Annotated in this window: 53 protein-coding genes; 24 read left to right on the forward strand and 29 right to left on the reverse strand. The window is 66.3% G+C overall.

Annotated features, from left to right (window positions below; genetic code table 11):
- Window positions 1-213: 213 nt before the first annotated feature.
- From IEW24_RS25175 to IEW24_RS25190, 4 genes are all read left to right on the forward strand, one after another.
- Window positions 214-1,098, forward strand: coding sequence for an NmrA family NAD(P)-binding protein (locus IEW24_RS25175; RefSeq protein ID WP_188583669.1), 885 nt, complete (start codon window positions 214-216; stop codon window positions 1,096-1,098).
- Between the two features lie 39 nt (window positions 1,099-1,137).
- The gene (locus IEW24_RS25180) at window positions 1,138-1,893 is read left to right on the forward strand and encodes an SDR family oxidoreductase (protein ID WP_188583670.1); all 756 of its coding nucleotides are present in this window, start codon (window positions 1,138-1,140) and stop codon (window positions 1,891-1,893) included.
- Window positions 1,894-1,990: 97 nt separating this feature from the next.
- Entirely contained in the window at window positions 1,991-2,515 is a 525-nt protein-coding gene (locus IEW24_RS25185; protein WP_188583671.1) for a DUF1097 domain-containing protein, read from the forward strand.
- 116 nt (window positions 2,516-2,631) lie between these two features.
- On the forward strand, window positions 2,632-3,657 hold the full coding sequence (locus tag IEW24_RS25190; protein ID WP_188583672.1) for an AraC family transcriptional regulator: 1,026 nt from the start codon (window positions 2,632-2,634) through the stop codon (window positions 3,655-3,657).
- A 201-nt stretch (window positions 3,658-3,858) separates the two neighbouring features.
- Here IEW24_RS25190 and IEW24_RS25195 read toward each other — a convergent pair whose 3' ends face one another.
- On the reverse strand, window positions 3,859-4,329 hold the full coding sequence (locus tag IEW24_RS25195) for a nuclear transport factor 2 family protein (RefSeq protein ID WP_188583673.1): 471 nt from the start codon (window positions 4,327-4,329) through the stop codon (window positions 3,859-3,861).
- Between the two features lie 72 nt (window positions 4,330-4,401).
- On the opposite strand from IEW24_RS25195, the gene IEW24_RS25200 reads away from it, so the two are divergent.
- Both IEW24_RS25200 and IEW24_RS25205 read left to right on the forward strand, forming a co-directional pair.
- Window positions 4,402-5,082 carry a TetR/AcrR family transcriptional regulator gene (locus IEW24_RS25200; protein ID WP_024020750.1) on the forward strand — a complete coding sequence of 227 codons (681 nt, stop codon included), beginning with the start codon at window positions 4,402-4,404 and terminating at the stop codon, window positions 5,080-5,082.
- Window positions 5,083-5,780: 698 nt separating this feature from the next.
- The gene (locus IEW24_RS25205; RefSeq protein ID WP_188583674.1) at window positions 5,781-6,065 is read left to right on the forward strand and encodes a helix-turn-helix transcriptional regulator; all 285 of its coding nucleotides are present in this window, start codon (window positions 5,781-5,783) and stop codon (window positions 6,063-6,065) included.
- Here the strand turns inward: IEW24_RS25205 and IEW24_RS25210 are convergent.
- Together IEW24_RS25210 and guaA are read right to left on the reverse strand one after the other, a co-directional pair.
- Window positions 6,031-7,287, reverse strand: coding sequence for a tyrosine-type recombinase/integrase (locus tag IEW24_RS25210; RefSeq protein WP_188583675.1), 1,257 nt, complete (start codon window positions 7,285-7,287; stop codon window positions 6,031-6,033). The two genes, IEW24_RS25205 and IEW24_RS25210, sit on opposite strands and share 35 nt — an antisense overlap.
- Window positions 7,288-7,581: 294 nt before the next feature.
- Entirely contained in the window at window positions 7,582-9,129 is a 1,548-nt protein-coding gene (guaA, locus tag IEW24_RS25215) for a glutamine-hydrolyzing GMP synthase (RefSeq protein WP_188583676.1), read from the reverse strand.
- 253 nt (window positions 9,130-9,382) lie between these two features.
- Here guaA and IEW24_RS25220 point away from each other — a divergent pair, with 253 nt between their 5' ends.
- Entirely contained in the window at window positions 9,383-9,931 is a 549-nt protein-coding gene (locus IEW24_RS25220) for a TerB family tellurite resistance protein (protein WP_188583677.1), read from the forward strand.
- 36 nt (window positions 9,932-9,967) lie between these two features.
- Here the strand turns inward: IEW24_RS25220 and IEW24_RS25225 are convergent, their stop codons facing one another.
- The 3 genes from IEW24_RS25225 to IEW24_RS25235 form a co-directional block, all read right to left on the reverse strand.
- Entirely contained in the window at window positions 9,968-11,269 is a 1,302-nt protein-coding gene (locus IEW24_RS25225; protein WP_188583678.1) for an RsmB/NOP family class I SAM-dependent RNA methyltransferase, read from the reverse strand.
- Complete coding sequence (locus tag IEW24_RS25230) at window positions 11,266-11,958, reverse strand: 5'-methylthioadenosine/S-adenosylhomocysteine nucleosidase (protein WP_188583679.1); 693 nt, start codon at window positions 11,956-11,958, stop codon at window positions 11,266-11,268. Before IEW24_RS25230 ends, IEW24_RS25225 begins: the two co-directional genes overlap by 4 nt.
- A gap of 96 nt (window positions 11,959-12,054) precedes the next feature.
- A complete protein-coding gene (locus IEW24_RS25235; RefSeq protein WP_188583680.1) occupies window positions 12,055-12,474 on the reverse strand; it encodes an MAPEG family protein in 420 nt (139 codons plus the stop codon).
- Window positions 12,475-12,582: 108 nt separating this feature from the next.
- Between IEW24_RS25235 and IEW24_RS25240 the strand changes: the two genes are divergently transcribed.
- Complete coding sequence (locus IEW24_RS25240; RefSeq protein WP_188583681.1) at window positions 12,583-13,116, forward strand: low affinity iron permease family protein; 534 nt, start codon at window positions 12,583-12,585, stop codon at window positions 13,114-13,116.
- 69 nt (window positions 13,117-13,185) lie between these two features.
- Window positions 13,186-13,494 carry a hypothetical protein gene (locus tag IEW24_RS25245; protein WP_188583682.1) on the forward strand — a complete coding sequence of 103 codons (309 nt, stop codon included), beginning with the start codon at window positions 13,186-13,188 and terminating at the stop codon, window positions 13,492-13,494.
- A gap of 113 nt (window positions 13,495-13,607) precedes the next feature.
- On the opposite strand, the gene IEW24_RS25250 is transcribed toward IEW24_RS25245, so the two are convergent.
- From IEW24_RS25250 to IEW24_RS25285, 8 genes are all read right to left on the reverse strand, one after another.
- Complete coding sequence (locus IEW24_RS25250) at window positions 13,608-14,402, reverse strand: MetQ/NlpA family ABC transporter substrate-binding protein (RefSeq protein ID WP_188583683.1); 795 nt, start codon at window positions 14,400-14,402, stop codon at window positions 13,608-13,610.
- 67 nt (window positions 14,403-14,469) lie between these two features.
- Window positions 14,470-15,144 (reverse strand): methionine ABC transporter permease, encoded by a 675-nt coding sequence (locus IEW24_RS25255; protein ID WP_188583684.1) that lies wholly within the window; start codon window positions 15,142-15,144, stop codon window positions 14,470-14,472.
- Entirely contained in the window at window positions 15,137-16,261 is a 1,125-nt protein-coding gene (locus IEW24_RS25260) for a methionine ABC transporter ATP-binding protein (protein ID WP_188583685.1), read from the reverse strand. Before IEW24_RS25260 ends, IEW24_RS25255 begins: the two co-directional genes overlap by 8 nt.
- A gap of 292 nt (window positions 16,262-16,553) precedes the next feature.
- Window positions 16,554-19,691, reverse strand: coding sequence for an efflux RND transporter permease subunit (locus IEW24_RS25265; RefSeq protein ID WP_188583686.1), 3,138 nt, complete (start codon window positions 19,689-19,691; stop codon window positions 16,554-16,556).
- Window positions 19,691-20,911, reverse strand: coding sequence for an efflux RND transporter periplasmic adaptor subunit (locus IEW24_RS25270; RefSeq protein ID WP_188583687.1), 1,221 nt, complete (start codon window positions 20,909-20,911; stop codon window positions 19,691-19,693). Before IEW24_RS25270 ends, IEW24_RS25265 begins: the two co-directional genes overlap by 1 nt.
- 86 nt (window positions 20,912-20,997) lie before the next feature.
- Window positions 20,998-21,621, reverse strand: a complete 624-nt coding sequence (locus IEW24_RS28890) for a TetR/AcrR family transcriptional regulator (protein ID WP_244644658.1) — start codon at window positions 21,619-21,621, stop codon at window positions 20,998-21,000.
- A gap of 324 nt (window positions 21,622-21,945) precedes the next feature.
- Window positions 21,946-23,124: an MFS transporter gene (locus IEW24_RS25280; protein ID WP_188583688.1), complete on the reverse strand. Its 1,179-nt coding sequence runs from the start codon at window positions 23,122-23,124 to the stop codon at window positions 21,946-21,948.
- Entirely contained in the window at window positions 23,121-23,471 is a 351-nt protein-coding gene (locus IEW24_RS25285; RefSeq protein WP_188583689.1) for an antibiotic biosynthesis monooxygenase, read from the reverse strand. Before IEW24_RS25285 ends, IEW24_RS25280 begins: the two co-directional genes overlap by 4 nt.
- Before the next feature lie 108 nt (window positions 23,472-23,579).
- Here IEW24_RS25285 and IEW24_RS25290 point away from each other — a divergent pair, with 108 nt between their 5' ends.
- Entirely contained in the window at window positions 23,580-24,533 is a 954-nt protein-coding gene (locus tag IEW24_RS25290; RefSeq protein WP_188583690.1) for a LysR family transcriptional regulator, read from the forward strand.
- Here IEW24_RS25290 and IEW24_RS25295 read toward each other — a convergent pair.
- Entirely contained in the window at window positions 24,491-25,951 is a 1,461-nt protein-coding gene (locus tag IEW24_RS25295; protein ID WP_188583691.1) for an alpha/beta hydrolase, read from the reverse strand. The genes IEW24_RS25290 and IEW24_RS25295 overlap by 43 nt on opposite strands.
- A gap of 310 nt (window positions 25,952-26,261) precedes the next feature.
- Window positions 26,262-26,663, reverse strand: a complete 402-nt coding sequence (locus IEW24_RS25300) for a response regulator (RefSeq protein WP_188583692.1) — start codon at window positions 26,661-26,663, stop codon at window positions 26,262-26,264.
- A 178-nt stretch (window positions 26,664-26,841) separates the two neighbouring features.
- On the opposite strand from IEW24_RS25300, the gene IEW24_RS25305 reads away from it, so the two are divergent.
- Window positions 26,842-28,914: an ATP-dependent helicase gene (locus tag IEW24_RS25305; RefSeq protein ID WP_188583693.1), complete on the forward strand. Its 2,073-nt coding sequence runs from the start codon at window positions 26,842-26,844 to the stop codon at window positions 28,912-28,914.
- 248 nt (window positions 28,915-29,162) lie between these two features.
- On the forward strand, window positions 29,163-29,942 hold the full coding sequence (locus IEW24_RS25310) for an ion channel (RefSeq protein WP_188583694.1): 780 nt from the start codon (window positions 29,163-29,165) through the stop codon (window positions 29,940-29,942).
- A gap of 61 nt (window positions 29,943-30,003) precedes the next feature.
- On the opposite strand, the gene IEW24_RS29025 is transcribed toward IEW24_RS25310, so the two are convergent.
- From IEW24_RS29025 to IEW24_RS25325, 3 genes are read right to left on the reverse strand one after another with little or no spacing between them, the layout of a single operon-like run.
- The gene (locus tag IEW24_RS29025; protein ID WP_188583695.1) at window positions 30,004-30,651 is read right to left on the reverse strand and encodes a TetR family transcriptional regulator; all 648 of its coding nucleotides are present in this window, start codon (window positions 30,649-30,651) and stop codon (window positions 30,004-30,006) included.
- Between the two features lie 28 nt (window positions 30,652-30,679).
- Complete coding sequence (locus IEW24_RS25320; protein WP_188583696.1) at window positions 30,680-33,853, reverse strand: efflux RND transporter permease subunit; 3,174 nt, start codon at window positions 33,851-33,853, stop codon at window positions 30,680-30,682.
- A gap of 11 nt (window positions 33,854-33,864) precedes the next feature.
- Window positions 33,865-35,055: an efflux RND transporter periplasmic adaptor subunit gene (locus IEW24_RS25325; protein ID WP_188583697.1), complete on the reverse strand. Its 1,191-nt coding sequence runs from the start codon at window positions 35,053-35,055 to the stop codon at window positions 33,865-33,867.
- 230 nt (window positions 35,056-35,285) lie between these two features.
- On the opposite strand from IEW24_RS25325, the gene IEW24_RS25330 reads away from it, so the two are divergent.
- Window positions 35,286-35,774: a DUF3574 domain-containing protein gene (locus IEW24_RS25330; protein ID WP_188583698.1), complete on the forward strand. Its 489-nt coding sequence runs from the start codon at window positions 35,286-35,288 to the stop codon at window positions 35,772-35,774.
- A 102-nt stretch (window positions 35,775-35,876) separates the two neighbouring features.
- Window positions 35,877-36,590 carry a sulfate transporter family protein gene (locus IEW24_RS25335; RefSeq protein ID WP_188583699.1) on the forward strand — a complete coding sequence of 238 codons (714 nt, stop codon included), beginning with the start codon at window positions 35,877-35,879 and terminating at the stop codon, window positions 36,588-36,590.
- A gap of 195 nt (window positions 36,591-36,785) precedes the next feature.
- On the opposite strand, the gene nth is transcribed toward IEW24_RS25335, so the two are convergent.
- Entirely contained in the window at window positions 36,786-37,514 is a 729-nt protein-coding gene (gene nth, locus IEW24_RS25340; protein ID WP_507762635.1) for an endonuclease III, read from the reverse strand.
- A 294-nt stretch (window positions 37,515-37,808) separates the two neighbouring features.
- On the opposite strand from nth, the gene IEW24_RS25345 reads away from it, so the two are divergent.
- Window positions 37,809-38,333: a DUF2244 domain-containing protein gene (locus IEW24_RS25345; protein WP_188583700.1), complete on the forward strand. Its 525-nt coding sequence runs from the start codon at window positions 37,809-37,811 to the stop codon at window positions 38,331-38,333.
- A gap of 146 nt (window positions 38,334-38,479) precedes the next feature.
- Window positions 38,480-39,364, forward strand: a complete 885-nt coding sequence (locus IEW24_RS25350) for a methylated-DNA--[protein]-cysteine S-methyltransferase (RefSeq protein ID WP_188583778.1) — start codon at window positions 38,480-38,482, stop codon at window positions 39,362-39,364.
- Between the two features lie 241 nt (window positions 39,365-39,605).
- On the opposite strand, the gene IEW24_RS25355 is transcribed toward IEW24_RS25350, so the two are convergent.
- From IEW24_RS25355 to IEW24_RS25370, 4 genes are all read right to left on the reverse strand, one after another.
- Window positions 39,606-40,628 (reverse strand): esterase-like activity of phytase family protein, encoded by a 1,023-nt coding sequence (locus IEW24_RS25355; protein WP_188583701.1) that lies wholly within the window; start codon window positions 40,626-40,628, stop codon window positions 39,606-39,608.
- A 112-nt stretch (window positions 40,629-40,740) separates the two neighbouring features.
- Window positions 40,741-42,639, reverse strand: a complete 1,899-nt coding sequence (cobT, locus tag IEW24_RS25360; RefSeq protein ID WP_188583702.1) for a cobaltochelatase subunit CobT — start codon at window positions 42,637-42,639, stop codon at window positions 40,741-40,743.
- 104 nt (window positions 42,640-42,743) lie between these two features.
- A complete protein-coding gene (gene cobS / locus IEW24_RS25365; protein WP_188583703.1) occupies window positions 42,744-43,727 on the reverse strand; it encodes a cobaltochelatase subunit CobS in 984 nt (327 codons plus the stop codon).
- Between the two features lie 120 nt (window positions 43,728-43,847).
- Complete coding sequence (locus IEW24_RS25370) at window positions 43,848-44,309, reverse strand: J domain-containing protein (protein ID WP_308469038.1); 462 nt, start codon at window positions 44,307-44,309, stop codon at window positions 43,848-43,850.
- A 446-nt stretch (window positions 44,310-44,755) separates the two neighbouring features.
- Here IEW24_RS25370 and IEW24_RS25375 point away from each other — a divergent pair, with 446 nt between their 5' ends.
- From IEW24_RS25375 to IEW24_RS25390, 4 genes are all read left to right on the forward strand, one after another.
- Complete coding sequence (locus IEW24_RS25375) at window positions 44,756-45,058, forward strand: BolA family protein (protein WP_188583705.1); 303 nt, start codon at window positions 44,756-44,758, stop codon at window positions 45,056-45,058.
- Window positions 45,055-45,774 (forward strand): 7-cyano-7-deazaguanine synthase QueC, encoded by a 720-nt coding sequence (gene queC, locus IEW24_RS25380; protein WP_188583706.1) that lies wholly within the window; start codon window positions 45,055-45,057, stop codon window positions 45,772-45,774. The genes IEW24_RS25375 and queC overlap by 4 nt, the downstream gene beginning before the upstream one ends.
- Window positions 45,771-46,136, forward strand: a complete 366-nt coding sequence (locus tag IEW24_RS25385) for a lysozyme inhibitor LprI family protein (protein ID WP_244644660.1) — start codon at window positions 45,771-45,773, stop codon at window positions 46,134-46,136. The genes queC and IEW24_RS25385 overlap by 4 nt, the downstream gene beginning before the upstream one ends.
- Window positions 46,137-46,206: 70 nt before the next feature.
- Entirely contained in the window at window positions 46,207-46,737 is a 531-nt protein-coding gene (locus IEW24_RS25390) for a gamma carbonic anhydrase family protein (protein WP_188583707.1), read from the forward strand.
- Between the two features lie 24 nt (window positions 46,738-46,761).
- Here IEW24_RS25390 and IEW24_RS25395 read toward each other — a convergent pair whose 3' ends face one another.
- Entirely contained in the window at window positions 46,762-47,403 is a 642-nt protein-coding gene (locus tag IEW24_RS25395; RefSeq protein ID WP_244644661.1) for a transglutaminase-like cysteine peptidase, read from the reverse strand.
- A 287-nt stretch (window positions 47,404-47,690) separates the two neighbouring features.
- Between IEW24_RS25395 and IEW24_RS25400 the strand changes: the two genes are divergently transcribed.
- Window positions 47,691-48,449, forward strand: a complete 759-nt coding sequence (locus tag IEW24_RS25400) for a rhomboid family intramembrane serine protease (protein ID WP_244644662.1) — start codon at window positions 47,691-47,693, stop codon at window positions 48,447-48,449.
- 160 nt (window positions 48,450-48,609) lie between these two features.
- The gene (locus IEW24_RS25405; protein ID WP_188583709.1) at window positions 48,610-49,041 is read left to right on the forward strand and encodes a CBS domain-containing protein; all 432 of its coding nucleotides are present in this window, start codon (window positions 48,610-48,612) and stop codon (window positions 49,039-49,041) included.
- Between the two features lie 16 nt (window positions 49,042-49,057).
- Here the strand turns inward: IEW24_RS25405 and IEW24_RS25410 are convergent, their stop codons facing one another.
- The 3 genes from IEW24_RS25410 to folE all read right to left on the reverse strand — a co-directional run bounded on the left by IEW24_RS25410 (window position 49,058) and on the right by folE (window position 51,538).
- The gene (locus tag IEW24_RS25410) at window positions 49,058-50,086 is read right to left on the reverse strand and encodes a patatin-like phospholipase family protein (RefSeq protein ID WP_188583710.1); all 1,029 of its coding nucleotides are present in this window, start codon (window positions 50,084-50,086) and stop codon (window positions 49,058-49,060) included.
- Window positions 50,087-50,340: 254 nt separating this feature from the next.
- Entirely contained in the window at window positions 50,341-50,814 is a 474-nt protein-coding gene (gene hisI, locus IEW24_RS25415) for a phosphoribosyl-AMP cyclohydrolase (RefSeq protein WP_188583711.1), read from the reverse strand.
- A 34-nt stretch (window positions 50,815-50,848) separates the two neighbouring features.
- Complete coding sequence (gene folE, locus IEW24_RS25420) at window positions 50,849-51,538, reverse strand: GTP cyclohydrolase I FolE (RefSeq protein WP_188583712.1); 690 nt, start codon at window positions 51,536-51,538, stop codon at window positions 50,849-50,851.
- Between the two features lie 309 nt (window positions 51,539-51,847).
- On the opposite strand from folE, the gene IEW24_RS25425 reads away from it, so the two are divergent.
- Both IEW24_RS25425 and yidD read left to right on the forward strand, forming a co-directional pair.
- Entirely contained in the window at window positions 51,848-52,297 is a 450-nt protein-coding gene (locus IEW24_RS25425) for an iron-sulfur cluster assembly scaffold protein (RefSeq protein WP_188583713.1), read from the forward strand.
- A gap of 209 nt (window positions 52,298-52,506) precedes the next feature.
- Entirely contained in the window at window positions 52,507-52,728 is a 222-nt protein-coding gene (gene yidD, locus IEW24_RS28905) for a membrane protein insertion efficiency factor YidD (RefSeq protein WP_244644669.1), read from the forward strand.
- On the opposite strand, the gene IEW24_RS25435 is transcribed toward yidD, so the two are convergent.
- Window positions 52,713-55,406, reverse strand: coding sequence for a hypothetical protein (locus IEW24_RS25435; protein ID WP_188583714.1), 2,694 nt, complete (start codon window positions 55,404-55,406; stop codon window positions 52,713-52,715). The genes yidD and IEW24_RS25435 overlap by 16 nt on opposite strands.
- Window positions 55,407-55,598: the final 192 nt, after the last annotated feature.

Consider the following 55,598-nt stretch of genomic DNA (forward strand, 5'->3'; position numbering starts at 1 on the left):
GCCAATCTGGGCGGATGGCCTGATAAGGCTGGCGGCTCGGCAACCAATCCAATCGGCTTCCCGGACGATCGCAAAGATCTCTCGGACCACCGAGCATAGATCGTCCGGACTCAATCAAATAGGCTCGATTCGAATGTGAACGGCGGCGTCAGCGCATCCTACGGATCCTGTCCGGGAGAATGCTACCCGCCACCTTAAAAATCGGAGTCGAACATGATCGTTGTCACCGCGCCGACGGGCGATATTGGCCATCAGGTCGTCCAGGATCTACTTCACGCTGGCGTGCCGTTCCGAGTTGTGGCACGCGATCCGTCGCGCCTCACTGACGAGGTGCGAGCTGGAGCCGAGATCGTCACAGGCTCCCACGGCGATGCGGGGGTCGTGCGTGAAGCATTCGACGGCGCCTCTGCGGTATTCTGGCTTCTGCCTCCCGACCCTCAAGCCGCATCCGTCGCGGCGGCCTATGTCGATTTCACGCGTCCTGCCGCGGGGGCTCTGAAAGAGCAAGGCGTCAAGCGGGTAGTCGCGATCACGGCGCTCGGGCGCGGTTCGCCGCTCGCCAGCAAGGCGGGATACGTCACAGGCTCACTCGCGATGGACGATCTGATCGCGAGTACCGGCGTCGCTTTTCGCGGTCTTGCCAACCCGTCCTTCATGGACAACATCGCGCGGCAGGCGATCACGATCCGGGATCAGGGCAAGTTCTTTTCGCCCATCTCGGGCGATCTCAGGCTGCCAAGTGTCGCCACACGCGATATTGCAGCCGTTGCGGCCCGATGGCTGCTCGACGACAGCTGGACGGGCCAGAGTGACGTACCGGTTCTCGGGCGTGAGGACATCTCCTTCAACGAGATGGCCGAGATCATCTCCGATGTACTCGGCAAGACCGTCAACTACCAGCAGATTAGCTTCGACGCCTACAAGGCGCGCTTCGTGCAGTTCGGCATGTCCGAAGCCATGGCGCAGGGCATGACAGATATGGCCTGGGCAAAGGATCAGGGCCTCGACCTCACGGTGCCGCGGACGCCGGGACATTCAACGCCGACGAGCTTCCGCCAGTGGTGCGAGGACTCGCTCAAGTCCGCCGTTCTCGGCTGAACCGGCTTCCCGATAAGCCCAACCCAGGAGCATCACGACATGAATTTGACGGGTCGAACCATTCTCATCACCGGCGGTACGAGCGGCATCGGCCTGGCCCTCGCCGAAGCATTCCATCAGCGCGGCAACCAGGTCATCATCGCCGGGCGTCGTCAGGCCCTTCTGGACGAGATCACCGCGGCGCATCCCGGGATGCACGGCCACCAGATCGACATGCGGGATTCCGCGGCGATCACTGGCCTGGCCGAGCACGTCGAAGCCCTCTTCCCCGACCTCGACATGCTGGTGAACAATGCCGGCATATCACAGCTCGAGGCTTGGGACGAGGATACGATCGATATCGACACATCGCTCGCCACCATCGAGACGAACATCCTCGGCGTCCTACGGCTGACGGCGGCTCTGCTGCCGACGATCTCGCGCCAGCCATCTGCGACGATCCTCACCACGACATCAGGTCTCGCCTTCGTTCCGCGCTCTAATTACGCGACCTATTGCGCAAGCAAGGCCTTCCTCCACTCGTGGCTGCAATCCCTGCGTCACCAGCTCCGGCGCAAATCCATCGAGGTCATCGAGCTTACGCCGCCCTACGTGCAAACCCAGCTCGCGGGGCCTCAACAAGCGAACGATCCGGCCGCCATGCCGCTCGCCGACTACATCGCCGAGGTAATCGCGCTCCTCGATGAGCCTGCCCCGGCCGATGGCGAGATCCTGGTCGAGCGGGTGAAGGCTCTTCGCACCGCGGAGCGACGCGGCGTCTACCGGGAGGTCTTCGCCAGTCTGAACCCGGCATAGGTCGTCGGCGCTGCGGAATCGTGGGCCGGCGAGAGCTTGGTTCGGCCTGGCACAATCCTCGAACCGATATCTGTAACGCACGAAAGGAAGCTTCCTCATGAGCAGCACACAGGTACAGGAAACGCGGCAAGCGCTGCCGCAGGCCAATCACAGTCAGCCACGCGGGAAATTCATCCTCTGGACGCTGATCGCTTCCGTCGTCGCAGCCTTTGCTGCTTGGCTCAGCGCGGCGCTCGACCTCGAGGTCTGGGTAATGTTCGCAGGCTTCATTGCCTGGTTCGCCCGACCCACAGCGCTGAGGAACAGCGTGGCGGCAATGTTATGCCTCTGGCTCGGGATTGGGATCGGCGCGCTGTCGCACATTGCAACGGGCGCACTCATACCATCGCTTGATCATATGGCCCTTCCGGTGGTCGTGTTCCTTGTCGCCATCCTCATCGTCGGCCTGCGCGCCCACAGCATCTTGGGCAACATGTTGACGTGGTTTCTCGGCATGGTGACTTTTTTCGCAGCCGAGTTCGACCTTGCCGCCGCTTCCTTTATGCATCTCGCCTTTGCGACGGGGATCGGTGGGTTGGCTGGATACTCCTGCCAGACCCTCAACAGACGGTTCGCGGAGTAACGCCTCCAGCGAGGGCCATCGGCAGGGCGAACGCCCCACCCGCGGCAGTTGACCATTGCGATTCAGACGACCCCTCCTGTATCGTCATCAATATCTTCGTAATCGTCCGGAGCCAGATGGACCCTCTCTCGCAACTTCTCTCGCTGCTCAAACCACAGAGCTATATCTCGTCTGGCTTTCATGCCGGCGGTCAATGGTCGGTGCAGTTCGGCGACCAGAGCCATCTCATCAAGTGCTACGCGGTCGTGTCGGGCTCGTGCTGGCTCCAAATTGATGGTGTCCCCGACCCGCTGGCCCTCGAGGAGGGCGACAGTTTCGTGCTGCCGAGCGGGCAGCCCTTTCGTCTCGCCAGCGACCTTGATCTACCACCCGTCGCGGCATCCGAAATCTTCCCGGCTGCGCGACGCGGCGGCGAGGTTTTCATCAACGGCGGCGGCGACCTCTTTATGGTCGGAAGCCGGTTTGGCGTGAGCGGAGGTCATGCCGGAATGCTGCTGGCGATGCTGCCGCACGTCGTACATCTGCGCAAAGCCTCAGACCAGGCGGCGCTTCGCTGGTCGGTCGAGCGGATGATGGAGGAATTGCGTGAGGGCGAGCCGGGCGGCTATCTGATCGCGCAGCATCTCGCTCACATGATGTTGGTTCATGCGCTGCGGGCTCATCTGGCTGACGGACCTGGCGTTGGAGTCGGATGGTTCTTCGCCCTGGCGGACAAGCAACTTGCCAAGGCGATCGCCGCGATCCACACCGATCCTACTCGCCGCTGGACGCTGCAGGAGCTTGGCGAGGTGGCAGGCATGTCTCGATCGACCTTCGCGCTGCGCTTCAAGGAAACGGCGGGCGAGACACCGATGGATTATCTCAGCCGCTGGCGCATGATGCTCGCTTGCGACCGGCTGGAGACGTCCGGCGATCCGGTCTCCATTATCGCGCCTGCAATCGGGTATGAGTCCGAAAGCGCATTCAGCACAGCATTCAAGCGGGTCATGGGTTGCTCACCCCGACAGTATGGCCGCATGCCTAGACTTGGTGCAGCGCGAAGTGACGCCCAGGCTGCAAGGCAGCGGCTGGCGAACTTGGATTTGGCCGATGTCCAAACGGCGCCTACTCATCTGTCTCGCCTTGCGGCGCGAGGCGGATAAAGCGATGCGCCACGACTGAACCGCTTGCTTGCCCCGACTAAGACCAGAGCCCCGATGAATTGCGCGATAACGCCATGTGCTGGCCGAACCAATCGAGCATCTGCGCCGTCGGCGCTGAAATTTGAGAAGCCGCCGATCCACGCAGACCTGTACAGCCGGGCGGCCTCTAGGCTGCTGTTCCTCGAACGACCGCCCGGTGACCTAACCAGGCGCCTGGACCCGTTCCACAGCCTTCATCTCGGTCGTCGTGGGTTCAATCCCAAGCGACACATACAAAGTTGCATTGGCGTACTCCTTTATGCGGGTTATTAGCCCATCCTCCACATCGAAGCGGGTGATGTAAACGTTGCTGTATGGGACACCTGAGTGGGTGACCGTCGCGCTTCCACGCGCTTCCAAGAACGCCCGCTTGCGATCACCCGATTCGCTCCAGTCGGGATCCGGCCATCGTAGCCCGGTGAACTTGCGGAACAACCCATTAGTATAATCGAGGACTTCTTCCTTGCCAGAAAAAATGCCCATGGGATCCCCGGTCGCGTCGGCCGCGATCGGAAAAATCTGCTCAACGTTGTCAGCGAGGCACCGTGCAATACCTTCCCGATCCCCGGTTTCGATGAAACGGACATAATCTTGCGCTACTGCAAGCGCTCCGCGAAATTCTGTAGTGGTCATGTGCGTCCTTCCTTGAAGTTCGTTAACCCGCCTCCAAATATATGAGCAAATGCTCAGAATTTTTACTCGCATATGACGGCGCGACCGTCGGGCAAGCTAAAGCCTCGCAAACGACCGGTCCAAGCACGGTCGCTGGCGACGATCGAGGCCATCTTCGAGGCTACTATTCAGGTTTTGTTGCATGGCGGCGCCAGGGCATTGACGACGAACCGGATAGCCGAAAGAGCCGGCGTCTCAGTCGGAACGCTGTACCAGTACTTTCCCGCGAAGGAGGCATTGCTCTATGCTCTGGTTAGTCGACACCTGGACAAGGCCGGCCAAGCCGTCGAACAAGCCTGCCAAGCGCACAGTGGTGCATCCCTGTCGGATTGCGCCGACACGTTCGTCGATGCGTACATCGACGCAAAGGCTGGCGATGTCGCAGTGTCACGGGCCTTGTATCATGCCTCGACCGAGCTCGACATGCAGGATCTGGGTGCTGCAATGATCGCCCGCCTGCATCAGGCAGTGCGCGGGTTGCTGGAACATGTGCAAGGCGAGCGTTTCGAACCGCTCGACAGCATCGTGTTCAGCTGGGTCGCAGTCGTGACCGGGGGTACGCGCGTCCTGTTCGAAGAGGATGGGACGGCCGAGCGCCTGCCTGCTTTTCGCGCGCAACTAAAGCTCATCTCGCGCGCCTATCTCGACAGCATCCGCACCATCGAAACCAAGGCAAGCTCAACGCCAACCGGCGAGTGCCAGTCGAATGTCTGAATGAAGTTGCCGAAAAGCCTGCCTCATGGCGTCGCATCGGCCAGGAATGTGATGCCCTTGCTTGGCCATGGCCCGTTTGCCGTCCGCATATCGGGTCCGTTCGTTACCAATGATGTGACGAGCTTCTCGTCAACCCCGCTGTCGCCGAAATCGGCTGCGATGGCGTCTGTCTGGCGAGCAGCGCCGGAACTGAAGAGTGGCCGGCTAACGCCGGTCCTTCTCCATCATCCGGTAGCCGCGACCGAGGCGATCGATGTCGCTCTCTCGTCCGCGCGTCTGGTCCCGCCAAATCGGCGCATTTTTCGACGAAGATCATGCTGGCCAACATCGTGAGGCTCCCGTTTCCGGCGCAATGACGGGGTTGCGGTTGCGAGTTGCGCTGAGGAGCTGCCGCCGATGCACGGCTTAGTTAGGCTCTATCTTATGATAATGATGCGGGTGGTCGGAATCGAACCGACACTCCTTGCGGAACCGGATTTTGAAGGGAGTCGCGTTTACTGAATGCGTCCCCTCGTAGCGAGCCCACACGTTTCGAGCTTGTTTATCAGCGCCTGTTCGCCCCTATGCTGCACCCAGCGGTCAAGAAGAACCCGCCGATGTGTACGCTATAGCCCGAAAATACCGCACGGAATTTCGAAGGGGCTTCCAGTATCAGCATCTATCAGTCTCAATCGCCTTAGCAATACAGGAGGTTGAGCATGGCAAAGATCGAAAATACGCAAATTCGGAGAACAATCCGGCGGCACCAATTGCGCGAAATGGTGCCGATGGCTGACAGCACGATTTATGAAATGGAGCAACGTGGCGAGTTTCCCCGGCGGTTCGCACTCTCGCCACGTTGCATCGTTTGGGACCTGGCCGAGATCGAGGCCTGGCTGATGGCACGGCGGGCTGCCCCGATCCGTCGGGCACAGCACCCTGACGTCACCAAGCGCAAAACCCGACCGGTCAAAGGGCGGGATCAAGCTCCATCAAGGGCATAGCTTGCGGTAGAAGCGTTGGGGCATGCTTCCGACCGTCGATCCAGGCGTCAACGGTATCTGCCCACTCCTGCATCATATGCCGGCGCTGCACCTCATACTCGGCCTTGTTGTAGACGCCGCGAGACGAACGTCCGTCCTCATGCGCCAGGCACTTTTCGATCCAGTCGCTGTTAAAGCCCAGCTCATTTAGCAGCGTCGAGCCCGTCCGCCGCAGATCATGGACCGTGAAAGGCTCCAGCGGCAGCCCCTCCTTCTTGGCCTGTTCGACGACGGCATAGGTGACCCGATTGAAGGTCGCGCGTGACATCGGCGCGTCCGCGTCGTACCGGGACGGCAACAGGTATCGAGAGTTCCCAGAGCAGGTCTTGAGCGCGATCATGATATCCAACGTCTGTCGGCACAGGTAGACGTTGTGCGGCTTCGACCGCTTCATGCGCTCCTTCGGGATGGTCCAGACGGCGTTGTCGAAATCGATCTCGTCCCACACTGCATCCTGCAACTCGCTCTTCCGGACCATGGTGAGGAGGAAAAGTTTCATGCCGAGGCGGATCGTCGGCAATGTCGCGACATGCTCGAGCTGTTTGAACATGATGCGAATCTCGGCGGGCGAAAGTGCGCGGTCCTTTGGCGTAAAGGTGGCGATCGAGGCCGGACCGACGTCATCGGCCGGGTTGGCGACCTTCTCGCCGTGCAGAATGGCGAAGCCGTAGATTTGCTTCAGGATATCCCGCACATGGATGGCGGTCGCTGGCGCTCCCCGTTCGACGATTTTGCCGCAGTGAGCGCGCAGATCATCGGGAGTGATCTCTGTCAGGAGACGATTCCGCCAGACGGGCATGAGTTCGCGCTCAAAGATGGAGCGGCGCATCGCGCGGGTGCTGTCAGCCATGGTCGCGTTGGTCAGCCATTTCTCGCCGAACTGGCCGAAGCTCTTTGCTTCCTTGATCCGGCGCTTCTCCCGCTGCTTCTCGATGGCGGGGGACCGCCCTTCGGCGATCGCGCGCCGCGCGTCGATGCATAACTCGCGAGCCCTGGCGAGCGATATCCCGTCACGGGCATACCTACCGAGATAGACGGTCTCCCGCCTGCCGTTCAGTCGATAGTCGAGCCTGAACGAAATGGCGCCCGACGGTGCAACGCGCACATACATCCCGTCACGATCAGATACCTTGTACATTTTGGCTTTTGGTTTCAAGCACTTGAGTGCTGCATCGGTCAACATTTCGGGCCTCCTTGCGGAAAAGTACCGTCACGCGGTTTTTGGAGGCCTATGGCGTAAAAAGCGCTTATAATTCAGCGTCTTATACTAAAAAAAGTACCGTCATGAGCCTCATTGCTCCTGACGGTACTTTCGTTTTTCCGGTTGATCAATGGGGGCAAGGCCCGTCAGCGAGGCCGCCAAACGCCATCTATACCCACCGATAGATGTCGAAAGGCACAGAAGGAATTTATTTTTGTTTTCAGTTGGTTAGACCGTACTTCAGCGTAAATTCGGCGGCGTTCGGATGGGCCTGAATCATTCCCACTCGATCGTGCCCGGGGGCTTGGAGGTCACGTCATAGACCACGCGGTTGATGCCGCGCACCTCGTTGATGAGGCGGGTGGCGGTGCGGCCGAGGAAGTCCATCTGGTAAGGATAGAAATCCGCCGTCATGCCGTCCACGGAGGTCACGGCGCGCAACGCCAGCACGTGGTCATAGGTGCGCCCGTCGCCCATCACGCCCACGGTGCGCACCGGAAGCAGAACGGCGAATGCCTGCCAGATCACGTCATAGAGGCCGGCGGCGCGGATCTCCTCCAGATAGATGGCGTCCGCCTTGCGCAGGATGTCCAGCTTCTCCACCGTGATCTCGCCGGGGCAACGGATGGCGAGGCCAGGGCCGGGGAAGGGATGGCGGCCGACGAAGCTCTCCGGCAGGCCCAGCTCGCGGCCGAGCGCGCGCACCTCGTCCTTGAACAGGTCGCGCAGCGGCTCCACCAGCTTCATGTTCATGCGCTCAGGAAGCCCGCCCACATTGTGGTGCGACTTGATCGTCACCGAGGGACCGCCGGTGAAGGAGACGCTCTCGATCACGTCCGGATAGAGCGTGCCCTGCGCGAGGAAATCGGCGCCGCCGATCTTCTTGGCCTCGGCCTCGAACACGTCGATGAACAGCTTGCCGATGGTCTTGCGCTTCTTCTCCGGATCGGAGACGCCGTCCAGCTCCTTCAGGAACATCTCGGAGGCGTCCACATGCACCAGCGGGATGTTGTAGGTGTTGCGGAACAGCGAGACCACCTGCTCGGCTTCGCCCAGGCGCATCAGGCCGTGGTCCACGAACACGCAGGTGAGCTGGTCGCCGATGGCCTCGTGGATGAGCACGGCGGCCACCGCCGAATCCACGCCGCCGGAGAGGCCGCAGAGCACGCGCTTGTCGCCCACCTGATCGCGGATCTTCTTGATCGCCTCCTCGCGGAAGGCGCCCATGGTCCAGTCGCCCTGAAGGCCAGCCACGCCGCGCACGAAGTTGCGCAGCAGCTGCGCACCCTGCGGGGTGTGCACCACCTCGGGATGGAACTGCACGCCGTAGAACTTGCGGCTCTCATCGGCGATGGCGGCGAAGGGGGCGTTGTCGGAGGTGGCGATCACCTCGAAGCCGGCGGGGAGCTGGGTGACGCGGTCGCCATGGCTCATCCACACGGTGTAGCGCTGGCCTTCCTGCCACACGCCCTCGAACAGGGCCGCCGGCTTGATGACCTCGATCTCGGCGCGGCCGAACTCGCGATGGTGGCCGCCTTCCACGATGCCACCGAGCTGGTCGGCCATGGCCTGCTCGCCGTAGCAGATGCCGAGCACCGGGATGCCGGCCTCGAACACGGTCTGCGGGGCGCGGGGGCTCTCGCCCTCGATCACGGAGGCGGGGCCGCCGGAGAGGATGACAGCCTTGGGCTTCAGCCGGTCCATGGCCTCGGCGGCCTTATTGAACGGCACGACTTCGGAATAGACGCCTTCCTCGCGCACCCGGCGGGCGATCAGCTGGGTGACCTGGCTGCCGAAGTCGATGATGAGGACGGTGTCGTGCATGTGCGGCTTTCCAACGGGAGAAGGTGTTGGCGCTTCCTTTAGCGGGAAAGTGCTGGCGACAAAAGCCGGACGGGATCGGATCAGCTCTGCATTCCCATCGCGCCTGATACGATCAGGCCCGAACCCCAGGATGCAGAACCGTTTACCGCTCGGATCGCGATGCCATCCGGGCGGTACGCGCTCTCGCGCCATACCCAGCTTGACACGGGGTGCCGGCGCATGGAGCCTCCTCCCGCTTCGTCAGGAGGGATGCATGCCAATTCTCTTGGGGCTGATCGGCCTTCTCATGGCCGGCCTGTTCTGGATCCTGTACACGCACAGGACGGTCAAGGGGTTGCAGGAGCTTGATCGGGACACCAAGGGCGCCCAGCGCCGCGCGGTCTCCGCCCTCCGCAACATTGTCGGTACCCCGCTGGAGCGGGTGCGCGATCCCCGGCTGGCGGCGGTCATTCTCATGCTCCAGCTGGTGCGGACGGGCAGCCCCGTGACCGCGAGCGAGAAGACCAAAATCCTCGAGTTCATGGAGGCCCCGCTGGCGTTCGAGCAGATCTCGACTGCTTTCGAGCAGGCCTGGGGCTATACGCAGCAGCGCTTTCCCTTCTCCCAGGTGGCGGATCCCCTGATTCCCCTCCTGCGGCAGAAGCTGACGGTGGAGGAACGCGCGGAGCTCATCACCATGCTGACACAGGTCGCGTCCGCGCATTCCGCCCTTAGCGAGTTGCAGCGCGAGGGGATCGCGCGCCTCAAGAACCGCTTGATGGCGGGGGAGAAGGGTTTTGGGCGCGGCGTCGCGTCGGTTTGACCGGCGGCGCTTAAGGGAAACGCGATGCGCGGGCTTCTAGCCCGCGCGCTTCAGGATGCTGATGAAGAAGCCATCCGTGCCGGTGCGGCGGGGCGTCAGCATGAGGCCCTCGGGCAGGTCGAGCGCCGCATTGCGCAGGGCAAGGCCCCGGCTACCCAGCGCCAGCACCGCTTCCGTGGAGGGCACCACGGAAAAGTCCGGGCGCTTCTCCAGCAGGGCGCGGATCTGCGCCGCATTCTCGGCATTCAGCAGCGAGCAGGTCACATAGGCCAGCCGCCCGCCCGGCTTCACATAGCGCACGGCCTGTTCGAGGATCTTGGCCTGCTCGGCGGTGCGCTCGGCCAGAGCGCCGGGGCGCACGCGCCATTTGGCGTCGGGATTGCGCCGCCAAGTGCCGGTGCCGGTGCAGGGGGCGTCCACCAGCACCAGGTCCATATGGTCCTCAAGGTCGGACAGCACGTCCATCGCGCCGCGCGGGGCGCGGATCTGCACGTTGCGCACGCCGGCCCGCTGGAGGCGCTCATGGATGGGCTTCAGGCGGCGCACGTCGCTGTCGTGCGCATAGAGCTGGCCCTTGTTGTCCATGAGGGCGGCAAGTTCCAGCGTCTTGCCGCCGGCGCCTGCGCACAGGTCCAGCACCTGCGAGCCCGGCACGGGGGCGGCGAGGATGGCGGCGATCTGCGAGCCTTCGTCCTGCACCTCCACCGCGCCCTTCACGAAGGCCGGCTCGGCGGTGATGGGCGGCTGCTTTCCGTCCGCGCCCAGCTGGATGCGCAGGGCCAGCGGCGACCACGGGCCGGGCTCGGGGTTGAGATGGGCCAGCTCTGCCAGCGCCTCGTCCGGCTTGGCCTTGAGCGTATTCACCCGCATGTCCACCGGCGCGCGGGCAGCCAGCGCCTGCGCCTCGTCCACGCGGTCTTCGCCGAACATGGCTTTCAGCTCGCCATCCAGCCACTGCGGATAATCGCCGCGCACCCACGGGGCGGCGCCTTCAAGGCTGGGATTGGCGAGGCGGGTGCGCTCGTCCTCGGTCAAGGGGGCGGGGGCGAAGCGCTCGCCGCTGCACAGGCGTTCGATGGCCTCCAGATCCATGCCGCGCACGGTGGCGAGCATGCCCAGCAACAGCGCGCGCGGCTCTTCCGAGCCCATCACGTGGGCGCAGGAGGCCCGGCGGCGCAGGGTGTCGAACACGAGGCCGGACAGGGCCGCCCGGTCGCCGGAGCCGGCGAAGCGGTGGGCGAGGCCCCAGTCCTTGATGGCATCGCCCGCCGGGCGGCGGCGGGTGATGAGGTCCTGGAGGATCTCGATGGCGGCGGACAGGCGGGCGGCAGGGGTCACGTCTTATTCCGGGTCGGGAGGTCAAGGGTGCCGGCGGCGAGCTGGGCCTCGAAATGGTCGAGGGCGGCGCCGAGCTTCTCGTCGATGATGTGCAGGTATTCGGTCCAATCCTCAAGCCGTGCCAGCTCGGATTTTCCATCCGATATGCCACGCAGGCCGATCACCGGCACGCCGAACCGCGCGGCGGTGCGCAGGACGGCGAAGGTTTCCATGTCCACCATGTCGGCGTCGATGGCGTCATAGGCCGCGCCCGAGATGATGGCGCCGCCCGTGGAGAGGGAGGCGGCGGCAAGGCCGGGGATCTGGAGCTTGACGGGAATGATCGGCGGATGGTCGAGGAAGGGCGTGCGGCCCTTCTCGATGCCGAGCGCCGAGGCGTCCATGTCGCGATAGGCGACGCTGGCCACCTGATAGATGCCCGCATGGTCGAGGCTGCGGGAGCCCGCGGATCCAAGCGAGAAGATCAGGTCAGGCAAAGCGTCGGCATCGCCGAGCCGGGCCAGCGCCATGCCCATGCTGGCGGCGGATTCCACGGGGCCCACGCCGATGATGAGCGGGTCGATGCGCTGGGCGAGATGCGGCCCGTATTCGAACGTGGTCGCCATGACGTACAGGATGCGCGTGCCATGCACGTCCACCACATGCCTGTCGGCGAACTGACGGGCGGGGTCGTCCAGTCTTTCGGTCATCGGGCCCGGATGTCCTTCAAAGGTCTCCTCGGCCGCTGTCCTCGGACGGCGCGCCCGCCAAGTCAATGGCGGCGGGCGCTGGCCTGTGTCGCATCCTCACACGTTCAGCAGGATGGCGAGGGCATAGATGACCCACATGATCACCAGTGCGGCGAAGCCCACGAGGAAGATGGGGAAGCGCAGCCGTACCTCGTTCGAGGTCAGGTGGACGAATGCGTGCACGATGCGCGAGAGCACGAACACCCAGGCCAGCACAACGAAGATGAGGTCCGCCTTGCGCGTCACCAGCGCGAGGATTGTGACCACATAGAACAGCACCGGCAGTTCGAACTGGTTGCGGAAATTGTTGGCCGCCTGCCGCGCCGGGGCCGGAAAGCCTGAGTCGTCGAGCGCGACCTCACGGCCCACGGTCTTGTCGCGGAGCGGCCCGGCCCGCCGGCCGCCCGTCACGAGAAGCACCACGAAGGTGAGCGCGACCTGCACGAACAACGGCAGCAGGATCATCTGGACGGTCATGGTCGTAACCTCGGGCGTAGGCATGGGCGTTGGTGTTCAGGAACCACGCATGCGGCGAGACGTTCCCTCGCGCAGGCTATAGTTGCAGCCGAATTGAGGATGATCGTCATGCCCCTGGGTCAGGCGGAAGCGGAAGTCGAAGCCCGGATCGCGGCGGAGGCCCGGCGCGGCCCTGCGCACCGCCCCTTCTTCACGCGGGTGTCGCAGGCGGTGTCGAAATGGGCGGGCAAGCCCGTCACCTTCATCTGCGCGGCGGGCGTGATCGTGGTCTGGGGCGCAACGGGCCCGCTGTTCGGCTTCAACGATACGTGGCAGCTGATCATCAACACGTCGACCACCATCGTCACCTTCCTGATGGTGTTCCTGATCCAGAACAGTCAGAACCGCGACACCGCCGCCTTGCAGATCAAGCTGGATGAGCTGATCGCCCGCATGGACGGTCCACGCAACGCCCTGCTGGATCTGGAGGATCTGGACGAGGAGACGCTGGAGCGCCTGCGCAAGGAATATGAGCGCCTCGCGGAGCGGGCGCGCGGCGAGGCGGATGAGGGCGCGCAGGTGCATCCCATCGATCGCACCATCCACGAGATCTGCGACGATCCCCCCGCTGCCGATGGTCGCGGCGGCCAAGCGCCCCGGTGAGTGTCGCGGCCGCGACACATAAATCCGTTAGACAATCGCAATTGCGCGCCGAACTTACGGATCGCCCCCATGTCCGCTCCGCTGATGTCCGCTCCGCTGACGCCCTCTGCCGCGCCCGTGTCGCGCGACGACGTCTCGCTCAATCTCGATCACGCCTCCGCTCTGGTGGTGTTCGACCTGCTGGCCCGGCTGATGGACCGCCATGACGCGGAAGGGGTGCGCGACCTGCTCGACCATCCCGGCGAAGTGGCGGCGCTGTGGTCGCTCATGGGCGCCTTCGAGCAGGCGCTGGACGAGCCCAAGGATGCCGACTACCGCAAGCTGATCGCCTCCGCCCGCGAGGATGTGGTGGCGCGGCTGGAGCCGGATCGCAGATAGCCATCTGCCGCGTGTATCCGCCTCCCGTGCATCATTCCGGCGGGGCCTGAAACGACAACGGCCCGAACCTCGAAAGGTCCGGGCCGCTGCATTTCAGGTCGGGAGGGAAGGGCTCACCAGCTGGCGAGCACCGAGCCCTTGAAGGTGTCGTCGATGAACTTCTTCACCTCGGGCGACTGGTAGCTCTTCACGAGGATGGCCACCCAGGGCTTGTCCTTGTCCTGCTCGCGCACGGCGATGACGTTGACATAGGGACCCTTCGGATCCTCACGCAGGATCGGGTCCTTCACCGGGTCGAGGCCGGCTTCCTTGGCATAGTTGGTGTTGATGCCGGCGGCGTCCACGTCGGGCAGCGAGCGCGGCAGCTGGGCGGCGTCGATCTCGACGATCTTCAGCTTCTTCGGGTTGGTGGTGATGTCGGCCACCGACGGCTTGAAGCCGACGCCGTCGCGCAGCTTGATGATGCCCTTGTCCTGCAGCAGCAGGAGCACGCGGCCGCCGTTGGTGGGATCGTTCGGGATCGCCAGCGAGGCGCCGGAGGGCAGCTCGTCCATGCTCTTGTACTTCTTGGAGTACACGCCCATGGGGTAGTTCACGGTGGTGGCGACCGACACCAGCTTGAACTTCCGGTCCGCCACCTGATTGTCCAGATAGGGCTGGTGCTGGAAGGAATTGGCCTGGATCTCGCCGGCATCCAGCGCGGTGTTGGGCACCACGTAGTCGGAGAATTCGACGATCTGGATGTCGAGGCCCTGCTTGGCCGCGACCGCCTTGGCGGCTTCCAGGATCTGGGCGTGCGGGCCGGGGGTCACGCCGACCTTGATGGTTTCGGCCGATGCCGCGGCGGTGCCGAGGCCGAGCGCCAGCGAGAGTGCCAGCGTCCGCAGGAAAGCGGGCTTGAGCGACATTTGGGTTTCTCCTTGGTATTCAGCCGGAGCCGGATCTTCTACGTCCGGCTTCGCGAAATGGTTGGGTTCAGCCGCGATTGCGCTTGTCGAGGCGGCGGGCGAGGAAGTCGCCGATGCTCTGCACGCCCTGCACCAGAACGATGAGCACGATCACCACCGCCAGCATCACGTCGGGCATGAAGCGCTGGTAGCCGAAGCGGATGCCGAGATCGCCGAGGCCGCCGCCGCCCACCGCGCCCACCATGGCCGAGTAGCCGATGAGGCTGACCACCGCGAGGGTGAGGGCAAGCGTGATGGCAGGCAGCGCCTCGGGCAGCAGCACCTTGCGCACGATCTGGAGCGGGCTCGCGCCCATGGCGCGCGCGGCTTCCACCAGCCCCTGATCCACCTCGCGGATGGCGGCCTCGATGAGGCGGGCGATGAAGGGCGCCGCCGCCACCGTCAGCGGCACGATGGCCGCATTGGTGCCGATGGAGGTGCCGGCGATGAGCCGGGTGAAGGGGATGATCGCCACGACTAGGATGATGAAGGGCGTGGAGCGGGCCGCATTCACGATCAGGCCGAGGATGTGGTTCGCGAGCGGAGCCGCGAACAGCTCGCCCTTGCGGCTGGTGGCGAGGAATACGCCGATGGGCAGGCCGATGACCGTGCCGATGAAGGCGGCGATGGCGACCATATAGAGGGTGGCGCGGGTGGCCTCGATCAGCAGATCGACGATGGCGGGGGGCAGGATGTCAAACATAGCCGACCACCTCCGTGGCGTGGCCCTGGCCTTCGACCGAGGCGACGATGCTGCTCAGGGTCTGCGGGTCGCCGGGGACGGATACCACGATGACGCCGAAGGGCTCGCCAGCGATGTCGTCCACCTGGGCCTGGATGATGTTGATGTCGATGCCGAGATCCCGCGAAACCCGCGAGAGCACCGGATCGGTGGCATGGGTGCCGGTGAAGACGATGCGCAGCACCGCCTGCGCGCCGGGCGCATAATCGCTCTTCAGCCGGTCCACGAAATAGGCCGGCAAAGTGGCGCCGGTGAGCGCGGAGAGGAAGGAGCGCGTGGTCGGGTGCTGCGGCCGGGCGAAGATCTCGAAGGTGCGACCCTCTTCAACGATCTGGCCGCCATCCAGCACCGCCACGCGGTCGGCCACCGACTTGATGACCGCCATTTCGTGGGTGATCAGCAGCACGGTGAGCTTCAGCTCGGCATTCACCTTGCGCAGCAGCGCGAGGATCTGGTTGGTGGTCTCCGGGTCCAGCGCCGAGGTCGCCTCGTCGGAGAGCAGCACGCGGGGCTGGGTGGCGAGGGCGCGGGCGATCCCGACGCGCTGCTTCTGGCCGCCGGACAGCTCTGCCGGATAGCGGTTGCGCTTGTCGGCGAGGCCCACGAGGTCGAGCAGGGGCTCCACGCGCGCCTTGATCTCGCGCGCCGAGACACCGGCGATCTCCAGCGGCAGGGCCACATTGTCGTAAGCGGTGCGGCGGGCCAGCAGGTTGAAGTGCTGGAACACCATGCCGATGGAGCGGCGCGCCTCGCGCAGGCCGCTCTCGCTGAGAGCGGTGATGTCGGTGCCATCAACCACCACGCGGCCGGCGGTGGGGCGCTCCAGCCCGTTCACCAGCCGGATGAGCGTGGACTTGCCGGCGCCCGAGCGGCCGATGACGCCGACGATGGCGCCTTCCGGCACTGAAAGGTTCACATTGCTGAGGGCGGACACGGCGCCCGTGCCGCTGCGCGCGGGGAACGTCTTCTCGACGCCTTCGAAGCGGATGACGGCGGGCGTATCGGTCACGGGTTCAACACCTCCTGCGGCGCCCGGCGTGGCGGGCGGCTGCGGCAGGATAGACAGCGGAGCGTTCACGTTCACCTCCGGTCTGAAACCGGCATGTGGGACAGATTTGGCGTTCGTTTGAGCGGACTAACGACCGAAGCTGTCGCAGGGCTGATGGGCGAGGGGGAGATGCAAGTGCGAGCGCACGAAGGCTCATGCCCGAGTGGGGCGTGGAGCGGTCAACAGCAGCAGCGGCACATCATGGGCATCACCCGCAGGTTCTCGGGCCTCGATGCGGTGCACCATCGTTCGTTTTGACGAACAAGTCAACGGGGCGCGGGAATAATTACAATTCCGCGCCCCGCTTGTGGATTGTGCTTTCCTATTCCGCCGCGCGGTGAATGTGGGGCGGCGCGGGCAAAGGTGCGGCCGCGCCGGGCTCGTCCGTCTCACCGACAAAGCGGCCGAACAGGCGGCCGGTGAGGCGGCCGATGTCGTCCATCACCGTGAAGACGGCGGGCACGAACACCAGCGACAGCACGGTGGAGGCGATGAGGCCGCCGATCACCGCAATGGCCATGGGCGCGCGGAAGGCGCCGCCTTCGCCCAGCGCGAGGGCGGAGGGCACCATGCCCGCCGCCATGGCGATGGTGGTCATGATGATGGGCTGCGCGCGCTTGCGCCCCGCCTCCATGAGCGCATCGAAGCGGCTGTAGCCGTGGCGGATGGACTCCACCGCGAAATCCACCAGCAGGATGGCGTTCTTGGTCACGATGCCCATCAGCATCAGGAAGCCGATCACCACCGGCAGCGACACCGAATTGTTGGTGAGCAGCAGGGCGATGAAGGCGCCGCCGATGGAGAGCGGCAGCGAGATCAGGATGGTTATGGGCTGGAGCACGTCGGCGAACAGCAGCACCAGCACCGCCAGCACCAGCATGAGGCCGGCGGCAATGGCCATCATGAAGCCCGAGAACACCTCGGCCATGATCTCCGCATCGCCGGATTCCTTCAGCGTCACCCCGGCCGGCAGGTTCTTCGCGGCGGGCAGGGCCTTGACCGCCTCCAGCGCATCGCCGAGCGGGGTGGTGCCCACGAGATCGGCCTCCACCGCGATACGACGGGCACGGTCGTAGCGGTCGAGGGAGGTGGGGCCCTTGCCGAAGGTCACGTCCGCCACCGTCGTGAGCGGCACCGCGCCGCCGGAAGCGGTGGGCACCTTCAGGGCGTCGAAGGTGGACAGATGCGTGCGGGCACGCTCGTCGAGCTGCACGCGAATGTCGATCTGCCGGTCCTTGGCCGAGAACTTGGCGAGGTTGGCGTTGATGTCGCCGATGGTGGCGATGCGCACGGTCTCAGCGATGGTGTCCACGGACACGCCCAGCTCGGCCGCTTCATCCAGCTTCGGGACGATGCGGATTTCCGGCCGGTCCAGCGCGGCGCTGGACACCACATTGGTCAGGATCGGAACCTGATCGCGCACCTGCTTCTCAAGGGCGAGGGCCGCCTTCTCCACCGCATCGCCGTCCGAGCCGGACAGGATGACGGTGAAGCCGCGCTGGGTGTTCTGGCCGTCGCCGCTCCAGCTGTAGCGGATGTCGGGAATGGCCGAGAGATCCTGGCTGATGCGGCTCTCGAACGCCTTCTGGGTGGCGGTGCGATCCGCGCGGGGCTTCAGATTGATGATGACCTGCGCCTTGCGCACCTCGCCGGCCAGCATGGCGAGGCCACCCTGTCCGCCGCCGCCGGCGGTGGCATAGACGCTCGCCACTTCAGGCTGTTGGTGCATGATGACGTTGATGCGGTCCGCCACCGCCTGCGTTTCCTCGATGGTGGAGCCGGGGGGCAGTTCCACCGAGAGCAGGGAGCGGGAGATGTCGTTCGGCGGCAGGAAGCCGGACGGCAGCAGGGTCGCGAGATAGATGGTGCCCGCGAACACGCCGAAGCCCATCAGGATGGTCAGGAAGCGGTGGCGCACCGACCAGCCCAGCAGCACGATGTAATTGCGCATGATGAAGCCGTCGGGCTTCTCGCGATGGCCGGTATCGCGCAGGAAGTAAGCCGCCAGCAGCGGCGTGATGAGGCGCGCCACGGCCAGCGAGAACAGCACCGCGATGGCCACCGTCAGGCCGAACTGCTTGAAATACTGACCCGCGATGCCGCCCATGAAGGAGACGGGCGCGAACACGGCGGCGATGGTGAGCGTGGTGGCCACCACCGCGAGTCCGATCTCGTCCGCCGCCTCGATGGCCGCGCGATAGGGCGACTTGCCCTGCCGCATATGGCGCACGATGTTCTCGATCTCCACGATGGCATCGTCCACCAGAATGCCCGTCACCAGCGTGATGGCGAGCAGGCTGACGCCGTTCAGCGAGAAGCCGAGCGTGTCCATGATCCAGAAGGTGGGCAGGATGGAGAGCGGGATGGCGAGCGTGGTGATGATCGTCGCCCGCCAGTCGCGCAGGAACAGGAACACCACGATCACCGCGAGGATGGCGCCCTCGATCAGCGTGTGCATGGCGGACTGGTAGTCCGCCTTGGTGTAGCGCACGGTGGTATCGATCTCGGTGATGGTGACGCCCGGATGGGCCGCCATCAGTGCCTTCACTTCCTCAACGGCGCGGTCATAGACCACCACGTCCGAAAAACCCTTGGCGCGGTAGATGCCGAAGGCCACCACGGGCTTGCCGTCGAGCCGCGCGAACACGCGCTGCTCCGTCGCCCCGTCGGTGACGGTGCCGAGGTCCTTCAGCCGCACATAACGCCCGTTGGAGAGCACGATGCGGGTGTCGCCCAGCGCCTCCACGGTGGTGGCGCCGGCGAGCGTGCGGATGGATTGCTCCTGCGTGCCCAGCTGGCCGCGGCCGCCGGACAGGTCCACATTGGTGGAGCGCAACTGGCGGCTGACCTCGGCGGCGGTGACGCCGAGCGCCATCAGCCGCTCGGGATCGAGCGCCACGCGGATCTCGCGGTCCACGCCGCCCTCGCGCTTCACCTGCGCCACGCCGCGCACGCCCTGCAGGGTGCGGGCGATGGTGTCGTCCACGAACCAGGAGATTTCCTCCGTGGTCATGGCCGGGGCCGACACCGCATAGGTGACGATGGGCAGGCCCTCGATGTCCACGCGCTGGACCTGCGGCTCCTCGATGCTCTGCGGCAGCTCGGAGCGGATCTTGGTGACGGCGTCGCGGGTGTCGTTCACCGCGCGGTCCACCTGCGTTTCCAGATGGAACTCGACGGTGGTGACGGAGGTGCCGTCGGAGATGGAGGAGGTGATGTGCTTCACCCCCGCCACGCCCGCGATGGCGTTCTCCACCTTCTTCGTCACCTGCGTCTCCAGCTCGCTCGGCGCGGCGCCGGGCTGGGAAATAGTGACCATGACGATGGGCAGGTCGATGTTCGGCATCTGCGTCACCGGCAGGGACCGGAAATGCACGATGCCGAGCGCGGTCAGCACCACGAACAGGACCAGCGAGGGGATGGGCTTGCGGATCGCCCAGGCGGAGATGTTGAGGGCCATCAGCGCGTCTCGCTCGCGGTCTGCGTGGCGTCCACGGGCGTTACCTTGTCGCCATCGCGCAGGAAGCCGGCGGCACGGGCCACCACGCGGTCGTCCGTGGTCACGCCTTCGGTGATCTCGATGCGTCCGTCCGCCTTAAGGCCGGTCTTGACCCGCCGTTCAGCAATGACGCCGTCCTTCACCAGCAGCACATAGGCGCCCTCGGCGTCGAACATCACCGCCGCCTGCGGCACGGAGAGGCCGCGGCGCTTGTCCAGCAGGATCAGGCCGCGCCCGTAGGAGCCGGGACGCAGGCCCTTGTCGGCCGGCAGCGCGATCTTGGCGCGGCCGAGCCGGCTGGCCTTGTCCACCTCTGCCGAGATCAGGCGCACCTTGCCCTCCACCGAGCGGGTGAAACCGGCGGGCGTCACGGTGACGCTCTGGCCCAGCTCCACACGGGGCAGGGAGACTTCCGGGATTTCCGCGTCGAGGTCGATGGCCCCGTCGCGGGCGATGCGGAACAGCGGCTCGGTGCGGCTCGACAGGGCTATGGCGCCGATGCGGATGTCGCGGGCGAGGATCACGCCCGCGTCCGGGGCGCGGATGTCGGTGCGCTGGATGCGCAGGTCCAGCTCGGCGCGCTGCGCCTGCACCAGCACCGCATCGGCTTCCGCCGCATGCAGGCTTTCGCGGGCGGCGGCCACCTGCGCGGCGGTGACTTTCACGGCGCGCTCGCGCTCGTCCAGGGTCTCCTGCGTGGCGGTGCCGGTCTTGCGCAGCTGGCGGGTGCGCTCCACGGCGGAATTGGCTTCCGCCTCCTGCGCCAGCGCCTGATCGAGGGAGGCCTGCTGCTGGGCAATGGCGGCCCTGGCCTTGGCGATATTGGCGTTGTTCTGGGCGAGCTGGGTGTCCAGCATGTCGCGCGACAGGCGCGCCAGAACCTGCCCCTTGGCGACGGTGTCGCCCACCTCGGCGAGGATCTCGATGACGCGGTAGCCCTCGATTTCGGGGCCGACCTGCAATTCCTCGCGCGGCAGCAGCGAGCCAGTGACCAGCAGCGTTTCCGCCAGCTCCTGATCCACGGGGCGCACGACGCTCACCGTCAGACCCTTGGCGGCGGGTGCCTGCGCGAGGGCCGGGGCAAGTCCGCCCGTGCCGAGCAGCACTGCGACGAGCACGCCAAGGGAAGCGGCGCGGACGGATGACGGGGTGCGGGAACGCGACGCGGTGCGGGTACACATGGAGCGCTCTTCTGTCTCGCGGTCGAAACGGGTGTGGGCCGCTGGCCCACGCATCAAGGACGGTCGGGGAGGGCGGATGCCGACACTCATGGCTGCGTTGCCTTCACCGGCGGCGCGACCATGCGCGCGATCAGGCGGCCGAAGGTCGGCAGGCGCTCGCGGACCTGCCAGTGGGGATGCATCTGCCGGTGCAGGATCAGCCCGTCGCCGATGGCGCTGAACAGGACCTGAAGATCATCGGGATCGATGGCGGGGTCGATCTCGCCGGTTTGCTGAGCGCCGAGGATCAGGGCCCGGATCATCTGCCGGGTCTCTTCCTCGAAGGGTTCGATAATTTCGCGCAGCTTCGGGTTGCGTGAGGCCTCGGCGAGGATTTCGGGGCTGAGTTCCGCGCAACTTGCTGAATCGTCGGCCAGAAACTCCATCATGCAGCCGATGAGGCCCTCGATGAGGTTCGCCGAGCGGCTCACATTGTCGAACACCCGCGCCCGCTCCGCGCGCTCATTCTCGACGATGGCGGCGATGATGGCTTCCTTGGAGGGAAAGTAGCGGTAAAGGGCGCCGGGGCTCATGCTGGCCTCGGCGCAGACCTTCTGCATGGAGGTGCCGTGAAAGCCGTCACGGGCAAAGCAGGTTGCCGCCGCCGACAGGATGCGCTGGCGCTGCTCGTTGCGGTGATCCTGCTGCGTATGGGTCTCGACCAATGACAAGGCGCACTCTTTCCCAAGGGTGAGAATGAACGTTCGCTCTCGTATTCAGTCAGTGTGGCGAAGTCAAGAACGAACGTTCATTCGCACCCAGGGGAAGGGGTGTTCTGGTCCGACCAGCCATTCACGGCTGCTCTCAGGCCCTCATCACTGCTTTTGGGACATTCCTGCGCTGCTCGTCCGAAAAAGCTGCGATTTCCCGGCTTTCGGGGTGGCGGTGTTCAGGTGAGCTGCTGCCGGAAACCGGGCTACGGCTGGGGCAAAAGGTAACAGTCTGCTCGGGCTCAAAAGCCTTCGCTGCACCTGTGGCGTAGATCATGCACGACTTCATCTCGAAGGTGGGAACCCACGCTGCGCCTTCCATGCAATCGCGAGGGCAGGCACGATGATGCCGAGCAGAACCAAAGGAAAGAACAGGGCGCCGAACCTATCGAGCAGCAGCCCTCCTGCGATGCCGCCACCGGCGATCGCGATGTTCCACGCCGTGACCAGCATGGATTGTGCGACATCGGTGGCATCACCAGCCACCTTGGTGAGCGCGGTCTGAAAGAGCGTGGCGGCGCCTCCGAAGCCAAGTCCCCATGTACCTGCCGCCACATACAACATCGTTGGACTGTCGCTGCGGAGATGCAGAACCAGCGCCGAGAGCCCGAACAGCAGGAGGCTCCCGAGGGTGAGTTCGCGAAGGTGCTTGTCGATCAGCGCCCCCACGATCCAGATGCTGATGAGAGACGCTAATCCGAAGATCAGCAGGATCAGATCGATCCGTCCCGCCATCCCCACGGCAGCGAGGAAGGGCGCGATATAGGTGTAGAGGATGTTGTGCGCCAGCACGAACGCCAGCGTCACGACCAGTACTTGCGGCACGCCGCCGATCCGGGCAACGCCACCGAGCGTGTGACGTCTTCCGACAGCCTGACCCGGATAGTCGGGAACGCAGGCCCGGACCCACACAATGAGGATGAGCGTCATCAAGGTCATGATGCCGAAACAGGCTCGCCATCCGATGAGCCCGCCGAAATAGGTGCCCGCCGGAACGCCCAGCGAGAGTGCCAGTGGCGTGCCGACCATTGCCACGGCAATCGCTCGACCCCTCAGGTGTTCAGCGGCCATCCTCCCTGCGTACCCCGCGAGGAGCGCCCAAAGCAGTCCCGCCGCCACACCCGCTATGAAGCGGGCCAGCATGGATATCGCATAGTCCGTGGACAGGGCGGTCACGGTATTGGCCACCGCAAAGCCGGCGATCGCGGTGAGAAGGAGGGGACGGCGACGCATCCCCTGCGTCGCCGATGTCAGGGGAATGGCGGCAGCAAGGGAGCCGATGGCGTAAATGGTGACGAACTGGCCCGCATACGCATCGGACACCGACAGGTCGGAACCGATCTGGGGCAGCAGCCCGGCCGGGAGTGCCTCGGTCAGGATCGTGATGAAGCCGCCCATGGCAAGCGCGAGGAGACCCGAGAGGGGCAAGCGGTCGCCGCCATGACGGGCTTCCGCACAGCTCATGACGCCACCTTCGGCAGCACGAGATCGCCGACGGTGTAGGTGTGGAACTCGCTGGTCGAAACATCATCCAGCCGATCGAACATGGTTGCGAAGACCGGATCGGAGAAGAAGACCTCGACGTCCCCTGGATCCGAAATGGCCTCGATGTTGACGACCGTCATGCCGTCCAGGCTTCGGGCGATGCTGCTCCACAGGAAGCCGGGTTTCCTTTCGGCCACGTAGCGCACGATCTCCTGGATGAGATGGAAGGCGTCATCCTGCATGCCTGGACGTGCATGGATCACATTGACGATGAACGTTGTCGGCTGCGGGTGAATGGCAAAGGTGGGCGAGGGTGGGGTGCGCATGCGGATCTCCTTCGATCTGACGACGGAGATGGGTATCGGAGCATCCACTCCAGAAAAATGCGCTCCTAATCCGAGGACTCAGGAATAATATTCCGGTATGGGAAAGGGATGGATCAGCTCTCCGCCATCAGTGCCTTCGTCCGGTCCGCCGAAACCGGCAGCTTCGTCGCAGCCGGCCGCCAGCTCGGCCTCACCGCCTCCGCCGTGGGCAAGGCGGTCGCCAGGCTCGAACAGCGCCTGGAGGTCCGGCTCTTCCATCGCAACACCCGCAACATGACTCTGACCGCCGAGGGGCAGATCTTCCTCGATCGATGCCGGCGCATCTTTGAGGAGGTGGAGGCGGCGGAGGCTGAACTCGCGCATGCGGTGCGGACCCCGCGCGGGCGGCTGCGGGTGAGCCTGCCGCTCGTCGGGATGCTGCTGTCGCCGGTGCTCGCCGCCTTCATGCGCGCCTATCCGGAGGTGCGGCTCGATCTCGATTTCACGGACCGTCTCGTAGACGTGGTCGAGGAAGGCTTCGACGTGGTGATCCGCACGGGGCGGCCTTCGGACAGCCGCCTGATGAGCCGGAGTGCGGGCCGGTTCCGGCTTAAGATCGTGGCCTCGCCGGCCTATCTGGAGCGCCATGGCCGTCCGGAGCGGCCGCAGGATCTGGCGCAGCACCAGTGCCTGCACCAGCGCTCGCCGACCACGGGCAAGCTTCGTCCCTGGCCGTTTGTGCGCCCGGAGGAGGCCGGGAGGATCGAACTGCCGGAAACCATGAGCGCCACGGCCATAGATCCGCTGATCTGCCTTGCCGTCGAGGGGTTGGGGATTGCTTGCCTTCCCCCGTTCGCCGTCACGGCGGAAATCGCCGATGGCCGTCTCGTCGAATTGCTTGATGAGCAGCTGATCGAAACGGACCAGTTCAACGTGCTATGGCCGGCCGGGCGAAACCTCGCTCCGAAGGTCCGCGCCTTCGTCGACTTCGTGGCCGTGAACCTGCTTCCCGGCGGAAAGCCGGAGGCCGATGCCCGAACTCATGCCGGCGGAAGGTCGCGGGCGATCTCCTCCAGGAGATAGGGCAGGAAGGGGTTGGCGGTCATGCGCACGATGGTGTCGAGGCCGACGATCAGGGCCCCGCGCTCGCCCCGCGCGGCGATGGCGCCCAGCTGGATGCCATAGACCTCGGACGGCGCGGAGGAAGGTTCCATGCCATAGAGCCCGTCGTCCATGGGGAAGGGCAGGGCCACGTGCGAAAGCGAATAGACATCGCGTGGGTAATAGAGCCCCAGTGGGCGGACCTGCTCGGTGCTGGCGCCGGCCTCCGTCACCCGCGCCTCCACCTCGGCATCGGACGCGCTGCGATTGGTGACGATCACCGTCTTGAACGGCCGTGGCGTGGGCGGCAGGAGGCGCACCAGCACATTGTCCGCATTGGCCCGCAGCAGCTGGTCGAGCTTGGTGTTGCGGTTGAGGTCGAACAGCACCAGTTCGCTGCGCCCGTCCGCCAGCAGATTATGCAGCGCGGTGATGACGGCGCGGGTGCTCACGGTGTGGTCCAGCGCCGACTGGAAGGTGAGGACGGGGGGCATGTCCACGAGGCGCCCGCCGCGCGAATGGGCGCGGATGGCGGCCTGGAGCGCCTGCGTCAGCAAGTAGGACTGGCGCGCCGCGTTCACCGGAAACGAATTGTATTTGAACGGATTGAACTCCGGAACAATGCCTAGCCAGGCGGCCTTGGAGAAGGCCGGCAGCAGCGCCGGAAGGCCGGCGAGACCGGCGAAGCGGGCGAACTCGGTGACGCCGACCATGGGCGAGATCAGCACCACGCGCGTGGGCTTGATCTGCGAGGTGTCGTCGATGGCATCCAGCGCGGCCATCAGCGCAAGCGCGCCGCCATTGGAGAAGCCGACCACATGGATCGGCGCATCCGGCCCCGCCCGGCGGCGGGCTTCCCGCATGGCGAGGCGGGTGGCGGCCATCCACTCCTGCCAGGTGGCGGCGGTCAGGCCGGCGGGCACCGAGCCGTGGCCGGGCAGGCGTGGCGCGATGGCAACGAAGCCGCGCTGCTGATAGAGGCGGCCCACGTGGCGCAGGCTGTAGGGGGAATCCGTCAGGCCGTGCAGAAGCACGGCGGCGCCACGGACGGGGCCTTGCGGCTCCAGCACGTAGGAGCGGTTCCAGTCGGTCTGGAAATGGGGCGGATAGACCGGGCTGCCTTCGAAATAGCGATTGTGCGGCAGACGCTCGACAGGTTCGAGCTTCTGGCTGACCTCCTGCCGCACGCTCTCGAAGAGGCTCTGCTCGGCCGCCAGATAGCCGGCCCAGTCACCGCCATCCATCTGCGCGATGCTCGGCTCATGCGGCACGAAGGTGTGCCACGGCTCCAGCGCCGGGCCGCGCTCGGTCTGGTAGATGCGGATGCCCAGGAAGGTCAGCAGGACCACGCAGAGCAGGATGGCGATGCGCTTGAGGGTCTTGAGCAGGAAGCGGAGCATGGACCCTCACGGCCGTCGATTGACGTGCATGGCGAGGCCGCCGTCGAGAGGTACGGAACCGCCGATGCCGCGGCATTCTAGAAGGGCGGCGGCCAGGCACAAGCTTGCCCCCTCTGGCGGGCCGCGTCCCTGATGGTTCAGGGGGAGAGGTCTACAGCAGGGAAAGCTGCGCATCCGCTTCCGGGGCGTCGCCCGGTGGCTCCAGTGGCGGGACCGTCAGCCCGATGAGGCGGATACCCTTCGCCGAGGGATCTTCACCGCGAGGATTGAGACCGGCCGGCCTCCTCAGGCGTCGCGGCGCACCATGCCTTCAGGATTGTGCAGTCGGCGTCTGCGAGGCGTCCATCGCCATAAAGGTGCGCAGCGTTGCTTCGAGCATGTCCGGTTCGTAGGGCTTGGGGAGGAATACACCCCTGCTGGGCATGAGGGCTGGATCGATATCCACCTTGCCCGATGCGACCAGGATGTGGATGTCCGGCCACCGTTCGCGCACGGTCCTTGCCATCGACAGCCCGTCCACGCTGCCCGGAAGATGCACATCGGTGAAGACCACCCGGATGTCGGTGCGGGCTTCGAGAAGCTTGAGCGCGTCCTCGGCATTGACCGCCTGGATGACGTCGAAGTCGCACTCCTCCGCAATGGTCATGGCGTTCATCAGGTTGCGGGCTTCGTCCTCGACCACAAGGCAGACGGGGCGTTGTTCGACTGGCATGTGCGTTCTCGAGGTTGGGGGCGGCGGTGCGCGCCGACCGGATTGGTCTTCCAGTTCGTAACCCTTGGTTCTGTCTCCTGTTCCGCTCACGATCGCGCGTGCCGGCTTATGGCGCGTTTGCGAACAAAACCGGAATCTGCAAGCCTGCACGCCACACACGGAAACGGGAATCGGCACGGTGGGGGCAGCGGCGGCGTATCTGGATGGGCTCAATGCCGAGCAGCGGCGGGCCGTGGAGCATGGCGTTTTCGAGGGCAAGGCGCCTCCCGCCACGCCCCTTCTGATCATCGCCGGAGCGGGATCGGGCAAGACCAACACGCTCGCGCACCGGGTGGCGCATCTGATCGTGGCCGGGGCCGATCCACGGCGCATCCTGCTGATGACGTTCTCGCGCCGGGCTGCATCGGAAATGACCAAGCGGGTCGAGCGCATCTGCAATCGCGTCCTCTCCGACCAGGGGGGCGTGCTGACCGATGCCCTGACCTGGGCGGGCACATTCCATGGGATCGGCGCCCGGCTTCTGCGGGAATATGCCGAGCAGATGGGTCTCGATCCGGCTTTCACGATCCATGATCGGGAAGACGCAGCCGACCTGATGAATCTCGCCCGGCACGAGCTTGGTTTCTCCAAGGCCCGGTCGCGTTTTCCGACCAAAGGCACCTGCCTCGCCATTTATTCCCGCGTCGTGAACTCCACGGCTCCGTTGGCCGACGTGTTGAGCCGGGCCTATCCGTGGTGCGCCGGGTGGCATGACGAGCTGAAGCAATTGTTCGGCCGCTATGTGGAAGCCAAGCAGGCCCAGAACGTGCTCGATTACGACGACCTGCTGCTCTACTGGGCCCAACTTGTCACCGAGCCCGCCATCGCCCGCGACATGGGCGATCGCTTCGACCATGTGATGGTGGACGAATATCAGGACACCAACAGCCTTCAGGCGTCGGTTCTGCTGGGCTTGAAGCCGGATGGCCGGGGCCTGACGGTGGTGGGCGACGATGCGCAGTCGATCTACGCCTTCCGTGCGGCCACGGTGCGCAACATCCTCGACTTTCCGGATCATTTCAGCCCACGTGCCGAGGTGGTGACTCTGGAGCGCAACTATCGCTCCACCCAGCCTATCCTCGAAGCCGCCAATGATGTGATCGGTCTAGCCAGCGAACGCTTTACCAAGAACCTCTGGACTGATCGCACGTCGGCCGCGAAGCCGCAGCTGGTGAGCGTGCGCGACGAGATGGATCAGGCGCGCTACATCGCCGATCGTGTTCTGGAGAACCGTGAGGAAGGGGCAACGTTGAAGCAGCAGGCGGTGCTGTTCCGCACCTCCAGCCATGCCGGTCCGCTCGAGGTGGAACTCACCCGGCGCAACATCCCGTTCGTGAAGTTCGGTGGGCTGAAGTTCCTTGATACGGCTCATGTCAAAGACCTGCTGTCGATCCTGCGCTTTGCCCAGAACGGCCGCGACCGGATCGCCGGCTTCCGCCTTCTTCAGTTGCTGCCGGGGCTGGGCCCGGCCACGGCGCAGAAGATCCTCGATCGCATCGCCGAGCATCCGGACCCCATCGCAGGACTGTCGGACGTGCAGGCACCGGCCAAGATCGGGGAGGCGTGGGGAGAGCTGGTGGCGATGCTCCAGGAGATCGCTTCCGGCGCGGGCTGGCCCGCGCAGATCGAACGGGCGCGGCGCTGGTACGAACCGCATCTGGAGCGCATCCATGAGGACGCCAGCATGCGGGAAGCCGATCTCGCGCAACTGGAGCAGATCGCCGGCGGCTATGGTTCGCGTGAGCGCTTCCTCACCGAGCTAACGCTTGATCCGCCCGACGCCACCAGCGATCAGGCGGGCGTCCCGCTGCTCGACGAGGATTATCTGATCCTCTCCACCATCCATTCCGCGAAGGGACAGGAGTGGAAATCCGTGTTCGTGCTGAACGTGGTGGACGGCTGTATCCCCAGTGACCTCGGTGCGGGTCAGTCGGAGGAACTGGAGGAAGAGCGGCGGCTGCTCTATGTGGCCATGACACGGGCGAAGGACGCCCTGCATCTCGTTACACCGCAGCGCTTCTTTGTTCATGGCCAGCATGCCAAAGGCGACAGGCACGTCTATGCTGCCCGCACCCGCTTCATCCCCAGATCCGTCCTGCCGCGCTTCGAGCAGGTGGCGTGGCCTGAAGCAGGCCGCGAGGAGGCCGGTGTTGGCGCGGTTCGAAACGTGAGGATCGATGTGGGCGCGCGCCTCCGGGGCATGTGGCAGTGAACGACCCGCAACATCGCCTGTCTGGCCTGCTCTCCCGCTGATGACGACTGCCGCCGGAAACGGGGAACCGGGAGCGGAGCAGTTGACTTGAACTGAACATCTCGCGCCGTGGGAAAGGTTCCTGCGCGAAACCACAGGCCTTGCGATGCAATCGCGTGCGGGGCTGCGGCAGAGTTCGGTTCGAAGTCCATCGCGAGACGCCGAGGGAGGCTGTTCCCGACGGGCGGATCTTGGGAGCGTGTGACGCAATGCTTGGTCTTTCGGCGCGTCCCGCCGCACGATTGCGGGAGCTGTATTACGGCGACAGCCCGCGCTCGGCACGCTTCCGCTTCTGGCACGTTCTGCTCGATGTCGCGATCATCGTGTTCTTCATTGCGGCTCCGGTGATCCGGGGCTCGGCAATTTTCCTTGTGATCGACATCCTCATTGCCGTCGTCCTCGCGGTCGACATGATCGCCCGCATCGCAAGCCTCGGAAGCCTCAGGGCGGTGGTCAGAAGTCCGCTGGTGTGGCTGGACGGGCTGATCCTTCTGACGCTTATATTTCCATACTATCTCGGCAACTTTGGCTTCCTGCGTGCGCTGAAAATATGGACGCTGGTGCACTCCGATATCTTCTGGCGGACGATCGGCGGGGGAGAGTGGGACGATACGTACATTGAGGACGTATCGAAGGCCGCTGCGACCCTGCTCACGTTCGTCTTCCTCGTGACGGGCCTCGTCTATGCCGTCTTCCTGGGGAGTTCAGGCGTGCACGGATACGTGGATGCCCTGTACTTCACCGTGACGAGCCTGACGACGACGGGATACGGCGATGTGACCTTGCCCGGTACGGCCGGACGGTTGATTTCGATCGCGATCATGCTCGCAGGGATTACCCTTTTCCTGCGGCTGGGCCAGGCTGTGGTGAGGCCACGGAAAGTGCGTTTTCCCTGTCCGAAGTGCGGCCTCGCGCTCCATGATCAGGATGCCGTGCATTGCAAGGCGTGTGGATCCATTCTCTGCATACCGGATGAAGGCAGCGAGTGATCGCTCCTGGTCTTCGTAATTGGCAGGCGCGCCTCAATGCCCTCCTGAAGGAAGGGGCACGTCAGGCCGGCGTCCCGTCGGCGCGGACTGCCAGTCGTGCGGGGCTGGACCAGCCGATGAGCAGCGCCCGCAGCGCCTCGTCGCCCTTGGCCACCAGATCGTAGGCGCGGGGGTCGTCCAGCCAGTCGAACAGCAGGCCCATGAAGAACCAGTCGTAGAGGTGCGCCGCCGTGCCGGGCTGCCAGACAGCGCTGAGGTGGCCTTTGCGGTGGGCGGCCTCGAACAGGCGGATGGTATGCGAGTGGTAGCGCTCGTTGACCTCGCGCTTCCACTTCAGCAGTTCGGCCAGTTCGCCGCGATAGTCGCTGCGGATCAGCACGCTGTAGATGCGCTGGCGCCGCTCGTCGGTGGCGATCAGGCGCATCGCGTCGAGGGCCAGCGTGCAGGCGGTGGCGAGCGGATCCTCGGGTTCCGTTTCCAGCGCCGCGTCGAACAGGGCCTCGATGTCGAGCGAGGCGACCTGATCGAGCGCGCGCAGGATTTCCGCCTTGTTGGCGAAGTGCCAGTAGATGGCACCTCGCGTCAGCCCGGCGGTGGACGCGATCTTCTCCAGCGTGACGGACGAGACCCCGTGCTCGAAGAACAGGTGCTCGGCTGCATCAAGCAGCCGGGCACGGGTTTCCTCGGCCTCGGCCTTGGTCCTGCGCATGGTTCGTGTCCTCCCGTCTTCTGTCTTTCTAGTGCGTCGGCGCGTGGCCCCCAAGGCCCTCCCCGTCGTCACCCGCGGAGGGGGCATCGCCGGCCGGCTTGCGACGACTGACGCGCTCGAACAGCCGCATCACGAAGACGAAGAAGACCGGCACGAAGAACACCGCCAGCACGGTGGCCGAGATCATGCCGCCCATCACGCCGGTGCCGATGGCCTGCTGGCTGGCGGCGCTGGCGCCGGCCGCGATGGCCAACGGAACCACGCCCAGCGTGAAGGCCAGCGAGGTCATGATGATCGGCCGGAAGCGCAGGTGCGCCGCCTCGATGGTGGCCTCCATCAGCGACTTGCCCTCGGCCCGCAGGTCCTTGGCGAACTCGATGATCAGGATGGCGTTCTTCGCGGACAGGCCGATGATGGTGATGAGGCCCACCTTGAAATAGACGTCGTTGGGCATGTCGCGCAGCATCACCGCCACCACGGCGCCGATGATGCCGAGCGGAATGACCATCATCACCGAGATCGGGATGGACCAGCTCTCGTACAGCGCCGCGAGGCACAGGAAGACGAGGATGCACGACAGGGTGAGCAGCATGGGCACCTGCGAGCCCGACTGGATCTCCTGCAGCGACTGGCCGCTCCATTCATAGCCGAAGCCGGCGGGCAGGGTGCCGGCGATGCGCTGCACCTCGGCGATGGCATCGCCCGAGGAGTAGCCGGCCGCCGCCTGCCCGGTGAAGCGGACGGAAGGATAGCCATTGTAGCCCACCGCCTGCGAGGAGCCGCGGCTCCATTCCACGTTGGCGAAGGCCGACATGGGCACCATGCCGCCATTGGCGTTGCGCACGTTCAGCTTCAGCAGGTCCGGCGCCTGCATGCGGCCGCGCTGGTCTGCCTGCACGGTGACGCGCTGCATGCGCCCGGAGTTGGGGAAGTCGTTCACATAGGCCGAGCCCAGCGCCGTGCTGATGGTGGTGTTGATGTCGGCGAAGGTGACGCCGAACGTATTGGCCTTCTCGCGGTCGATCACGAGGTTGACCTGCGCGGCGTCGGGCATGCCCTCCACCATCACCCCTTCGAGGATGGGGCTCTTGGCGGCTTCCGCGATGAACTGCTGCTCGGCGGCCCTGAGCGCAGCCGGCGGCTGGCCGCCGCGATCCTGCAGGCGGAAGGAGAAGCCGTTGGAGTTGCCGAGACCCTGGATGGGCGGCGGCGACAGCGCGAACATGATGGCATCGCGCACACCGGCGAACGCCATGCTGAGGCGGCCGGAGAGGGAGACGGCCGAGTCCTCGGGCCCGCGCTCGCTCCAGTCCTTCAGCGTGACGAAGGCCAGAGCCGCGTTGGAGCCGATGCCGTTGAAGCTGTAGCCCATGATGGCCACGGTCTCGCTCACTGCCTTCTCGCCGGCGATGGTCTTCTCCATGCCCTCGATGACTTCGAGCGTGCGGTTGGCGCTGGCTTCCGAGGGGGCCTGCACGTTCACCAGCACGAAGCCCTGGTCCTCGTTGGGCAGGAAGGCGGAGGGCAGGCGCACGAACATGTAGCCGAGCGCACCCAGGAGCACGAGATAGATCACCATCATCCGCCCGGAGCGCTGGATCAGCCAGCCCACGGAGGAGCTGTACTTGCGCGATGAGCGGTCGAACAGCTTGTTGAACCAGCCGAAGAAGCCCTTCTTCGCATGCGGGTCGTGACCCTTGGCGATGGGCTTCAGGAAGCTGGCGCACAGCGCCGGGGTGAGGGAGAGGGCGAGCAGCGCCGAGAAGAGGATCGACGTGACCATGGTCAGGCTGAACTGCCGGTAGATCACGCCCACCGCGCCGGGGAAGAAGGCCATGGGCACGAACACGGCGGTGAGCACCAGCGTGATGCCGATGACCGCGCCGGTGATCTGCTTCATGGCCTTGCGGGTGGCCTCCTTTGGCGGGAGACCCTCCTCGGCCATGATGCGTTCCACATTCTCCACCACCACGATGGCGTCATCCACCAGGATGCCGATGGCCAGCACCATGGCGAACATGGTGAGCACGTTGATGGAGAATCCGGTCGCCAGCATCACCGCGCACGTGCCCAGCAGCGCCACCGGCACCACGATGGTGGGGATCAGCGTGTAGCGGATGTTCTGGAGGAACAGGAACATCACCAGGAACACCAGCGCCATGGCTTCGAGCAGGGTGTGCAGCACCTTCTCGATGGACGCCTCGATGAACGGCGTGGTGTCGTAGGGGACGGTGTATTCGATGCCGGCGGGGAAGAAGCGCGCCAGCTCATCGAGGCGCGCGCGCACGGCGGTGGCGGTCTCCAGCGCATTGCCGGAGGGGGTGAGCTGCACGCCGATGGCGGCCACCGGCTTGCCGTTCAGGCGGGTGGAGAAGTTGTAGTCCTCGCCGCCGACCTCGACCCGCGCCACGTCGCGCAGGCGCACGCTGGAGCCGTCCGGATTGGCGCGCAGCACGATGGCGCCGAACTCGTCCGGCGAGGTGAGCTGGCCCTTCACCAGAACGGTGGCGGAGATCTGCGTGCCCACGGGATTGGGCAGGGCGCCGATGCGGCCCGCCGCGACCTGCGCATTCTGGGCGGAGATGGCGGTGGTGATGTCGGCGGGCGTCAGGCGCAGGCCGACCATGCGGTCGGGATCGATCCAGATGCGCATGGAGCGCTGGGTGGAGAAGAGCTGCGCGCGACCCACGCCGGGAATGCGGCGCACCTCGCTCAGCACGTTGCGGCTGGCATAGTCGCCGAGGCCGACCGCATCCACGGCGCCGTCGGTGGAGGTGATGGCGACCACCATCAGGAAGCCCTGTCCGGCTTCCTCCACCTGCACGCCCTGCTGGGTGACGGCCTGCGGCAGGCGGCTTTCCACGCGGCGGATGCGGTTCTGCACCTCCACGGCGGCCTGCTGGGAGGAGGTGCCGGGGGCGAAGGTGACGTTGATCTCGACCCGCCCGGACGTGTCCGAGGTCGACTCGAAATAGAGCATCCCGTTGATGCCGTTCAGCTCCTCCTCGATCAGCCGGGTCACGCCCTGATAGATCTCCTCCGGCGAGGCGCCGGGATAGGCGGTCTGCACGGTGATCTGCGGGGGTGCCACGTCGGGATATTGCGAGATCGGCAGCATGGGCAGCGTGATGATGCCCGCCAGCGAGATCAGGATGGCGACGACCCAGGCAAAGACCGGCCGGTCGATGAAGAAGCTCGGCATTGATCTGGCCTTCAGTTCGCGGACTTGGCGGCGTCGGGATTGCCGGCGCCGGCATCCTTCGCGGCGGGCTTCCACGGCTGCGGCGTGACCTTGGCGCCGGGGCCGATCTTCTGGAAGCCGTCCACCACCACGCGCTCGCCGGGCTTCAGATTGGCATCGATGACCCAGCGCTCACCAACCACGCGCCCCGCGGTGACGTTGCGGCGCTCGATGGTGTCGTCGGCCTTCACGATGAACAGCTGGGCGGTGCCGGCGGTGTCGCGCTGCACGGCCTGCGTCGGCACGGCGAGTGCATCCTTCTGCACGCCCTGCTCGATCTCCACCCGCACATACATGCCGGGCAGCAGATCGCCGTTGGGATTGGGGAACTCGCCGCGCAGGATCACCTGTCCGGTGGAGGGCTCCACCGTCGCCTCGGAGAACAGCAGCTTGCCGGGCAGGGGATAGCGCGTGCCGTCCTCCATGATCAGGTGGACGCGGGCTTCGTCGGGCGCCACTTCCTGCAGCGTGCCGTCCTTCAGCGCGCGGCGCAGGCGCAGCATCTCGGTGGCCGACTGGGTGAAGTCGGCATAGACCGGATCCAGCCGCTGGATGGTGGCCAGCGAGCCAGACGAGGACGACACCAGCGCGCCCTCGGTGATGGTGGCGCGGCCGATGCGGCCGGAAATCGGGGCGGTGACGCTGGCATAGCGCAGGTTCAGCTCGGCCTCGGCGAGACCGGCCTCGGCGGCTGCCACGTCCGCGTCCGCCTGCGCCAGTGCCGCCACCGCATTGTCCAGCGCCTGCGCGCTGTTGACGTTGCGGTCGCGCAGTTCCTTCTGGCGGTCGTTCTGCTGGCGGGCCTGAAGCTGGGTGGCGTGCGCGCGCTGGAGGGTCGCCTTGGCGCTGGCGACGCGCACCTCGAACGGGGCGGGATCGATGCGATAGAGCACGTCGCCCTCCTTCACCATGGTGCCCTGCACGAACACGCGCTCAAGGATGATGCCGGTGATGCGCGGCACCACCTCGGCGATGCGGGTGGGCGCGATGCGGCCGGGCAATTCGTTGGCGAAGACGATGGGTTCAGGCTGCGCGGTCACGATGCCCACGGCCGGCGGCGGGCCGCCCTGCTGGGCGAGGGCGGTGCCCAGCGGCGCGGCGGCAAGGGCGAAGACGAGGGCGGCCGTGCGGGAAAACCCGGCGGGGGACAGGGTGAGGGCCATGGGCGGGCTCGTGTGATCTTTCGAAAAGCGGGGCGCGCCGGGTCCACCTGACGCTGCGGGGATGGGTTCTAGATCACGCTTCCATTAAACATACAATCTGTATGTATGTAAATTTTTCGTCAGATTGACGTTTCGTGATCTGCGGGCTGGTGGTGGGGTGCGCATCGCGGCCCCTTCCAATCCGGCGCGCCACGGTTCAAGAACGGGGTAACGCTCGCTAAGGGGGAAGCATGTCCGCGCGCACGACCGTCCTGCCGTTTCTGGCTCTCGTTCCGATGCTGCTTCCCCTCGCCGGGCCGGCGCTGGCCCAGCCGGCGGCATCCGCCTCGCCCTCGCCGGGCTGGCAGGCCTCGCCCTGGGCGGACAGTGTGCTGCTCCAGACCCAGCTGTTCTTCGCCCTCGCCACACCGGACGGGAAGGGCGTCAGCGAGCAGCAGTTCGCCCAGTTCATGGAAGAGGTGATCCGCCCGCGCTTTCCCGACGGCATGACGGTTCTGGATGCTTCCGGGCAGGGCAAGAGCACGGCGACGGCGGGCGGCACGTCCAGCACGGCCGGCATGCTGGCCATGATGCACGCCAACACCAAGCTGGTGATCCTCGTGCATCCCAACACGCCGGATGCTCTGGGCAAGATCGGCGACATCAAGGCGCAATACCGCAGCCGCTTCGGCGGGCCGGACATCTTCCATCTGGATTTCCCGGTGCGGATCGGCTCCTGAACGCAGTTCCACCGGGGCGGACCTTGAGGACGGCCGCACCGCACCCTACGTGAGGTGCGATCAACGGGGCCTTCCGGCCGCGCGCACCACGACGGGAACCGCATGCTCTCCGCCGCCTTCACCGCCTTCGGGCAGGTCTTCTCGCCGCTGCTGCGCGGCGTGCTGCTGAAGTCCGTGGCCCTTGCCATCGCGCTGCTGGTGGTGATGGCCATCGGCCTCAACGCGCTGCTCCAGCATGCGGGCACCCTGCCTTATCCGTGGCTGGACACGGCCGTCGCCATTCTCATCGGGGTGGGGTCGCTCGTGGGGGCGATCTATCTGATGCCGGCGGCCTCCGCGCTGGTGGCGGGCTTCTTCCTCGACGACGTGGCCGAGAAGATCGAGCGCACCAGTTATCCCAACGATCCCGTGGGCGAGGCGCAGCCTCTGGGGCGCTCGCTCATCGCCTCGCTGCGCTTCTTCGGCATCGTGCTGGTGGTGAATATCGGCGCCTTGTTCCTGCTGCTGGTGCCGGGCGTCAACATTGTCATCTTCTTCGTGGCCAACGCCTATCTGCTCAGCCGCGAATATTTCGAGCTGGCCGCCATGCGCTATCGCTCGCCGGAAGAGGCGCGGGCGCTGCGGCAGGCCAATGCGGTGCCGGTGTTCCTCGCCGGCCTACTGATCGCGCCGGTGCTGATGGTGCCGATCCTCAACCTGATCACGCCGGTCTATGGCACGGCGCTGATGGTCCATTTCCACCGCCGCCTCGCCCCGGTGCCGGGCGCCGGCATGGGGCCGGGGCCGCTGATCGAGGGTCGCAAGGCCTCCGCATAGTAGGTTTGGGCGTGGCAGTGTTGCTTGCCTGACCCGTTCCCTCTCCCGCTTGCGGGGGAGGGTTAGGGAGAGGGAAGTCGCGACATATCCGTCGTGCGCCACCACCCTTATGTCCGTTAGAACGAAAGCGGTTCCCGCCTGCGGCGGCCCCCTCCCAACCCTCCCCCGCAGGCGGGAGAGGGCTTTGCCCACCTTTCACAGCGGCTTGTCGGGCCAGCGGCAGAGGTCGTTGATGGGGCAGATCGGGCAGTCGGGGCGCAGCGCCTTGCAGATGTAGCGCCCGTGCAGGATCAGCCAGTGGTGGGCGTGCAGCTTGAAGCGGTCCGGAATGCGCGCTTCCAGCCCCAGCTCCACGTCCAGCGGCGTCTTGCCGGGGGCAAGGCCGGTGCGGTTGGCCACCCGGAACAGATGGGTGTCCACCGCGATGGTGGGCACGCCAAAGGCGATGTTCAGCACCACATTGGCCGTCTTGCGGCCGACACCGGGCAGCGCCTCCAGCGCTTCCCGATCCACCGGCACCTCCCCGCCATGGCGGGCGATCAGCAGGCGGGAGAGTTCGGCCACGTTCTTCGCCTTGCCGCGATAAAGGCCGAGGGTGCGGATGTAGGCGGCGATGCCCTCCTCGCCCAGCGCGACCATGGCCTGCGGCGTGGGGGCAGCGGCGAACAGGCCACGCGTGGCCTTGTTGACGCCCACGTCGGTGGCCTGCGCGGAGAGCACCACGGCCACCAGCAGGGTGAAGGCGTCGGTATAGTCCAGCTCGCCCTTGGGCTCGGGATTGAGCCGTTCGAAGCGCGAGAAGGCCTCGAAGATCTCGGTGTCGCTCCACGGCTTCACCGTGCGCCCGTGAACGGCGGCGGCCGCATTGGCCACCGCCCGGCGGCGGGGCTTTTCCGTACCCGACAGAGCCGCCCTGGCGCGCACGGCCTTGCCGGGCGCGATGAGGCCGGAACGCTCCGTGGCAGGCGCCTTGCGCGGCTTGGCGGGAGAGAGCTTGGCGGCGGCAGCTTTCGGGGATGCGCTCTTGGTCGCAGAAGCCTTGGCCGCCGGAACCTTGGCGGGCGCGGAGGCAGGAGCGGCCGGCTTGGCGGTTTTCGCCTTGGACGCCGTCGCCTTCGATCCTGAACCGGCCTTGGTCGCCCCGGCGGCGGGGACGGGCGGGGCGGCGGGTGCGGCGGCTGTCGTCTTTCGCGGCATTTTTCCCCTATACTGCGCCCCATGACCGACGCCAACGACCCGCCCGTCGTTCCGGACGAGGAGCCCACTGTTTTCGCCGCGACCCTCGCCCCGCATCGCTCGTTGTCGAAGCGGGGCTTCGTCCTTGTCATCCTCCTGACCGGCGGCATCAGCTTCGTGTCGGGCGGCGTCTTCCTCGCCATGGGCGCCTGGCCCGTGTTCGGCTTCTTCGGGCTCGACGTGCTGTTGGTCTACTGGGCCTTCAAGTCCAACTTCCGCGCCGCCGACGCGCGCGAATACATCCGCATCACCCCGAGCCTCGTGGAGGTGCGCCATGTGCCCGTGCGCGGAAAACCGTGGCAGGTGCGCATGAACCCGTTCTGGACACGGGTGAAGCGCGAGGATGACGAGGACCACGGCACCTTGGCCCTCGCCCTTGTCTCGCGCGGGCGGGAGACGCCGGTGGGCGGCTTTCTCGGCCCCGCCCAGAAAGGCGAACTGGCCGATGGGCTTGCCGCCGCGCTCAGCGAGGTGAAGCGCGGCGTCACCCGCACCACCTTCGGGTGAAATCGGGTGGCCGGGAGGGGGGACCGGATGATGAGATGGCGGCAGACTTGCGAGAAGGAAACACCGCCGTGCTTCGAGACCCTGCACAGAGCGCCCTGCCGCTGGATTTTTCGCGCCCCGCGCTGTCTCTGCCGGACGCGCCGCGCATGATCGGCCTGCCGGTCGGCCCCGCCACCCCGCTGGAAATCTGCGCCGCCGATTATGACGTGGTGCGCCGCGCGGTCGCCTATGTGACGCTCCACATGCGCGAGCAGCCCGAGGTGGAGGCGATCGCGAAAGCGGCCGGCGTCACCCCGCGCGCCCTCACCGACGTGTTCCGCCGCTGGTGCGGCCTTTCCCCCAAGGGCTTCCTGCAGGCGGTGACGCTGGATCGCGCCCGGCAGGTGCTGGCCGAATGCCCCAACGTGCTGGATGCGGCGCTCGAACTGGGCCTGTCCGGCCCCGGCCGCCTGCATGATCTGTTCGTGGTGCACGAGGCCATGTCGCCGGGCGAGTGGAAGACCGGCGGCGCCGGGCTCGTGATCCGCTACGGCCTGCATCCCTCGCCCTTCGGCACGGCGCTCGCCATGTCCACCCCGCGCGGCCTGTGCGGCCTGTCCTTTGCCGATGCCGGCGAGGAGGAGGACGCACTGGCCGAGATGCGCCGCCGCTGGCCGCAGGCGTCCTATGTGGAGGACCCGTCCGCCACCGCGCCGCTGGTGGCGCGCATCTTCGATCCAGAGGCGTGGCGCGAGGAGCAGCCGCTGCGCATCGTCTTCATCGGCACCGATTTCGAGGTGCGGGTGTGGGAGACGCTGCTGCGCATTCCCATGGGCCGCGCCGCCACCTATTCCGGCATCGCCGGTCATGTGGGCCGCCCGTCAGCGGCGCGCGCGGTGGGGGCGGCGGTGGGGCGAAACCCCATCTCTTTCGTGGTGCCCTGCCATCGCGTCATCGGCAAAAATGGCGATCTGACCGGCTATCACTGGGGCCTCACCCGCAAGCGCGCCATACTCGGCTGGGAAGCCGGGCAGGTGGGGGGCGAGGGGTAGGGGAGATCGACGTTCAGTTCGGGGCATCAATGCCGCAAAGGAACCGTCATCCCCGGACTTGATCCGGGGATCCACGTGGTGCCGCCTGGCGGACGGTGAACTTTCTCGCGAACGGCGGGCGCAGCCCCTCAAGCTTGATACCGGCCACGGTCGGCCCGACGTGGATGCCCGGATCAAGTCCGGGCATGACGATCTATTGCTTCAGTGCGGTCGAGCGCTGAATGTCGATCTGTTCCGAACCTCACCCCACCACGGCGAAGCGCAGCAGGATGGTGCGCTGGAGCAGGCTGAAATTGTCGTCGGACACCAGCGTCAGCAGGGTCTCTCCGGCGGCATTCCGCGTCACCGCGATGCCTTCCATATTGTCGATCTCATAGGCCATGTCGCCGGTGAACAGCGTCTCGCCCTCGATGCGCGCACCGGGCTTGATATCGGCCAGCCGGAAGCGGCGGATCTGTGCCGACACGCCTGTGGTCGGCGCATAATGGCGCTCCATCAGATAGAGCGTCCCGCCGGGGCCGAGGGCGGCGTCGGTGGCGTCGAACCAGCCGCTCTTGGCGATGGAGAACAGGCCCGGCGACGGCCCGCCGATCAGGAAGCCCGGCAGGTCGTCCGAGCCGGAAGCGCCTTCCTCGCCGATGCCGATCAGCGTGCCCTTCAGCGGCCCGTCCGGGATATAAACGAGGCTCTCAAGCCCGGTGTTGTGCCGGAGCTGCTTCACGGCGGCGGGCACGTCGATGCGCTCGCCTTTCTGGCCGAGCGGATCGGGGCCGGGATAGCGCCAGATCTCGTTGATGGTTTCGAGGCCCACATAGATGCTGCCGTCCGGGGCGACGGCGAGGCTCTCGGAATCCTCGCGCTTCTGTCCCGCCAGCGGCTTGCCCGTGCTGTCCAGAAGGGCGGCGGCGCGCACGTCGGCGAGCCCCACCGGGCGATCCCCTTCCGTTACGATGCGCCCGATCAGGAAGACGCCGGCATCCGTGACGGCGAGGAAGTTCTCGCGGGCATCCAGCGTCAGGGCAGAGATGCCGCCGAAGCCGGAATAGTCGGAGGTCAGCACGAGGCCGCCGCGAAACTCCAGCTGCCCGAAGCGGGTGTCGTCGGAATTGATGCGGAAGCGCTCGATGGGGGTGGCGGCGACCTTGATGGCGACCGGCTGCCGGGGCAGCTCACGCGGCTTCGACAGCGCGCGATGGCCGAGCGCGGCGACGCCGACGCCCGCCGCCAGAAGATAGAGGATCGTGCGGCGGGAAGGGGCACGCATGGCCGGGGCAGGGTCCGTCTCTGTGGCGTTGCTGCGCGGACGCTAGCTCATCCCGTGCCACGGCATATGACAGGGAGACCGCCGCCCACCATCGGCGGGCGGCGAAATCCGGTCAGTGCAGCCGGCGGCCGCGCGGGGCGGGGGCGGGCGGCTTGTCGTCGAACAGCTCGGCCAGCTTCTCGGTCATGGCGCCGCCCAGTTCCTCGGCGTCCACGATGGTCACGGCGCGCTTGTAATAGCGCGTCACGTCATGGCCGATGCCGATGGCAATCAGCTCCACCGGCGAGCGGTCCTCGATCTGCGAGATGATATGGCGCAGATGGCGCTCCAGATAATTGCCCGCGTTCACGGAGAGGGTGGAATCATCCACCGGCGCGCCGTCCGAGATCATCATCAGGATTTTTCGCGCTTCCGGCCGGCCGAGCAGGCGCTGGTGCGCCCAGTCGAGGGCCTCGCCGTCGATATTCTCCTTCAGCAGCCCCTCGCGCATCATCAGGCCGAGATTGCGCCGGGCGCGGCGCCACGGGGCATCCGCCGACTTGTAGACGATGTGGCGCAGGTCATTGAGGCGGCCGGGATTGGCCGGCTTGCCCGCCGCCAGCCACGCCTCGCGCGACTGCCCGCCCTTCCAGGCGCGGGTGGTGAAGCCGAGCACTTCCACCTTCACCGCGCAACGCTCCAGCGTGCGTGCGAGAATGTCCGCGCAGGTGGCGGCCACCGTGATCGGCCGGCCGCGCATGGAGCCGGAATTGTCGATCAGCAGCGTCACCACCGTGTCGCGGAAGTCGGTGTCGCGCTCGCGCTTGAAGGACAGAGCGGCGGTGGGATCCGTGACCACGCGGGAGAGGCGCGCGGGGTCGAGCACGCCCTCTTCCAGATCGAATTCCCACGCCCGGTTCTGCTGCGCCAGCAGACGGCGCTGCAAGCGGTTGGCGAGGCGCGAGACCACGCCCTGCAGATGGCTGAGCTGCTTGTCGAGATAGGCGCGCAGGCGGTTCAGCTCCTCCGCGTCGCACAGCTCCTCGGCGTGCGTCTCCTCGTCGAACTTGTTGGTGAAGGCGTGATACTCCGGCCCCTTGTGGTCGTAGGGCGCGGGGTTGCGCGGCTGCCACGGCTCGGCGGCCTCGTCCGCATCGCCCATGTCCGAATCGTCGGGCATGTCGGCGGGAGGGCCGGCCTCGCTGTCCACGGCGCTGTCGGGCATATCCTCCTGCGCCATCTCGGCTTCCACCTCGGTGGCGCCTTCCTGGGTATCGTCCTCGCTGCGCTCGCCTTCCTCGCCGCCCTGCTCGTCGCGGCCGTCGCTCTTCTCGTCGAGATCGTCTTCGTCGTCATCGCCGTCGAGGCCGGTGTCCTCGCCCATGTCCAGCGAGGACAAAAGGTGGCGCGTGATCTCGCCGAACTTGCGCTGGTCCTCCAGCGCGCCGGAGAGCTTGGCGAGGTCCTTGTCGGCGCGGGCCTCGATGAAGTCGCGCCACAGTTCCACGATCTTGCGGGCGGCGGGCGGCGGGGCCTGTCCGGTCAGGCGCTCGCGCACCATGAGGGCAACGGCGTCCTCGATGGGAGCGTCGGCACGGTCGGTGATGTCGGCATAGGGACCGCGATGGTAGCGGTCGTTCAGCATGGCGGTGAGATTGCGCTGGGTGCCCAGCATGCGGTTGGAGCCCACCGCTTCCACGCGGGCCTGCTCCACCGCCTCGAACACCGCGCGGGCGGTGTCGCCGCTGGGGGCCATGCGCCGATGCATGGCGGCGTCGTGACAGGCGAGGCGCAGAGCCATGGAATCCGCATGGCCGCGCACGATGGCCGCGTCCTGCTCGGAGAAGCGGCGCGGCGGCTCGGGCAGGCGCGCCCGGTCGGGCGTCAGGCTCGGGCGCTCGGAGGCATAGGTGACTTCGAACTCGCTCACCCCGGCAATGGCCTTGAAGCAGCTCGCCACCGCGCGCTTGAACGGCTCGGCGGGGGCTTCCTTGGGGGCTGTCTTGGTGGACTTGTTGGTCGGAGCAGCCATGTCTTCAGCCTGTCAGGACGCGAAGGGCGCCCCACGGCCGGCCTGCGGCCATGGGGCGGCGCTGTTCTTGAGAACGTCCCCGCCCGGAGGGCAGGGGCGGGCCGTCACGACAGGGCGACGTTGACCGAGCTTTCGGGAAGCTCCTGCCCGAAGCAGCGCTGGTAGAACTCCGCCACCAGCGGGCGCTCCAGCTCGTCGCACTTGTTCAGGAAGGTGACGCGGAGCGCGAAGCCGATGTCCTTGAAGATCTCGGAATTCTCGGCCCAGGTCAGCACCGTGCGCGGGCTCATGACGGTGGACAGGTCCCCGTTGATGAAGGCGCTGCGGGTCAGGTCGGCGAGGCGCACCATGCGCGCCACCGTGTCCCGGCCCTGCTGGTTCTGATAGTGCTTCGACTTGGCGAGCACGATCTCCACTTCCTTGTCATGCGGCAGGTAGTTCAGGGTGGTGACGATGGACCAGCGGTCCATCTGGCCCTGATTGATCTGCTGCGTGCCGTGGTAGAGGCCCGTGGTGTCGCCGAGGCCCACCGTGTTCGCCGTGGAGAACAGGCGGAAGGCGGGATGGGGGCGGATGACCCGGTTCTGGTCGAGCAGGGTCAGGCGGCCGGAGACTTCCAGCACGCGCTGGATCACGAACATCACATCCGGGCGGCCGGCGTCATATTCGTCGAACACCATGGCGACGTTGTTCTGGAGCGCCCACGGCAGGATGCCGTCGCGGAACTCCGTCACCTGAAGGCCGTCGCGGACCACGATGGCATCCTTGCCGATCAGGTCGATACGCGAGATGTGGCTGTCCAGATTCACGCGCACGCACGGCCAGTTGAGGCGGGCGGCCACCTGCTCGATATGGGTGGACTTGCCGGTACCATGGTAGCCCGTGACCATGACGCGGCGATTGTGTGCAAAGCCGGCGAGGATGGCGAGGGTGGTCTGGCGGTCGAAGAGATAATCGGGATCGAGGTCGGGTACATGGCTGTCGGGCTCGGAGAAGGCCGGGACTTCCATGTCGATGTCGATGCCAAACACCTGCCTGACCGAAACCTTCATGTCGGGGGTAGGTGCCACGGTCTCGGTGCTCATCATGCCTCCGTTCGCGCGGAACGCCGCGCTCATGTCTTCCGCATTTGTCCTTCGCGGCACCTTAAAGGTTTTCCGCACGTGCAAAAACCGTCCTGCACCGTGTCGCGGTGCAAAGGCCGGTCGTCAACAAAAACCCGCTTTCTTGAGCGTGCTATGCGCCTGAATGACGTTGCGCAGGCGCTCCTCCGCCGAGGTGTCGCCGCCATTGACGTCGGGATGGTGCTTCTTCACCAGCTCCTTGAAGCGCGCCTTGATCTCCGCCGGCGTGGCGGACATCTCCAGCCCCAGCATTTCCAGCGCCTGCCGTTCCGCCGTGCGGATGGGGCGCGTCTCCTCGCGGGGCTGGAAGCCCGACGCATGGCCGCCCATTTCCGCACCGAAGCCGAAAGGATCGCTCCGCCCGTCCGTCGCCTTGGCGCCGCCTTCCTCGCGGGTGCCCATGCGCCATGTGGGGCGATGGCCGGTCAACGCGTCCTTCTGATAGGCGTAGACGGCAGAATCACTCATGCCCGCGAAGTAGTTGTAGGACTGGTTGTACGCCCGAACGTGGTCGATGCAGTACTGCCAATACTCTCCCTCCGCCATACGCCCCTTGGGCGCGCGGTGGGTGCCGGGCTGGTTGCATCCAGGCCACTGGCAGACGGGGCAGGTGGGCTTCCGCAACCGATCTTCCGTGGGCTTTACCCGGATCCGGTCGAAGAAGGGGGAGTCTGTTTTCATAGCAGGCAGAGTATGCGGGCCGGGCCGCCGGGCGGCAAGGCGAGGGGCTCGGAATCTCGGGCAGGGGCACGTCGGTGTGCCGAAGCGCGGCGCTCATCCTGAAGACCGGGCGCCGGTCCCTCATATACGCCGCGTCGCCCCCGGTGCAAGGCGGGAGGCACAGCCCCCTGCGGAAGGGCGAGGCGGGGACACGCCGGGTGCGCCCCCTTTTTCAAGCGGCCGCGCTGCCTGCCCCTGTGAGAGGTCCGTATCCCATGCGCTCCAACGGCTGGCGATTGACGGCCGGCCCGGCGCGGCGTTACCGATAGCCCATGTCAGACCTTCACATCTCCCAGATCCGCACCACGCTCGAGGCCGGCCTCTCGCCGCTCGCGCTGCAGGTGCTGGACGAAAGCCATCTCCATGCCGGCCATGCGCATAACCGCGCCCGACCGGATGGCGGCATCACCCACCTGCGGGTGCGGGTGGTGGCGGATGCCTTTCGCGGCAAGAGCCGCGTGGACCGCCATCGCATCGTGAACGCGCTGCTGGCCGGCGAGATCGCCGGTGGCCTGCACGCGCTGGCCATCGACGCCAAAACGCCTGAGGAAGTCCCTGCCGGCGGGGCGGCATGACGCTGTCGTCCGGTTCGGGTGCGCTCGTCCTGTTTTCGGGCGGGCAGGATTCCACCACCACGCTCGCCTGGGCGCTGGATCGCTTCGACCGGGTGGAAACGCTCGGCTTCGACTATGGCCAGCGCCACAAGGTGGAGCTGGACTGCCGCGCGATCCTGCGCACGTCCATGGCGGGCCTCAACCCGCTGTGGGCGGAGCGTCTGGGTGAGGACCATACGCTGGACCTCGCGACGCTCGGCGCCGTGTCCGACACGGCGCTGACCCGCGACACCGCCATCGAGATGAGCGAGAGCGGCCTGCCGAACACCTTCGTGCCGGGCCGAAACATCATCTTCCTCACCTTCGCCGCCGCGCTGGCCTACCGGCGGGGGCTCAAGCACATCGTGGGCGGCATGTGCGAGACCGATTTCTCCGGCTATCCGGACTGCCGCGACGACACCATCAAGGCGCTCCAGGTGGCGCTCAATCTGGGCATGGACACGCGCTTCGTTCTGGAGACGCCGCTCATGTGGATCGACAAGGCGCAGACCTGGGAGCTGGCCGAACGGCTCGGCGGCCAGACGCTTGTGGATCTGATCGTGGAAGAGACCCACACCTGCTATCTTGGCGAACGCGGTGCCCGCCATGCCTGGGGCCATGGCTGCGGCACGTGCCCGGCGTGCAAGCTCCGGGCGGATGGGTTCTCCCGCTACACGGCAGAAAAGGTCTCCGGATGATGCGCGCGCGCCTGCCTTTCTCCGTCCTGCTGTGTGCCGCTCTGATGGGCGGCGCCCTGTTCTCGGTCCCGGCACGGGCGGCGAGCTTCGATTGCGGGACGGCCAAGGCGGCGGACGAGAAGGCGGTCTGCGTCAACCGCGACCTGTCCGACCTCGATGTGAAGACGGCGACGCTCTACGAGGTGCTCGGGCATCTGGTGGCCATGGGGCAGCGGGGCGATCTGCAGGAGCAGCAGCGCGCCTTCCTCGCCTATCGCGCCACCTGCGGAAGCCGGGTCGCCTGTATCCGCAAGGCCTATGATCAGCGCATCACGCAGCTGAATGCGGGGCTTCAGGCCATCTACGCCCGCGGCCCGTTCTGAAGTGACGCGGCTGGCGGTGCCGGTCCGCCCGGTGTAGTCACGGGGTGTCCCGACCACCGGAGCGTTAAGAATGCCGCTTTACTCCATCGATGGCGTCGAACCCGAACTGCCGGCATCCGGCCGCTACTGGATCGCCCCCACCGCCGTGATCATCGGCCGGGTGAAGATCGAGGAAGACGCCAGCATCTGGTTCGGCACGGTGATCCGGGGCGACAACGAGCCCATCGTCATCGGCGCCGGCACCAATGTGCAGGAGAATTGCGTCCTCCATACCGATCCGGGCTATCCCATGACCATCGGGCCGAACGTGACGGTGGGCCACAAGGCCATGCTGCACGGCTGCGTGGTGGGCGAGAACAGCCTCGTCGGCATGGGCGCCACTTTGCTGAACGGCGCGAAGATCGGCGCCAATTCTCTGGTGGGCAGCAATGCGCTGGTCACGGAGAACAAGGAATTCGAGGGCAATTCCCTCATCGTCGGCACGCCGGCCAAGGTCATCCGCACGCTGGACGAGGCCATGGTGGAGCGTCTGAAGAAGACCTCCGAGCACTATCAGAACAACTGGAAGCGCTTCGCCGCCGGCCTCAAGCGCATCGACTGAGGTCGTTGCGCGGGTGAGCGGTGGTCAGCGGCCGCCGCCCACCACCGGGGGCGAGCGGGTCTCGCCCAGCGACACCCACTGGCTGGGGTCGTTCTGGGACTGGCGCTTCACGTAGCGATAGCCGGTTTCCTTCCAGCGCAGGATCTCGGGGGCCTGATTGTCTAAGATCAGGTCGCCGCGATCCGTCACCACGGTCAGCACCGCATGGCCGTCGCCGGCCTTGTCGCGCACCACGGTGATCAGCAGCACGGAGGCCGGCCAGCCGAGGTTCATGAGAACCCGGCGCTTCTCCAGCACATAGTCCTCGCAGTCGCCCTTGCCGTCGTCCGGATAGGACCAGCGCTCGGTGACGCCCCAGTGGTCCATGTCCGTCACCGGCTCGACGCTATCGTTCACCGAGCGGTTCACCTTCTCCAGTTCGGTGAACTTCGCTTCGCTCAGATGCGTCTCATAGGACAGCGGTCCGGACGGCCGGCATTCATTGGCGTGGTCGCCGCAGAACTGCACATAGCCGATGGGCGCGTTGGTGTTGCCGATGGCGTCGAGATGGTCGGGCGGGCCGGGGGGAAGGCTCGCGGTGCGCATCTGCCCCGCGGCGGACGCCGTCCCGAGCCCGCCGATCAGCAGGCTGAAGACCATCAGCAAACGAAGGGAAAAGGACGGCATGAGCGAGCGGAAGCCTTGCGGTTAACAAATTGATAATGCCCCAGTGACGCCCCTTTTGCGCCATCAACCTTTCCTTAACCTTAATGCGCGTTCCGCACGTTCCGGAAGTGTATTTGTGCAACGCGGCATGACTTCCGTAATTGTGGCGGCTTGGCAGTAAGCTTGGCCGCGCATGGCTTTTGCGCCTTGCGTGCGGGCCAGCGGGGGGCGGTGAGGGCGGTCACGAGCGATTGTCCGCAGCGCCTTTTCGGTTGCCGTCAGGGGCGCGGACGCCTATGTGCGGAAACGTGCTCGACATCTCAGATCCCCACCGTCTCTCCACCCGCCAGCCGATGTTCAACATCCCGGGCATCGTGGCCGTGCTGGCCATTGCCATGGCGGTGATCCATGGGGTGCGCACCTATCTGCTGAGCGATGCGGCTGATCTCGATGTGCTCGAGCTGTTCGCCTTCGTGCCCGTTCGCTATGACGCCACGGCGGGCTATCACCTGGCCGGTGGTATCGGGGCGGAGATCTGGACCTTCGTCACCTACGCCTTCCTGCACGCCACCTGGATGCATTTCGGCGTCAACATGATCTGGATGGTGGCCTTCGGCACGCCGGTGGCGCGACGTTTTGGCACACCCCGCTTCCTGGCCTTCTTCTGCGTGACGGCGGTGGCCGGCGCGGTGGCCCATCTCCTCACCCATGCGAACGCCATGGAGCCCATGATCGGCGCCTCGGCTTCCATCTCGGGCCTGATGGCGGGTGCGGTGCGCTTTGCCTTTGCGCCCGGCGGATCCCTGAGCCGCCAGCGCGGCTTCAATCCCGACCACATGCCCGCGCAAAGCCTTGGCGAGGCGTTGCGCGACACCCGCGTGCTGGGCTTCGTGGGCGTGTGGGTGGTGGTCAATGTGCTGTTCGGCGCGGGCGTCGACATGCCGGGGGCGGAAGGCGGCAACGTGGCGTGGCAGGCCCACATGGGCGGCTTCTTCGCCGGCCTGCTGCTGTTCTCCTTCTTCGATCCCGTGCCGCGCCGCGCGCCGCATGAGGAAACCGCCGCCTGATCGTGTCCGGCGCGGCCCGCGACCTGTCTCTACGGCAGGCGGGGTTGCGGACGAGGCCCATGCGGGAGATCATCGGGGTTCGACCGTCCCGGTGTCGGCGACAAGACAACGCAAGATTTCATCCGGCACGAGGCAGGGACGGTCTCAGCGGAGGATGAACATGACCGTCAGCGCCATCCTGCAGACCAAGGGTACGTCCATCATCACCATCTCGCCCGAAATCGGACTGGGCGAGGCGGTCGAAACGCTCGCCAAGCACCGCATCGGCGCCATCGTGGTCACGGACGCCGGCGATCAGGTGGTGGGCATCCTCTCCGAGCGCGACGTGGTGCGGCTTCTGGCCGAGAAGGGGCCTGACGTGCTCGCCGAGCCGGTGTCGTCGGTCATGACGCGCACCGTCGTCACCTGCACCGCCAGCGAGACCATACCCGGCGTCATGGAGCGCATGACGCGCGGGCGCTTCCGCCACGTGCCCGTGGTGGAAGGCGGCCGGCTGCTCGGCATCATCTCCATCGGTGACGTGGTGAAGTTCCGCGTGGAGGAGATGGAGCGCGAGAGCGCCGCCCTGCGCGACTACATCATGACCGCCTGAAAAGACGTGGCGCTGGTCAGGCCAGCGCCACCATGGCGGCCTTGAGATCGTCGATCATCTTCTCGGCGGCTTCCGCGCCCGCGGCGATGGCTTCGTCCGCGCGCTGGAACTCGAACAGGCCGATCTTGCCCAGCTTGGGCGAGATGGACACGTCCGGCGGATCACCGGCGAGGCGCGAGCGGGCGATGCGGTCCTGCGTGATGTTGAAGGCGTCGATCATCACCGAGGAGATGCCGCGCGGTCCATCCGGCGGGCCGGAGAAGAACTGACGCCGCAGCAGCCGGTCCGGCCGCAGGATGGCGCCGAAGCGCGCCTTGCGCTCGACGATGGCCGCTTCCGCCGTCTCCAGCATGCTGCCGTGGTCGTGGATCACCGTGCCCTTGCCGAACACGTCCGAATTGAGATTGACCGCGATGACGATGCGCGCGCCCATGGCGCGGGCGGCGGAGACCGGGATGGGGTTCACCAGCGCGCCGTCCATCAGCCAGCGCCCGCCCACCTTCACGGGGGTGAAGATGCCGGGCAAGGAGAAGCTGGCGTGGATGGCCTCCACCAGATCGCCGCGCGTCAGCCAGATCTCGTGACCGCTGCCCAGCTCCGTGGCGATGGCGGCGAAGGTGGGGCTCATCTCCTCGATGAGCACGGGATCCATCTGCCGGCGCATGAGGTCCACCAGCCGCCGGCCGCCGATGATGCCGGCCCCGCCGAAGGTGAAGTCGAGCATGCCGAGCACGTCGCGCTTCTTCAGGCTGCGGGCCCAGCTTTCCAGCGCATCGATCTTGCCGGCCGCCCACAGGCCGCCGACCACGGCGCCAATGGACGTCCCGGCCACCACATGCGGGCGGATGCCGTGCTTTTCCAGCACCCGCATCACGCCAATGTGCGCGAAGCCGCGCGCGGCGCCGCCGCCGAGCGCGATGCCGATGCGCGGGCCCGAAGGCGGGCTCACCTGCGGCACGGGGATTTCCACCACGGCCTCGGGTATGGCGATGGCCTCCGCCGGGGCATCCGGTGCCCGCAGGCGGCGATTGAGGCCTTGGAACATCTACGCCTCCAACTGGCCTCACGCACGTTCGGCCGATATACCGGGCGGCTGGGGCCGCCTCTCATACATTGATAGAGAACGCTTGCATCCGCCTGTCTTGCGCGGGCGAACGCCAACGGGCTCCGGACAGATGATGGCGCCCGCGAGGGTTCAGAATTCCTGAATCCGGCGCAAGCTCACCTTCAGCTGCACTCTACAATGTTTGATGTCGGAAGCGTGACTGCAACCGGACCGGGGTGCCGGTCCGCGCAGCTTCAGTGGTCGTGGCCGCCGTAGACCGCCTTGGGGTCGAAGCGGGGCGCATCGCCGGTGAAGCCGAGCGCGGTGTCGGCCGAGGGCGCCGCCCCGATGGGGATGGTGCGGTAGAAGCAGGAGCGCCGCCCGGTGTGGCAGGCCGCCCCCGTGCCGCCCATCGTCACCTTGATCAGCACTGCGTCCTGATCGCAGTCGATGCGGATCTCCGACACCTTCTGGGTGTGGCCGGAGGTTTCGCCCTTCTTCCACAGCGCCTTGCGGGACCGGCTGTAATAATGCGCCTCGCCGGTCTGCATGGTCAGCGCCAGCGCCTCGGCATTCATATGGGCGAGCATCAGCACGTCGTTGGTCGCCGCATCGACCGCGATGCAGGTGATGAGGCCGTTGGCGTCAAAACGGGGCGCCAGCTCGGTGCCTTCCTCAAGCGCGTGGTGGCTCGCCGCCACGGGGAAGAAGGGCGTCTGGGTGCTCATGACAGGAACTCGTTCGCTTGGAGAAACGGAGCGCTCAGCGCAGGCCGCGCAGCATGGTGATGAAGCGCACCTGCTCGGCCGGATCGTCACGGAAAACGCCGGTGAACTGGCTCGTGAGCGTGGAGACGCCGGGCTTCAGCACGCCGCGCATGGACATGCACATATGCTCCGCCTCGATCATCACCGCCACGCCGCGCGGGTTCAACGCTTCCTCGATGGCGGTGGTGATCTGCGAGGTCAGATGCTCCTGCGTCTGCAGGCGGTGGGCGAAGGTGTCCACCACGCGGGCGATCTTCGACAGGCCCACCACCCGGTCCACCGGAAAATAGGCCACGTGCGCCTTGCCCACGAACGGCACCATGTGGTGCTCGCAGTGCGAATGGAAGGGAATGTCCTTCAGGAGCACGAAGTCGTCGAAATTGCCGATCTCGCCGAAGGTGCGGTCCAGCACGTCGGCGGCGGTCTCGTTATAGCCGCCGAAGATTTCGTCATAGGAGCGGATGACGCGGGCCGGCGTCTCCAGCAGGCCCTCGCGGTCGGGATCCTCGCCGATATAGGCGAGCAGGGTGCGGATGGCGGCCTCGGCCTCGGCGCGGGAGGGGCGGGCGAGGTCGTCCGGCACCACCGCCGAATCTTTCACCGATGCGGCCCTGGCGACGGCGGACGTGCGCTTGCGCGCCTCGGTCTCGGCCTCGTCCTTGAAGAGTTTCACCACCGCGTCCATCAACCCAACTCCGTTCGACCGCCCCTTGGCGTGGGCGGGAGTGTCACCGGCTTAGGCTTCGTTGATCCTGGCACAGAAGCCGACGTATCGTTGTCGGGCTTCGGTTCTGCCGCTCTTGAGCCTCTGGCGTTTCCGCCGTTAAATCCCGCCCTATATAAGAAACTGGCGGCGGTGCGGCAATTGCGCGTTGCGCGTGCCCGCCCCGCTTCCGACGCGGCCGGTTATCTCCGGCCGTGGACTTTCGACAGGGCATGCCCCGCCGTCCCGCCTTTCGTGCAGGCTGGCGGACGGCATGTCAGGACCCGACGCATGATCAACGACGTCTATAACACCCGCATTCTCGCCCACGCTGCCGATATTCCCCGGCTGGGTCGCCTCGACGCACCGGACGCGACCGCCACCGCCCATTCCCGCCTCTGCGGCTCCACCGTGACGGTGGACCTGAAGATGGACGGCGGCGTCGTGACCGATTTCGCGCATGAGGTGCGGGCCTGCGCGCTGGGGCAGGCGTCCTCCTCCATCATGGCGAGCCACGTGGTGGGTGCCACCGCGCAGGAGCTGAAGGATCTGCGCGAGCGCATGCGCGCCATGCTGAAGGACAACGGCCCGCCGCCGGAGGGCCGCTGGGCGGACCTCGCCGTGCTGGAGCCGGTGCGCGACTACAAGGCCCGTCATCCCTCCACCCTGCTGACCTTCGATGCGGTGGTGGACGCCATCGGCCAGATCGAGGCCGCCCGCACCACCGCGCCGGCGGAATAGGGGGCGGACGGAGACAATCCGTGGACCGTCAGATCATCGGACAAGGCGCCCGACATGAGGGCACGCCGGACGGCATGAGGCCCCCCGGCCAGCTGCCCTTCGGCCCCGAGCCGGGGTTCTGGCGCCGGCTGGGCGGACGCCTGTCCCGCCTGCCGCGCCTGCTGCTGCGCGGGCCGATCCTGTTCTATCGCTACACGCTGTCGGCCTTCATGGGCCGGCAGTGCCGCTATCTGCCAACCTGCTCGGCCTATGCGGACGAGGCCATCCAGCGCCACGGCGCCTGGGCGGGGGGCTGGATGGGGCTGGCCCGCGTCTGCCGCTGCCATCCATGGGGCGGCCACGGCTTCGACCCGGTGCCGCAATGCCTGCCGGCGGAAGGGCGCTGGAGCCGGCCATGGCGCTACGGGCAGTGGCGTCAACGATCCGATTGATGACGTTCGGGGCCGCCCGGAGCGTAGCAGGCATCCGAGCGGGTCTGGAGCGCCTCCCATACGGCGGCGATGGCTGCGTCGTTGCTGCAATCGCTGTCTCCGCTGGCTTCGAGCTGCTGGCGCAGGTTCACCTGCACCGGTTTCGACAGCCACCAGCTCATGGATACCTTTCTCAGCTCCGGCTGCTCCGAGGGGCGGGCGGGCGCTCCCGCCGTCACATCGTCGGGTCGGCTGGGATCGCGGGTGATGGCGCAGGCGCCGTTGGATGTGTGCGTCGGCGTGTTGGGCTGCACCCCATGGGTGCGCACCTGCGGCCACACCTGGACCAGCGCCACATGGGTGTCGCAGAGCGGCATGGGTGGGGTGACTTCGTCCGGTAAAAGCCGCCCGAGTGCGCCGGGCAGGGTGTCGGAATAACGGGCACTGGCCCATGTCTGGAGGTCGGAGACAGCCAGCCGTCCCCGCCCGCTGCGCACCTTGCCGATGGCGTCGAGCGGGGCGGTGACGTCGCTGAAGAAGGGGGCGTCGGCGATATCGGCGGTCAGCGCGCCATCTATGCCCGCGTCGATGCTGAGCGCCGTGCCCTCCGGATCATTGGAGATGACAAGGAAGAACGGCGCGAGGCCGGGTTTGAGCACCACCATGGCTTCGGCCAGCTCCTGCGCGCTGAGGGCGCCGAAATTCTCGAAATAGCCGCCGTCCACCACCCGGTCGATCACGTTGAGGGAGGGATCACGGATGGTGCCCGGCGGGGACAGGACGGGAAAGCGCGCCGAATTGCTGGCGGCGGTCGAGAGGCGGATGTCGCGGGCGGGCGTGGCATCGGGCGCGATGAGGGCCTGATAGTCGAGGCTCTGGCGGAAGATGTGCTGCCGTTCCCGTTCCGGGCAGTTGGGCAGCCACGGTGACGGGCAATAGGTCGGCAGCAGGTCGGAGGTGATGATCCGCTGGCCCGTGCCCACCGATGTGCCGTTCAGCACCAGCAGCGGCACCCAGCGGCCGTCTGCGCGCATGGAGGACTGGAACAGGCGGTGCGAGAGGCCCCGGTCCCCATCCTCACGGCGGGCCTTGCTGTCGGTGAGGGTCGCGAAATGGATTTCCCACGCCTGCTCCAGCAAGGCGGCCCGGTCCTTGTCCAACGCGCGGCCGAAGGGCATGGCCTTGAACCAGTCGTGAAAGGCGAGGCCGAAGAAGACCGGGGTGAGATAATCGCCTGCGGTGAGCGCTTCGAGGCAGTCCTGCGCGGTGCGGATGGCCCGGCCGTACCAGAATAGGTGCGTCGGCATGGTGCAGGGTGAGGACAGGTTCCTGGGCCGGTCGGCGAGGGCGGCGGCCACCACGGTCGCGCCGAGCGCGCCGCCCGAGACACCGGAGATGGCGAAGATGCGGTTGGCGACGATCTCGCTGTCGAGCCGCATGCGGGGAATGCGCCGGCCGGCGTCCTGCACGTCCCATCCTTCCATGCCGTCATTGGCGTTGAGGAAATGGCCGACGGTGCTGGCGGTGAAGAAACCGGCGCGGCTGGCGCCGCCGGCGGCGGCGACGATGATGGGGCGCGGGCAGGTGGCGCCGTTGCCCAAACAGTCATTGGCCTTCATCCACCGCGCCAGAGCCGTTTCCAGATCGAGACGGCCTTCGGTCGCCGGGGGCGGGCCGGGGGAGGGAACCGCGGCCGGTTGCGCGATGCGCACCTCATGGTCCTGCCAGCGGGGCGCCACGCTGGCGACGATCCATGTGGTCAGCGGCGCGGTGAGGATGAAGATGAGGATCAGCGGTGCGTGTATCAGCCGCCCGTAATGGCCGATGACCGACAGCAGTGGCACCCAGCCGCCCAGCAGCAGGGGCACGGCGAGGGCCAGCGGCAGCCAGCCGGCCAGACGCTGGGGATCGGCCAGCAGGATGACGACCACAATGCCGCTGTGGAGCAGCAGCACGAGGCGGCCGATGGTCCGCAGCTCCCCGGCCTCGGTGTCCTTGTCGATCAGCCGCATGAAGCGCAGGAACGGGCCGAACCTTTCACCCAGTGCGATATCGAGATCGTGCAGCAGCCCGCTGTCGGCTTCCTGCCGGCGCCAGAGGGTATAGATCAGGAACGCCACGCCGCCGCCGAGCAGGATCAAGGCGACGATGCGCAGATCATCGGCGAGCGGGGCATAGTCCGACTGGGCGAGGCGGGGCAGATCCTTGATGGCGAGAACCGCCCCCAGCGCCGGCGGCAGGAAGGTGGCCGCGCCGAGCAGGCGGGGCGTCCAGGTCTGCAGGCCGAGCGCCCACCAGCCGGCCATGCCGCCGGAGGACGATATCGGGCCGTAGATGGCCAGATAGCGCCGGTCGGTTTCCAGCAGCAGGCGCGCGGCATAGTGGGTGGGCATGGCCCAGAAGACGAAGGTGGACGCCGCAAGGCCGAGCGCCCTGTAGACATAGTCCGGCAGGACCCCCTCCTGCTCCACCATGGCGATGTGGATGAGCGTGTCCTGCGCCTGCGGGGCGAGCCCGAACAGCAGGAAGCCGGCGACGAGGCTGAGGACCGGCGCGCGCAACACCCAGGCCACCGTGAAGAGGGCCAGCACCTGTTGCCAAAGCCAGGGAATCCATTGCGCCAGAAAGCGCCAGAGCGCATGCGCCCGATAACGCCACCACGCACGCCACCCGTGAACGGAATGCGCTGCGTCCGACATGCTCAGCTCCCCACCAAGCTTATCGTCTTCAGGATACGTCTTTCCGCGGGTACCCTCAATGCGTGTATTTGTTGTATCCACGCGCGCATCGCGGCCAGCCCCGCGCCATGCCCGGTCTTTACCTCGTCACCTCACGGCTCTACATGAGGCCCCTTCAACAAGAGCCTACCTGCGGGGTGCGCAGGAGTGGGC

This window comes from Azorhizobium oxalatiphilum (genome assembly GCF_014635325.1).
In the GTDB taxonomy this organism is placed as follows: Bacteria; Pseudomonadota; Alphaproteobacteria; order Rhizobiales; family Xanthobacteraceae; genus Azorhizobium; species Azorhizobium oxalatiphilum.

Bases quoted from the DNA above. Each gene is read 5' to 3' on its own strand.
- IEW24_RS25390 (WP_188583707.1), top strand. From the start codon at position 46,207: ATGCCGCTTTACTCCATCGATGGCGTCGAACCCGAACTGCCGGCATCC.
- IEW24_RS25240 (WP_188583681.1), top strand. From the start codon at position 12,583: ATGCCCCTGGGTCAGGCGGAAGCGGAAGTCGAAGCCCGGATCGCGGCG.
- IEW24_RS25350 (WP_188583778.1), top strand. From the start codon at position 38,480: ATGATCGGCCTGCCGGTCGGCCCCGCCACCCCGCTGGAAATCTGCGCC.
- IEW24_RS25345 (WP_188583700.1), top strand. From the start codon at position 37,809: ATGACCGACGCCAACGACCCGCCCGTCGTTCCGGACGAGGAGCCCACT.
- IEW24_RS25375 (WP_188583705.1), top strand. From the start codon at position 44,756: ATGTCAGACCTTCACATCTCCCAGATCCGCACCACGCTCGAGGCCGGC.
- IEW24_RS25425 (WP_188583713.1), top strand. From the start codon at position 51,848: ATGATCAACGACGTCTATAACACCCGCATTCTCGCCCACGCTGCCGAT.
- IEW24_RS25180 (WP_188583670.1), top strand. From the start codon at position 1,138: ATGAATTTGACGGGTCGAACCATTCTCATCACCGGCGGTACGAGCGGC.
- IEW24_RS25175 (WP_188583669.1), top strand. From the start codon at position 214: ATGATCGTTGTCACCGCGCCGACGGGCGATATTGGCCATCAGGTCGTC.
- cobT (WP_188583702.1), bottom strand. From the start codon at position 42,639: ATGGCTGCTCCGACCAACAAGTCCACCAAGACAGCCCCCAAGGAAGCC.
- IEW24_RS25265 (WP_188583686.1), bottom strand. From the start codon at position 19,691: ATGGCCCTCAACATCTCCGCCTGGGCGATCCGCAAGCCCATCCCCTCG.
- IEW24_RS25385 (WP_244644660.1), top strand. From the start codon at position 45,771: ATGATGCGCGCGCGCCTGCCTTTCTCCGTCCTGCTGTGTGCCGCTCTG.
- IEW24_RS25270 (WP_188583687.1), bottom strand. From the start codon at position 20,911: ATGTGTACCCGCACCGCGTCGCGTTCCCGCACCCCGTCATCCGTCCGC.
- IEW24_RS25300 (WP_188583692.1), bottom strand. From the start codon at position 26,663: ATGCCAGTCGAACAACGCCCCGTCTGCCTTGTGGTCGAGGACGAAGCC.
- IEW24_RS25285 (WP_188583689.1), bottom strand. From the start codon at position 23,471: ATGCGCACCCCACCCTCGCCCACCTTTGCCATTCACCCGCAGCCGACA.
- IEW24_RS25220 (WP_188583677.1), top strand. From the start codon at position 9,383: ATGCCAATTCTCTTGGGGCTGATCGGCCTTCTCATGGCCGGCCTGTTC.
- IEW24_RS25205 (WP_188583674.1), top strand. From the start codon at position 5,781: ATGGCAAAGATCGAAAATACGCAAATTCGGAGAACAATCCGGCGGCAC.
- IEW24_RS29025 (WP_188583695.1), bottom strand. From the start codon at position 30,651: ATGCGCAGGACCAAGGCCGAGGCCGAGGAAACCCGTGCCCGGCTGCTT.
- hisI (WP_188583711.1), bottom strand. From the start codon at position 50,814: ATGAGCACCCAGACGCCCTTCTTCCCCGTGGCGGCGAGCCACCACGCG.
- yidD (WP_244644669.1), top strand. From the start codon at position 52,507: ATGGGCCGGCAGTGCCGCTATCTGCCAACCTGCTCGGCCTATGCGGAC.
- IEW24_RS25325 (WP_188583697.1), bottom strand. From the start codon at position 35,055: ATGGCCCTCACCCTGTCCCCCGCCGGGTTTTCCCGCACGGCCGCCCTC.
- IEW24_RS25435 (WP_188583714.1), bottom strand. From the start codon at position 55,406: ATGTCGGACGCAGCGCATTCCGTTCACGGGTGGCGTGCGTGGTGGCGT.
- guaA (WP_188583676.1), bottom strand. From the start codon at position 9,129: ATGCACGACACCGTCCTCATCATCGACTTCGGCAGCCAGGTCACCCAG.
- IEW24_RS25280 (WP_188583688.1), bottom strand. From the start codon at position 23,124: ATGAGCTGTGCGGAAGCCCGTCATGGCGGCGACCGCTTGCCCCTCTCG.
- IEW24_RS25245 (WP_188583682.1), top strand. From the start codon at position 13,186: ATGTCCGCTCCGCTGATGTCCGCTCCGCTGACGCCCTCTGCCGCGCCC.
- IEW24_RS25255 (WP_188583684.1), bottom strand. From the start codon at position 15,144: ATGTTTGACATCCTGCCCCCCGCCATCGTCGATCTGCTGATCGAGGCC.
- IEW24_RS25405 (WP_188583709.1), top strand. From the start codon at position 48,610: ATGACCGTCAGCGCCATCCTGCAGACCAAGGGTACGTCCATCATCACC.
- queC (WP_188583706.1), top strand. From the start codon at position 45,055: ATGACGCTGTCGTCCGGTTCGGGTGCGCTCGTCCTGTTTTCGGGCGGG.
- IEW24_RS25250 (WP_188583683.1), bottom strand. From the start codon at position 14,402: ATGTCGCTCAAGCCCGCTTTCCTGCGGACGCTGGCACTCTCGCTGGCG.
- IEW24_RS25355 (WP_188583701.1), bottom strand. From the start codon at position 40,628: ATGCGTGCCCCTTCCCGCCGCACGATCCTCTATCTTCTGGCGGCGGGC.
- IEW24_RS25310 (WP_188583694.1), top strand. From the start codon at position 29,163: ATGCTTGGTCTTTCGGCGCGTCCCGCCGCACGATTGCGGGAGCTGTAT.
- IEW24_RS25200 (WP_024020750.1), top strand. From the start codon at position 4,402: ATGACGGCGCGACCGTCGGGCAAGCTAAAGCCTCGCAAACGACCGGTC.
- IEW24_RS25295 (WP_188583691.1), bottom strand. From the start codon at position 25,951: ATGCTCCGCTTCCTGCTCAAGACCCTCAAGCGCATCGCCATCCTGCTC.
- IEW24_RS25185 (WP_188583671.1), top strand. From the start codon at position 1,991: ATGAGCAGCACACAGGTACAGGAAACGCGGCAAGCGCTGCCGCAGGCC.
- IEW24_RS25195 (WP_188583673.1), bottom strand. From the start codon at position 4,329: ATGACCACTACAGAATTTCGCGGAGCGCTTGCAGTAGCGCAAGATTAT.
- IEW24_RS25320 (WP_188583696.1), bottom strand. From the start codon at position 33,853: ATGCCGAGCTTCTTCATCGACCGGCCGGTCTTTGCCTGGGTCGTCGCC.
- IEW24_RS25190 (WP_188583672.1), top strand. From the start codon at position 2,632: ATGGACCCTCTCTCGCAACTTCTCTCGCTGCTCAAACCACAGAGCTAT.
- IEW24_RS25290 (WP_188583690.1), top strand. From the start codon at position 23,580: ATGGATCAGCTCTCCGCCATCAGTGCCTTCGTCCGGTCCGCCGAAACC.
- IEW24_RS25235 (WP_188583680.1), bottom strand. From the start codon at position 12,474: ATGACCGTCCAGATGATCCTGCTGCCGTTGTTCGTGCAGGTCGCGCTC.
- IEW24_RS25395 (WP_244644661.1), bottom strand. From the start codon at position 47,403: ATGCCGTCCTTTTCCCTTCGTTTGCTGATGGTCTTCAGCCTGCTGATC.
- IEW24_RS25335 (WP_188583699.1), top strand. From the start codon at position 35,877: ATGCTCTCCGCCGCCTTCACCGCCTTCGGGCAGGTCTTCTCGCCGCTG.
- IEW24_RS25410 (WP_188583710.1), bottom strand. From the start codon at position 50,086: ATGTTCCAAGGCCTCAATCGCCGCCTGCGGGCACCGGATGCCCCGGCG.
- IEW24_RS25370 (WP_308469038.1), bottom strand. From the start codon at position 44,309: ATGGCGGAGGGAGAGTATTGGCAGTACTGCATCGACCACGTTCGGGCG.
- IEW24_RS25210 (WP_188583675.1), bottom strand. From the start codon at position 7,287: ATGTTGACCGATGCAGCACTCAAGTGCTTGAAACCAAAAGCCAAAATG.
- IEW24_RS25230 (WP_188583679.1), bottom strand. From the start codon at position 11,958: ATGACCGAAAGACTGGACGACCCCGCCCGTCAGTTCGCCGACAGGCAT.
- folE (WP_188583712.1), bottom strand. From the start codon at position 51,538: ATGGACGCGGTGGTGAAACTCTTCAAGGACGAGGCCGAGACCGAGGCG.
- cobS (WP_188583703.1), bottom strand. From the start codon at position 43,727: ATGATGAGCACCGAGACCGTGGCACCTACCCCCGACATGAAGGTTTCG.
- IEW24_RS25330 (WP_188583698.1), top strand. From the start codon at position 35,286: ATGTCCGCGCGCACGACCGTCCTGCCGTTTCTGGCTCTCGTTCCGATG.